The organism is Enterobacter cloacae complex sp. HYC042_NIDB, from assembly GCF_056673315.1.
Genome location: NZ_CP109650.1, coordinates 287,303 through 344,303, shown reverse-complemented (window position 1 = coordinate 344,303; position 57,001 = coordinate 287,303). Strand labels below are relative to the sequence as shown.

Genomic DNA, 57,001 nt, shown 5'->3' with positions numbered 1-57,001 from the left:
TTATACGCCAAATAAGCGGGGCGAATAATAATGGTTACAAATTTGCCGGTGCAACGCTGCAGTTTATATAATATTATATATAAAACCATATAGATGGGTGCGCATGATGAATAAATTACAGCTAAAGCCACGCGAGTTAAAAATAATCTCCGTCATCGCAGCCACCCACAGCATTGGTGATGCCGCCGCCCTGCTGGGCATGGCGCAGGCCAATGTCAGTAAATATCTCTCGGATTTTGAAACGCGGGTTGGGCTTAAGGTTTTTGAGCGCACGACCCGCCAGCTCGCTCTGACGCAGTTCGGTGAGGCGTTGCTTCCCTATGTCGACGCCACGCTGGACAAAAACACGCAACTTATTAATTTCATTGCCGATTATAAGCATGAAAAGCGTGGAAAAGTCACGATTTACGCCCCAACGGGCATTGTGACCTATCTCGCGCGCCACGTGATCCACCAGATAAAGGACATCGGGGACATTCGTATTTCCCTGAAAACCTACAACCTGGACCGCAACGAATATTCAGAAGGTGTGTCCTTCCCGGATGACTGTGATATTTTAATTACCTATGCTCAGCCAAAAGATGAAAGTCTGGTCGCCAGCGTGTTAGCAAAATATTCCGTCACTGCATTCGCAACCCAGGAATATTTAAATAAACATCCTTTAACCGGACCTGAAGATTTAAGTAATCACTCCTGTATTCTGATCGACTCCATGCTGGTCGATGATGCCAACATCTGGCGTTTTCGCATGCATGGCAGTGATGATGTGCATGATTATCGGGTAACCGGAAACTATATTTGCGACAATACCCAGACGGCACTGGAGCTGGCAAGAAATAATCTTGGCATTGTGTTCGCGCCGAAAGAAAGCCTGAAGAAAGAATTAACGCAAGGCACGCTGGTCCCCTGTTTCCCGCATCAGGAAGAGTGGTGGCTCGATCTGACCGCCATCTTCCGCAAGCGCGAATATCAGCCCTGGCGCGTACAATATGTTCTGGATGGTGTCCTCAACTGCCTGCGCCAGCAAATTGCTCAGGCCGTCCATGGACGGCCTGAGCTGGGCGATTAGAACAGCCCCAGCGGTTTATCGGAGTAGCTGACAAGCAGACATTTCGTCTGCTGGTAATGCTCCAGCATCATCTTGTGCGTTTCACGCCCGATGCCCGACTGCTTATACCCGCCAAATGCCGCGTGAGCCGGATAGGCGTGGTAGCAGTTGGTCCATACGCGCCCGGCCTGTATACCCCTGCCCATTTTATAGGCCAGATTACCGTTACGGCTCCAGACTCCCGCCCCCAGGCCATACGGCGTGTCGTTGGCAATCTCCAGCGCCTCCTCCATCGTTTTGAAGGTAGTCACCGCCAGCACCGGTCCGAAAATCTCCTCCTGGAAGACGCGCATGTTGTTCTGCCCGAACAGGATCGTCGGCTCAAGGTAATACCCTTCCTGCAGATCCCCGCCGAGCACCTTACGGCGACCGCCGGTCAGGATATCCGCCCCTTCCTTCTTGCCGATATCGATGTAGTTGAGGATAGTCTCCAGCTGGCCATGCGAGACCTGCGCCCCCATCTGCGTAACATTATCGAGCGGGTTACCACTGCGGATAGACTCGACGCGGCGAATGGCCCGCTCCATAAAGCGCTCGTAGATGGACTCCTGCACCAGCGCGCGGCTTGGGCAGGTGCAGACTTCGCCCTGGTTAAAGGCAAACAGCGCAAACCCTTCCAGCGCCTTGTCGAAGAAAGCGTCCTCTTCCTCCATCACGTCCGCGAAGAAGATGTTCGGGGACTTCCCGCCCAGCTCCAGGGTCACCGGAATGATGTTTTGCGTGGCGTACTGCATAATCTGCTGGCCCACTTCCGTCGACCCGGTAAACGCCACTTTAGCGATCCGTTTTGAGGTGGCCAGATATTCCCCTATCTCACCGCCCGCGCCGTTCACCACGTTAATCACCCCCGGCGGCAGAAGATCGGCAACAATTTCCATCAGCAGCAGGACAGAGAGCGGGGTTAAACGCGCCGGTTTAAGCACAATGCAGTTCCCGGCGGCCAGCGCGGGCGCCATTTTCCAGCTCGCCATCAGCAGCGGGAAGTTCCACGGAATAATTTGCCCGACGACCCCCAGCGGCTCGTGGAAGTGGTACGCCACGGTGTCGCTATCTACCTCGCTTATTCCGCCCTCCTGCGCGCGAATACAGGAGGCAAAATAGCGGAAGTGGTCGATAGCCAGCGGCACGTCTGCCGCCATCGTTTCCCGGATCGGCTTGCCGTTATCCCAGGTTTCCGCCGTCGCCAGCAGCTCCAGGTTCTGCTCCATCCGGTCGGCGATTTTGAACAAAATGGCCGCGCGCTCCTGAACGGAGGTATGGCCCCATTTATCTTTCGCTTTGTGCGCCGCATCCAGCGCCAAATCGATATCCCGCTTGCCGGAACTGGCAATCTCGCACAGCGGCTGGCCGGTAACGGGCGTCAGGTTGGAATAATATTCGCCGTCGACGGGGGCCACCCAGTCGCCGCCGATAAAATTGTCATAACGGGGCTTCAGCTTGAGGGGAAAACCATACTCGCCGGGCTGGATACGCGAAGAGGGAGGATTGTTTGTCATGACCGTCTCCTTGCTGTTGGTGTACAACAAGGGTAGTCCCGGCTGGCGGTTTTCTCGCCAGTGGGTGACGGGTTTACGAGCCGTATCACGGATTACCGTACTTTACGTTTCGTTTCTGCCACTGAGCCATACTTAACAGCTCAAGGGCTCATGAGGAACGATGCGATGCAGCTGTTTATCGGTTTTGACGTAGGCGGAACCCACATCAAACACGGCGTGATTGATGAAAATGGCAAGGAGCTGACGACGGACGAGTACGATACTCCTGAGGATAAAAACACCTTCAAAAAGAAGTGGAAAGCGGTAGTTGAAGCGTATCAGGACGAACACGACATCGTCGGTATCGGCGTGAGCTTTCCCGGCCATATTAACCACCACAGCGGCGAAGCGGCAAAAGCGGGCGCGCTCGACTATCTCGACGGCGAAAACCTGTGCGAACTCTTCGCCGGGCTAACCGATCTTCCCGTCACCGTGGAAAACGACGCCAACTGTGCGGCGCTGGGCGAGCGCTGGCAGGGCGCGGGTAAGGACTATGAGCATTTCGTCTGCATCACCATCGGCACGGGCATCGGTGGCGGGATTGTGATGGAAGGCGATCTTTATCGCGGGTCGCATTACCGCGCCGGCGAATTTGGCGTGCTGCCCGTGGGTAATAACGGCGAACCCATGCATGACGTGGCGTCGGCCAGCGGCCTGATGAAAGCCTGCCGCCGCGCGCTGGCCGTATCAGAAGAAGAGATGCCTGACGGCGAGGAGCTGTTTAAACGCATGGAGAGCGACGTGCATCTGCGTGAGGCCATTGAGGAGTGGGCCCATTGCCTCTCGCGCGGCGTTTACAGCGTAATCTCGATGTTCGATCCACAGGCAGTGCTGATTGGCGGCGGGGTAAGCGAGCAGGAGAAAATCTATCTCCTGCTCGATAAGTACCTGCAGCGATTCGAGGAGTGGGAGGCGCTCAAGGTGCCCATTCTGCCCTGCGAGCTGGGTAACCAGGCGGGAAGGCTGGGCGCGGTATGGCTGGCTAAGCAAAAACTCTCCCGCCGCACGTAGCGCTCAGGGGAACAACTGCGCGTCGCGAAGCAGATGGTCATTACCCCGGCGACGCGTAAAACCGATGCGGTTGAAATATTCCAGGATCTGGATCGCCAGCTTGCGGCCAACGTTCAGCCGGTCGCGGAAATCGGCTGCGCAGGTGGAGCCGCGCGCCTGATCCAGTTCGCGGATCAGGTTAGCAAACGCCACAATGCGATCGTTACGGTAATAACGATCTTTCACGATCGCGACTATCAGCCCCTGCTGCGCCGCATGGCGCAATACCTGGCGCATTACCTGCTCGTCGGTGTTCGTTTCACGCGCCAGATCGCGAACCCACCAGGGTTCATCGCCAAACAGCGAGGCCACTTTTTGCCAGATTGCCTCCTGCTCTGCGGTGAACCCGGCTTTGTGATCCGGCAGATGCAGCCAGCCGTGATGGCTTTTAATCACCCCGCTTTCGCGCATGTTTTCAATCAGCAGCAGCACCAGCGCATCGTCTTCCATCGGCAGCGCCATGCGTCGCAGGCGCTCACGACCAGGACCGGGTTCATCCTGATGCTGTTCATGGTAAGTGGCGAGCGTGTTCAGGATCTTACGCTGCCAGTTTGCCGCAACCGGCGCATCGAGCAGGCTGTTGCCGGCCTGAATAAAGCCCGGCTGTTGGGTCAGCTGATGCAACCCTTCGCCACTCAGCTGGCGTGCCCATGCAAAATCACTCAGGCTCACGGCCCCGCGCTCAAGATGAACCCGCAGCGCGGCGTTATCATCCTGAGCCTGCGCAAGCGCAGCCAGCCATTGCAGGTATTCAGGCTTACGCTTGCCGCGTCGCGGCGGGTTCAGCGTCACTACCCGCGCCCCGGCCAGCGTTTCCCGTGCGGAAATGTCCCGCAGTACCAGACGGTCGTTATCCGCCAGCCAGAGCGGCGAATCAAAAACCAGTTCGGCAAGATCGTTTTCCAGCAGGGACACGCGCCCGGTGATATGGCTGGCCGCGTGGTGAATATGCAGCGGCTGCCATTGGGTCAGCGGGACGTTTGTCTGCAGGGAGACGATGACGCGTTCAGACGGCTCGGGCGGGGCGTCGGCCAGCAGCCAGTCGCCGCGGTTAAGCTGCTCTTTTTCCGCATCCCCGGCAATGTTGAGCGCGATCCGCTGCCCGGCGTGGGCGTGCTCCGCAGGCTGATTTTGCGCATGTAAGCCGCGCACGCGCATCGGTTTATTAACGCCCGTCAGCCAGAGGCTATCGCCCACCTTCACTTCACCGCTTAACGCCGTACCGGTGACCACCAGCCCCGCGCCTTTGACGGTAAACGCCCGGTCAATCGCCAGACGGAAGCGGTGATGGCTGGCGTGGTCTCGCGACGAAAGCTGCTGCAAATGGTGGCGAAGTTTGCCGATACCGCGCCCTTCTGTCGCTACGGTGACAAAAAGCGGTGCATCGGCAAAACCATATTCCCGTAAGGTCGCCTGCACCGCTTCGCGCACCTCGCTGACGCGCGCGTCGTCAACGCGATCGGCTTTAGTCAGCGCCACGGTCAACTGCGGGTTGCCTGTCAGCTGGAGGATCGCCAGATGCTCACGGGTTTGCGCCATCACGCCGTCATCGCAGGCCACCACAAGCAGGGCATGATCGATGCCCCCCACGCCCGCCAGCATGTTGGAAAGAAATTTTTCATGCCCCGGAACATCAATAAAGCCCAGCACGCGGCCATCGGGCTGGGGCCAGTAGGCATAGCCCAGATCGATGGTCATGCCGCGCTTTTTCTCTTCCGGCAGACGATCGGCATTTATGCCGGTAATTGCCTGCAGTAACGTGGTTTTTCCGTGGTCGACGTGACCGGCGGTGGCAATAATCATTTCAACAACATCTCCAGAAATCGCTCTTCATCTTCAAGGCAGCGCAGATCCAGCCACATGCGGCCGTCGTAAATCCGTCCGATAACGGGCGTCGGCAGGCTACGCCAGCGCAACGACAGGGCCTCAAGGCGGCTACCGCGCCCGTCACGCGGGGTGAAGGTGAGCGCTTGACTCGGCAGCCTGTCCACCGGCAGCGAACCGCTGCCAATTTGCGACTGACAGGGCTCAATGCGAACGTCAAAATCGGGGTAGTGCGGGGCAACGCGCGGCAGCAGCCGTTCGGCCTGGGCGCGAATCGAGGCGGCATCCCGGCTTAACAGGCGCAGCGTGGGCAGGCGGTCAGCCAGTTTCTCCGGGTGGAGATAGAGGCGCAGCGTCGCCTCCAGCGCGGCAAGGGTCATTTTATCGGCCCGCAGGGCGCGCTTGAGCGGGTGCTGCTGCAGCTGCGCAATCAGCTCGCGCTTGCCGACGATAATTCCGGCCTGCGGCCCGCCCAGCAGTTTGTCGCCGGAAAAGCTGACCAGGCTCACGCCCGCCGCAATCATCTCTTGCGGCATCGGCTCTTCAGGCAGCCCGTACTGGCTGAGATCCACCAGCGAACCGCTGCCGAGATCGGCAATCACCGGAATATTCAGCTCACCCCCAATCGCCGCCAGCTCGGCCTCTTCAACCGTTTTGGTGAAGCCTTCAATATGATAATTGCTGGTGTGGACCTTCATCAGCAGGGCGGTGTTTTCATTCACCGCCGCGCGATAATCTTTCGCATGGGTACGGTTAGTCGTACCCACTTCATGCAGCGTGCAGCCCGCCTGGCGCATCACGTCCGGGATGCGAAACGCCCCGCCAATCTCCACCAGCTCGCCGCGGGACACCACCACCTCTCTGCCGCTCGCGGTCGCCGCCAACATCAGCAGCACCGCCGCCGCGTTGTTATTAACAATGCAGGCATCTTCCGCACCGGTTAGCTGGCAGAGCAGATCCGCCAGCGCGCGATCGCGATGCCCGCGCCCGGCGCCGTCCAGATCGTACTCCAGCGTCACCGGCGAGCGCATGGCCTGCACGACCGCAGCCACCGCCTCTTCCGCCTGCTGGGCGCGTCCCAGGTTGGTGTGCAGCACGGTCCCCGTCAGGTTGACCACCGGGCGTAACGCGCTTTGCGCCTTCTCACCCAGCCGATACTCAACTTCCTGCTCCCACGCTGCGCACCAGTCGGGCAAGGCGTTTTCGGCCTGGATATGGCCTCGGGCTTCATCCTGAAGCAGACGTAACATCTCCACCGTCGCGGTATGGCCGAAGCGCTCAACGGCAGCGTGAATGCGGGGCTCGCGAAGAAGTCGGTCGGTCGCGGGGATCTGGCTGTACAGCGAATGATGAGTAGTCATGAAAGCGCCTGGCGAGTAAATATCTTCCCCCCTCCCGACGGGAGAGGGAGTTAACATGTGGAGGGATTGTACCGCCTCCGACGCCGAAGTGTTATAACCCGCGTCAAGCCTTTGGCGGTTCGGTGCGGGCAAAGCTCTCGCGGCTAAAGAGTGTTTCTGCGAGTTTCACCAGCAGCGGACGGTCAACGCACCAGCCAGGGGACACCCGGCGGAAGTTGAGATAGCCGATGGCGCAGGCGATGGCGATGGTTGCCAGGTCCAGGCTGTCGGTGTGGATCTTGCCCTCCCGGATAAGCTTTTCACACATATCCAGACTGCGGCTGATTTTTTCCCGCTGGCGCAGCAGCTCGCTTTCTGACTGCTGGGCGGCGGGCCTTGCCTGCTCGCGAACGGAGGTGAGTGCTGCATCCATAATGCCGTCGGCCAGGGCTTCAATTTGCTTCACCGCCAGCGCCGCTTTAGGGTCAGACGGCAGCATTGCCGGGGCGATGCCCAGCAGCTCGATATACTCCGCAATAATGGGGGAATCGAACCAGTATTCGCCCTCGTCCGTCACCAGCGCCGGAACTTTCCCCAGCGGGTTATACTGCGCGACGCCGTTTTCGGCGTTGTAGGGCTGTTCATTAACGAATTCAAATTCAATCCCTTTCTCCAACAGGAGAATCGAGATTTTTCGCACGAAGGGACTGGTGTAGCTACCGATGAGTTTCATTGCCTGATCCTTGATGCCGGGAAAAAGTCAGTATGGATCAAGCGATGAAAAAAGGGCAGTTATGCGTGTCGCATTCCCGCCCCGGAAGGATTAGTGATCGAGATAGAGGTAGTGCATCCAGCTGGTCATACGCAGCAGCACTTTACGCATCACCGAGACGTGGGCGAAATGATCCGAATAGACCGCCACCTGGGCATAAATACCGTCCGGCAAAGCATCGACGTCGGCGTTAGGCTCCAGTTCAATCAGCGCCTGTACCCCATCCGTACCCGGCGCAACGGTCAGTGCCTGCAAGGCACCCTGCGCCTGATACGACCCGCCCGGCACTACCGGCAGAACGCTGGTGAGCTTACCGGTGAAAACCTGGCCCGGCAGCGCGTTAAATACCACTTCCGCTTCATCGCCCGGCTTCAGACGCAGCAGCGAGTTCTGACGGAACTGGGCCACAATCTGGCGCTTCTGTTCAGGAATGAAGACCATCACCGGGCGCAGCGGCAGCGCGGCGGCATAGGTTCCCGGACGAATCAGCACCTGGGTGATATAGCCATTGCTCGGCGCGCGCACCACGGTCTGATCGAGGTTGTATTTTGCTTCAGCAAGCTGGGCGCGTAACGAGGCAATCTGCGACTGCTCGCCGTTCACCATGCTGTCCAGCTGGCTTTGAATCTGCGTCTGCTCAGCAACGGAGCCTTTCACCATGGCATCCTGCGCCAGATAGTTCTGCCGCGCGTTATCAATATCGCTTTCAGAGAACGGATTCACCTTCGCCTGGCTGCCTTTGAGGTAGCGCTGATAATCTTTATATAGTCGATCGCGCTCAGCGGAGACGCGTGTCGTATTGGCAACCGCTTCCGAAAGCTGCGCTTTCAGAGTGTCGATATTGTGCGTCGCGGTCACCAGGTCCGCCTTCAGTCTGTCGACGCGCGCCTGATAGCGGCCCGGATCCAGTTTAAATAACACTTCGCCTTTTTTAATGAGCTGGTTATTTTTATCGGTCACTTCAGTAACCACCCCCGTGACCTGCGGCGTAATCGGAATGGAAATTACCGCTTTTTGCGCCGTAAAGGTATACGGATGGTTATAGTTCATTAGTAGAATGAGTCCGGCAACAATAAACACCCCGCCTAACGTCGCGGTAGCAAGCGTCCACTGATTTACCGGAATACGGAATATTTTAAAGATTGCCCAGGCAAATGCCACATAGGTTAGAATAATCAACAGATCCATGATTAGCGCTCCAGCGTGTTTTTATCATCAGAGGGCTGAACCGCTGCCAGCTTGTGTTCTAACTCGGCCACGCGTTTGGCCAGCGCATTCATCCCCGGAACCTCATCAGGCTTAGTAATGTGGTTCTGCATGCCCCAGCCGCGATCTTCGCGGTACAGCGTGGCCCAAATCCACAGGAACGGCCAGATGGCATGGAGCGTAAACAGGCTGATCCAGCCTGCCGTATGAATAGCATCGGCATGGGGATGATTACGCTTTTTAGCCATATTATAGGGGATGTCATGGATGGCGATGATTCCGTAAAAAAGAACCAGAAATACAAAAATCAATACGCCCAGCGCGAAATAGTTGAGAAACATAGTCTCCTCACTTAAACAACGTCAACTCATTACATTAATAAAACAGCACGCAGCCTAATTAATTTATTTTTAAATTTAAAAGGCACACTGATTATTTCAGAGCCGGGGAGTATCGGTTTTTATAATATCTCCACGCAAGTTTATAAGCGTGTCAAAATATATCCTGAATAATAATATACTCAACCTTACATTATGAGCGTAATTCAGGTTTCAACTTTCCGCCATACTACATATGAAAACTGTTTTATTAGCTTTCCGTGTTACTCGAGGCCGTCCTGACGCCGATCGCAGTCGGAGAAATCCGCATAAAAATATTTTGTGAAATCAGTCACAATCCGGAAACAAACACGCAAAAACAAAATGTGACATCAATCACATAAAGAGGTGGTTTTTGCTCTATTTTTCGCCATCGTATTTTTTTTACTCGCCTATTTTGTGACTCAGGTCACTTCATTCAACACCGCACCCCCTACATTTACGTGACATGCATCACACAAAATTCCGCTGTCTGGACAGTTGAACGATTCAGTGCCAGATTTCACAGCATCAGAACAGGGTCCGGCTACCTCTGCCGCCTCATTAACAATAAACCTCGGGCCGCAAGCCTAAGCGTAAACAGAAGAAGGGGTGTTTTATGTCATCCGATTTCAAGATCAAAGTTCAAAGCTTTGGTCGTTTCCTCAGCAACATGGTGATGCCAAATATCGGCGCGTTTATCGCGTGGGGTATTATCACCGCATTGTTCATTCCGACAGGGTGGTTGCCTAACGAAACGCTGGCGAAACTTGTTGGCCCAATGATTACCTATCTCCTGCCGCTGCTCATCGGTTATACCGGTGGTCGTCTGGTGGGCGGTGACCGTGGTGGCGTCGTGGGTGCCATCACAACCATGGGCGTGATCGTCGGTGCGGATATGCCGATGTTCCTCGGTGCGATGATTGCCGGTCCTCTGGGCGGCTGGGCGATTAAGAAATTCGACGTCTGGGTTGATGGCAAGATCAAGTCCGGCTTCGAAATGCTGGTGAACAACTTCTCTGCGGGCATCATCGGGATGATCCTCGCGATTCTGGCGTTCCTCGGCATTGGTCCGGCTGTTGAAGTGCTGTCCAAACTGCTGGCGGCGGGCGTTAACTTCATGGTGGCGCACGACATGCTGCCGCTGGCGTCTATCTTTGTTGAACCGGCGAAAATCCTGTTCCTGAACAACGCCATTAACCACGGTATCTTCTCGCCGCTGGGTATTCAGCAGTCTCACGATCTCGGCAAGTCCATCTTCTTCCTGATTGAAGCGAACCCGGGTCCGGGTATGGGCGTTCTGCTGGCGTACATGTTCTTTGGTCGCGGCAGCGCGAAGCAGTCTGCTGGCGGCGCGGCTATCATCCACTTCCTGGGCGGTATCCACGAAATTTACTTCCCGTACGTGCTGATGAACCCACGTCTGATCCTGGCCGTTATCCTCGGCGGTATGACTGGTGTGTTCACCCTGAGCGTGCTGGGCGGCGGTCTGGTCTCCCCTGCTTCTCCAGGCTCTATCCTGGCGGTGCTGGCGATGACGCCGAAAGGCGCGTACTTCGCGAACATCGCGGCGATCTGTGCGGCGATGGCGGTCTCCTTCGTGGTCTCTTCTATCCTGCTGAAAACCAGCAAGGTGAAAGAAGACGACGATATCGAAGCGGCAACCCGTCGTATGCACGACATGAAAGCCGAATCCAAAGGCGCGACCCCACTGGCGGCTGGCGATGTTTCTAACGACCTGAGCCACGTGCGTAAAATCATCGTTGCCTGCGACGCCGGTATGGGTTCCAGCGCAATGGGTGCCGGCGTGCTGCGTAAGAAAGTGCAGGATGCGGGTTTGACCAATATCTCCGTGACCAACAGCGCGATTAACAACCTGCCGCCGGACGTTGACCTGGTCATCACGCACCGCGATCTGACCGAGCGCGCTATGCGTCAGGTACCGCAGGCACAGCACATCTCGCTGACCAACTTCCTGGACAGCGGCCTGTACACCAGCCTGACCGAACGTCTGGTTGCCGCGCAGCGCCACGAAGACAACGAAGTGAAGGTGCGCACCAGCCTGCAGGACAGTTTTGACGAGAGCAACGCTCACCTGTTTAAGCTGGGCGCGGAGAACATCTTCCTCGGCCGTACCGCGAGCACCAAAGAAGAGGCGATTCGCTTTGCCGGTGAACAGCTGGTGAAGGGCGGCTACGTTCAGCCAGAATACGTTGACGCGATGCTGGAACGTGAAAAACTGACGCCAACCTACCTGGGTGAATCCATCGCGGTTCCGCACGGTACGGTTGAAGCGAAAGACCGCGTGCTGAAAACCGGCGTGGTGTTCTGTCAGTATCCTGACGGCGTGCGCTTCGGTGAAGAAGAGGACGACATCGCCCGTCTGGTGATTGGTATCGCCGCTCGCAACAACGAGCATATTCAGGTGATTACCAGCCTGACCAACGCGCTGGATGATGAGTCCGTCATCGAGCGCCTGGCACAAACTGAAAGCGTTGAAGAAGTTCTGGCCCTGCTCAACAAATAGCAGCGCCTCTTCCCTCTCCCCTTCGGGGAGAGGGCTAGGGTGAGGGGGAAACGTTCCTCACCCCAGCCCTCTCGGGTGAAAACATTGATGAAGGTTAACACTATGAAAGCATTACATTTTGGCGCAGGTAATATCGGTCGTGGCTTTATCGGTAAACTGCTGGCAGACGCGGGCATTACCCTGACATTCGCCGATGTGAATCAGGTGGTTCTGGATGCCCTGAATGCCCGTCATAGCTATCAGGTTCATGTGGTGGGTGAAAACGAACAGGTTGAAACCGTCTCTGGCGTTAACGCGGTCAGCAGCATCGGCGACGACGTGATTGACCTGATCGCCAGCGTTGATCTGGTGACCACCGCCGTGGGTCCGGTGGTGCTCGAACGTATTGCTCCTGCGGTCGCGAAAGGCCTGACGAAGCGTAAAGCACAGGGCATTGAAACACCGCTGAACATCATCGCCTGTGAAAACATGGTGCGCGGCACCACGCAGCTGAAAGGCCACGTTATGGCGGCCGTGGCTGAGGAAGATAAAGCCTGGGTTGAAGCGCACGTCGGGTTTGTGGATTCCGCTGTAGACCGTATCGTTCCGCCGTCCGAATCCGCCACCAACGATCCGCTGGAAGTCACTGTTGAAACCTTCAGCGAGTGGATCGTCGATAAAACTCAGTTCAAGGGCGCGCTGCCGACCATTCCGGGAATGGAACTTACTGATAACCTGATGGCATTTGTCGAACGCAAACTCTTCACGCTGAACACCGGGCATGCTATAACCGCGTACCTCGGAAAGTTGGCCGGTCATCAGACCATTCGCGACGCGATCCTCGATGAGCAGATCCGCGCGGTGGTGAAAGGGGCAATGGAAGAGAGCGGCGCGGTGCTGATCAAACGCTACGGTTTTGATGCTGATAAACACGCAGCATACATCCAGAAAATCCTCGGTCGTTTTGAAAACCCGTATCTGAAAGATGACGTTGAGCGCGTGGGCCGTCAGCCGCTGCGTAAGCTGAGCGCGGGCGACCGCCTGATTAAGCCGCTGCTGGGCACGCTGGAATACGGTCTGCCGCACGCCAACCTGGTGAAAGGAATTGCTGCCGCGATGCACTACCGCAGCGAGCAGGACCCGCAGGCGATTGAGCTGGCTCAGCTGATTGATGACAAAGGCGCGCAGGCTGCGCTGGCGCAGATTTCCGGTCTGGACGCCAGCAGCGACGTGGTTGCGGAGGCGGTTAACGCATACAACGCAACCAAATGATGCAGAATCCGGCGCAGGTAAGCCTGCGCCCGAATAACAGATTGTCAGATATGCAGGCAATAATGGAACAAACCCAGGCCTTTGAAAATCGTGTGCTTGAGCGTCTGAATGCTGGCAAAACCGTACGAAGTTTCCTGATTGCCGCCGTCGAGCTGTTAACCGAGGCGGTGAATATCCTGGTGCTTCAGGTGTTTCGCAAAGACGACTACGCGGTAAAGTACGCTGTAGAACCGTTACTGGACGGAGACGGACCGCTGGGCGATCTGTCGGTGCGTCTGAAGCTGATTTATGGTCTTGGCGTGCTCAACCGCCAGGAGTATGAAGACGCTGAACTGTTAATGGCGCTGCGCGAAGAGCTCAATCATGACGGTAATGAGTACACTTTTACCGATGATGAGATCCTGGGGCCGTTCGGCGAGCTGCACTGCGTCACCGCCCTGCCTCCTGCTCCCCATTTTGATAACAGCGACCCTGAACTTTACGCGATGCAAAAGCTGCGCTATCAACAGGTTGTCCGTTCCACTATGGTCCTCTCCCTGACTGAGCTGATTTCTAAAATCAGCTTAAAAAAAGCGTTTCAGAAGTAACCCCGTTCACATTGGTGTATCCTTCCCTGTAATTCCCCCGATTTAGAGTCAATTGTCATGAAAGAAGTCGAAAAGAACGAAATTAAACGCCTGAGCGACCGTCTGGATCTGATCCGTCACCAGATGGCTGGCCTGTCTCTGGTTGATTCCGCCGAGAAATATGCCGAGCTGGAAAAAGAGTCCGCGAAGCTGGAAGCGGAAATCGAGCGCCTGCGCGAAGTGAAAGGCCAGAAGCTGAGCAAAGAAGCGCAGAAGCTGATGAACATGCCGCACCGCCGCGCGATCACCAAAAAAGAGCAGGCTGACATGGGCAAGCTGAAGAAAAGCGTCCGTGGTCTGGTGGTGGTGCACCCGATGACCGAGCTTGGCCGCGAAATGGGCCTGAAAGAGATGACGGGTTTTTGTAAGACCGCATTCTGATTTCATGCCGGGTGGCGCTGCGCTTACCCGGCCTACTCTTTTCCCCTTCGCGTGAATTGGTCCAACCAATAGCGCAATCAATCCTCCCCCGGTTCACAATTCCATTATTTGCGCTCACAAAACCATTGCCACTCCATAACATCTGGTTAACCATTCATTGTCATTAACCCTACAACACAATATTGGCAGGACCACTTTTACACAGTTTGTGACGCAGAGTTGAGCGGAGACTCACCCGCAGCACAGGCTGTCTGGTCCCCAGGAGACCTGCATGAGCCTCTGGCAACAAAACTACGACCCGGCCGGCAATATCTGGCTGTCGAGCCTGATCGCATCGCTACCGATCCTGTTCTTCTTCTTTGCGCTGATTAAGCTCAAGCTGAAGGGCTACCTCGCCGCGACGTATACCGTTGCCATCGCCCTGCTGGTGGCGCTGTTCTTCTACAAAATGCCGGTCGACCGCGCGCTGGCCTCCGTCGTCTACGGTTTCTTCTACGGCCTGTGGCCGATTGCGTGGATCATCATCGCCGCGGTCTTTGTCTATAAAATCTCGGTAAAGACCGGGCAGTTCGACATCATTCGTTCGTCGATTCTCTCCATCACCCCTGACCAGCGCTTGCAGATGCTGATTGTCGGCTTCTCCTTCGGGGCGTTCCTTGAAGGCGCGGCAGGATTCGGCGCACCGGTGGCGATCACCGCCGCGCTGCTGGTCGGGTTGGGCTTTAACCCGCTGTACGCCGCTGGCCTGTGCCTGATTGTGAACACCGCACCGGTGGCGTTTGGCGCGATGGGGATTCCGATTCTGGTCGCGGGTCAGGTGACTGGGCTGGACAGCTTTGAGATCGGCCAGATGGTTGGCCGCCAGCTGCCGTTCCTGACCATTATCGTGCTGTTCTGGATCATGGCGATTATGGACGGCTGGCGCGGCGTGAAGGAGACCTGGCCTGCGGTGATGGTGGCAGGCGGCTCGTTCGCGATTGCCCAGTACCTCAGCTCGAACTTCCTTGGCCCGGAGCTGCCGGACATCATCTCTTCCCTGGTGTCGCTGGTCTGTCTGACGCTGTTCCTGAAACGCTGGCAGCCGGTGCGTATCTTCCGCTTTGCGGACATGGGCGCATCGCATGTGGATCAGACCCTCGCCCGCACCGGCTATACCGCCGGACAGATCGTCCGCGCCTGGTCGCCGTTCCTGTTCCTGACCGCTACCGTGACGCTGTGGAGCATACCGCCGTTTAAATCGCTGTTCGCTCCCGGCGGCGCGCTGTACGACATGGTGATTAACATCTCCGTGCCGTTCCTCGACAAGATGGTTGCCCGTATGCCGCCGGTCGTGCACGACGCCACCCCGTATGCGGCAGTGTTTAAGTTTGACTGGTTCTCCGCCACCGGGACCGCCATCCTGTTTGCGGCACTCCTTTCCGTGGTGTGGCTGCGCATGAAGCCTGCCGCCGCGGTACAGACTTTTGCGGCAACAATTAAAGAGCTGATGCTGCCGATCTACTCCATCGGCATGGTGCTGGCGTTCGCGTTTATCTCGAACTACTCCGGCCTGTCGTCGACGCTGGCGTTAGCGCTGGCGCACACCGGCCACGCATTCACCTTCTTCTCGCCGTTCCTCGGCTGGCTGGGGGTGTTCCTGACGGGTTCAGATACCTCGTCTAACGCCCTGTTTGCCGCCCTGCAGGCGACGGCTGCGCAGCAGATTGGCGTGTCGGACGTGCTGCTGGTCGCCGCGAACACCACCGGCGGCGTGACCGGCAAAATGATCTCCCCGCAGTCCATCGCCATTGCCTGTGCGGCGGTGGGACTGGTGGGCAAAGAGTCGGACCTGTTCCGCTTTACCGTGAAACACAGCCTGATATTCACCTGCATGGTGGGCGTGATCACCACCCTGCAGGCCTATGTCTTAACCTGGATGATCCCATGATAGTGATGCCCAGACGCCTGTCCGACGAGATTGCCTCTCGCGTGCGGGCGCTGATTGAAGAACAACAGCTGGAAGCGGGCATGAAATTGCCCGCCGAGCGCCAGCTTGCCGCCCGGCTTGGCGTATCGCGTAACTCATTGCGCGAGGCGCTGGCGACGCTGGTCAGCGAAGGCGTACTGGTGAGCCGTCGCGGCGGCGGCACCTTTGTGCGCTGGCAGCATGATGACTGGTCCGAGCAAAACATCGTTCAGCCGCTGAAGACGCTGCTGGAAAACGACCCGGACTACAGCTTCGACATTCTTGAAGCGCGTCACGCCATCGAAACCAGTACCGCATGGCACGCAGCGATGCGGGCAACCGAAGCCGACAAAGAGAAGCTCAAAGCCTGCTTCGAAGCCACGCTAAGCAGCGACCCGGACATCGCCTCCCAGGCGGACGTGCGTTTCCATCTGGCAATCGCCGAGGCGTCGCACAACGTGGTGCTGCTCCAGACCATGCGCGGGTTCTTCGACCTGCTGCAATCCTCCGTGAAGCAGAGCCGCCAGCGCATGTATCTAGTCCCGCCGGTCTTTGCCCAACTGACCGAACAGCACGAGGCGGTGCTCAACGCCATTCTGGCCGGCGATGCCGAAGCCGCGCGCAAGGCGATGATGGCGCATCTCGGCTTCGTGCACACTACCATTAAACGATTTGATGAAGACCAGGCCCGACAGGCGCGTATTACCCGTCTGCCTGGCGACAGTGATATTTCCAGGGAGAACAAAGCATGATTATTTCAGCAGCCAGTGACTACCGCGCCGCGGCGCAGCGCATTTTGCCGCCGTTCCTGTTCCACTACATCGACGGTGGGGCGTATGCCGAATACACCCTGCGCCGAAACGTGGAGGATCTGTCAGAAGTGGCCCTGCGCCAGCGCGTGCTGAAGAATATGTCTGACCTGAGCCTTGAGACGAAACTGTTCAACGAAACGCTTTCCATGCCGGTAGCGCTCGCGCCTGTCGGCTTATGCGGCATGTACGCCCGCCGGGGCGAAGTGCAGGCCGCCGCCGCAGCGGATGCCAAAGGCATTCCGTTTACCCTGTCTACCGTATCCGTCTGCCCGATTGAAGAGGTCGCGCCGACCCTCAAGCGCCCGATGTGGTTCCAGCTGTACGTCCTGCGCGATCGCGGCTTTATGCGTAACGCCCTGGAGCGCGCCAAAGCGGCGGGCTGCTCCACGCTGGTCTTTACAGTCGATATGCCCACGCCCGGCGCGCGCTACCGTGATGCCCACTCCGGCATGAGCGGCCCGAATGCCGCCCTGCGCCGCTACTGGCAGGCGGTAACGCATCCACAGTGGGCGTGGGATGTGGGTCTGAACGGCCGACCGCACGATCTGGGGAACATCTCGGCCTACCTTGGCAAACCGACCGGGCTGGAGGATTACATCGGCTGGCTGGCGAACAATTTCGATCCGTCCATCTCGTGGAAAGACCTGGAGTGGATCCGTGAGTTCTGGGATGGCCCGATGGTGATCAAAGGGATCCTCGATCCGGAAGATGCCCGTGACGCGGTGCGTTTTGGCGCGGATGGAATTGTGGTCTCTAACCACGGCGGACGTCAGCTCGACGGCGTGCTCTCTTCCGCCCGCGCCCTGCCGGCCATTGCCGATGCGGTGAAAGGCGATATTGCCATTCTGGCCGACAGCGGCATCCGCAACGGGCTGGACGTGGTGCGCATGATTGCCCTGGGCGCCGACAGCGTGCTGCTGGGACGCGCATATCTTTACGCCCTGGCGACGGCTGGTCAGGCAGGCGTGGCAAACCTGCTGAACCTGATCGAGAAAGAGATGAAGGTAGCGATGACCCTGACCGGCGCGAAGTCGATCAGTGAAATCAGCAAGGATTCGCTGGTGCAGGAGCTGGGTAAACTGCCGGCGGCGCTGGCTCCGCTGTCACATGGCGACGCGGCCTGATCCTCTCCCGTTACCCCACCTTTCCCATGCGTCCGATTTCCCCCTCGGGCGCTTTTTTTGTCGAAAATAACACCTGCGTAACATTCTGGATAAGAAAATTTGACACATCCCTCCCGTTCGCAATTGTATAGACAAGCAAATACAAGAACACAAAAACAACATCACATCGGAGGGGAGCGTATGACCTATTCAGGTAAGGTGGATATTCAGCAGGTGATCGACGAGAGTCCTTTTTCAGGGTTTCACTGGCTTCTTATCGTGCTGGGCTTTCTGGTTCTGGCGATCGATGGTTTTGATACGGCAGCGATGGGCTACATCGCGCCCACGCTGTCGGCAGAATGGGGGATCCATAAGCAGGATTTGGGGCTGGTGCTGAGTGCGGCGCTTCTGGGCCTGTCGCTGGGAGCCCTTATTGCAGGTCCGGTATCGGACCGGATGGGACGCAAGCGCGTGCTGGTCTTTTCGTGCCTGTTCTTCGGCCTGGCGAGCCTGGGGACGGCCTGGGCGCAAAGCCTGAATACCCTGACGCTGTGGCGCTTTCTGACGGGTCTCGGGCTCGGCGCCGCCATGCCAAACGCCATCACGCTGATCTCAGAGTTTGCCCCCCAGCGCTGCCGCGCCATGGCGATTAATACCATGTACTGCGGCTTCCCTCTGGGCGCAGCGGGCGGCGGGGCGATCTCTTCCTGGCTAATTCCCCACCACGGCTGGCGAAGCGTGCTGCTGACCGGCGCGATTGCGCCGCTGATTTTAACCGTGCTGCTGGCGCTGCTGCTGCCGGAATCGGTGAAGTTTCTGGTGCAGCGTGGGAAAGACGTCGCGCAGGTTCGCCGCATTGCCAGCCGGTTCAGCCGCAGTACGCTGGAGAGCGTTACGGGCTTTTTCCTGGCGGAAGAGAAAGCCGCGTCTAAAAAAGGGAGCGTGGGGCAGCTGTTTTCCATGCCCTGGCTACCCGGCACCCTGATGCTGTGGGTGACTTATTTTATGGGGCTGGTGATTTATTACGTCCTGCTGAGCTGGATGCCGACGCTGATGCAGGGGATGGGTTATGCCCTGGCGGAATCCGCCTGGCTCACCTCGCTGTTTACCTTCGGCGGCACCGCAGGCATTCTGCTCGCGGGCTGGATGATGGACCGCTGGGAAGCGCACAAGGTGGTCGCAGGTGGTTTTGTGCTGACGATGGGCCTGATTCTTTTGCTTGGCCTTGAGCATAACCATATCGCCCTGTTTGGCGGGCTGATTTTCCTGATGGGGATCGCGATGAACGGCGCGCAGTCGGGCATGCAAACCCTCGCGGCCACCTTTTACCCTACCGAGTGCCGCGCGACGGGCATCGCCTGGATGCAGGGCATCGGCCGCTTTGGCGGCGTGGCGGGAACCATGACCAGCGCCCAGCTTCTTTCGATGCAGTGGCAGGCAGACAGTATTTTAATGATCCTCAGCGTGCCCGCTCTGGTAGCCGCGGCGGCAACCGTCTACAAAATGCTGTACAGCCGCTCGCAGGAACCCGGCGTCGCGTAGTTCCTCTCTTTTCTGCTATTCTGCCCCCGCAATTAAGGGGGCAGCATGCTTAACATCGTTTTATTCGAACCAGAAATTCCGCCGAACACCGGCAATATCATCCGCCTGTGCGCCAACACCGGTTTTCGTCTGCACATCATCGAGCCGATGGGCTTTACGTGGGACGACAAACGCCTGCGCCGCGCGGGGCTGGATTACCATGAATTTACCGCCGTGGTTCGCCATCACGATTACGCCGCGTTTCTGGAAGCAGAGAAGCCGCAGCGCATGTTCGCCCTGACCACCAAAGGCACGCCAGCGCACAGCGCCGTGAGCTATCAGGAGGGTGACTATCTGATGTTTGGCCCGGAAACCCGCGGCCTGCCGGCCACGATCCTGGATGCCCTGCCCGCTGAGCAGAAAATCCGTATTCCGATGATGCCGGACAGCCGCAGCATGAACCTGTCGAACGCGGTGTCGGTGGTGGTGTATGAAGCCTGGCGCCAGCTGGGTTACCCGGGCGCCATTCTCAGAAGTTAAATGCCGTCACCATACTCGAAGGTATGGTGAATGCCGTTGAAGTGCTGATCCATATCCATGGACGGCTTATCGCTGTCTGGCTTACCAACGATGCGCGCCGGTACGCCAGCGGCGGTGGTGTGCGGCGGCACGGGCTGGAGCACAACCGACCCTGCGCCAATCTTCGCGCCGCGCCCGACTTCGATATTGCCGAGGATTTTAGCCCCCGCGCCAATCATCACCCCTTCACGAATTTTCGGATGGCGATCGCCGCTGGTTTTTCCGGTACCGCCCAGGGTAACCGACTGCAGGATCGAGACGTCGTCTTCAATCACCGCCGTTTCCCCGACAACGATACCGGTGGCGTGGTCGAGCATGATCCCGCGGCCAATCTTCGCCGCCGGGTGAATATCAACCTGAAACGTCACGGAAACCTGGTTTTGCAGGAAGATCGCCAGCGCGCGGCGGCCTTCATTCCACAGCCAGTGGCCAATGCGGTACGCCTGCAGCGCGTGGAAGCCTTTCAGGTACAGCAGCGGCGTGGAGTATTTATCGACCGCCGGGTCACGGGTGCGCACGGCCTGGATATCACAGGCGGCAGAGGCGATCATTTCCGGGTCGGCGGCGTAGGCCTCTTCCACTACCTCACGAATGGCGATAGCAGGCATGATGGAGGAAGCCAGCTTGTTGGCGAGCATATAGCTCAGCGCGCTGCCGAGATTTTCGTGCTTGAGTAGCGTCGCGTGATAGAAACTGGCCAGCATAGGCTCACAGTCCGCCAAAGCGCGGGCTTCGGCTTTAATGTTATTCCAGACGATATCCAGTTCTTCACACGGCATTGCTTACTCCAGACGATAGTTAATGACCAGCCAGTTCTGCGCTGGCTGGGTCATTCAGGTGACAACGGTTCCGACTAGTTACTGCTGCGCTCGTCCTTGCGCGCACGACCTAATAGGGTCAATGCTGCCTCGCGCGCATTTTTTCCGCAATACAATACCTGATAAATTTCCTCGGTTATTGGCATTTCGACACCAAACCGGTGCGCCAATTCGCGGACTTCTTTGGTATTGCGGTAGCCTTCCACCACCTGTCCAATCTTCTCTTGCGCGCTTTTTACATCGCTGCCCTGTCCGAGCATCATGCCAAAGCGGCGGTTACGCGACTGGTTATCGGTACAGGTCAGCACCAGATCCCCCAGACCCGCCATCCCCATAAAGGTGGCCGGATCGGCACCCAGCGCTTCGCCCAGACGGGACATCTCGGTTAAGCCTCGGGTAATCAACGCCGTACGCGCGTTGGCGCCAAAGCCAATACCGTCAGACATCCCGGCCCCGATGGCAATCACGTTCTTCACCGCGCCACCCAGCTGCACGCCGATAAAATCGGGGTTGCTGTAGACGCGGAAGCTCTTGCCGCAGTGCAGCAGTTGCTGGAGATCGTCGGAGAAGGCCTGATCGGTGGATGCCAGCGAGATCGCCGTCGGCAGGCCCGCAGCCAGCTCTTTGGCAAAGGTCGGCCCGGAGATGACCGCCAGCGGGATCTCATCCCCCAGCGCTTCGCGGGCAACGTCCTGCAGCAGACGTCCGGTTTCCGCTTCCAGCCCTTTGGTCGCCCAGACGATACGCGCATCCGGGCGCATCAGCGGCTTGATCTGATTCAGCACGTCGCCAAAGACATGGCTTGGCACCACAATCAAAATGTTGCGGCTGGCCGCCAGCGCGGTTGCAAGATCGCTTTCCAGGTGCAGGGTGTCAGGGAACGGAACGTCCGGGAGAAACGCCACATTGCAACGGTCGCGCTGCAGCGTGGCGATATGTTTTGGATCGTGGCCCCACAGGACCACGTCGTGACCATTTCTTGCCAGCGTGATGGCAAGAGCGGTGCCGTATGAGCCGGCACCGATCACAGTCATTGACGCATTAACAGTGCTCATCAGGCATCCTGATGTTGTTCGGCACCTTCGCCAGCCTGCTGCTGCAGATAGTTCATGAACAGCGCATCAAAGTTCACTGGCGCAAGGTTCAGTTGCGGGAATGTACCGCGAGAAACCAGGCTGGTGATGCATTCACGGGCATACGGGAACAGGATGTTCGGGCAGTATGCACCCAGGCAATGCGCCATCTGGTTGCCTTCGATGCCGCCGATGGAGAAGATACCGCCCTGCTGTACTTCGCACAGGAATGCAGTTTCTTCGCCCAGAGAGGCGGTCACGGTCACACGCAGTACGACTTCATACACGTCATCCGCCAGCTGGGTGGATGCGGTATCCAGATCAAGTTTAACCTCTGGCTGCCAGTCTTTCTGGAAAACGTGCGGCGCATTTGGCGCTTCGAAAGAGACATCCTTGGTGTAGATACGCTGGATCTGGAAAGTCATTTCGGTGTTGTTTTGTTCTGACATGGAAATACCCTTTTTAATTGTCCTAAAGTCTCTTAGCTCAGCAGCGGATCGAGTCCACCACGGGCGTCGAGCGCATACAAGTCATCACAGCCGCCAATGTGCTGCGCATCAATAAAAATCTGCGGAACCGTCGTACGACCACTACGTTGGATCATCTCTTCGCGTTTGATCGCGTCACCGTCGATCGGCAGTTCCTGGAACGTGACGCCTTTGCTGCTCAGCAGCGCTTTCGCACGGTGGCAGAACGGGCACGTCGCTTTGGTGTAGATCTCAATATTGGCCATGACTGAACTCCTTATTTACCGCGAACCAAAGGAAGATTTTCCCCGCTCCAGCCGGAAATACCTTCTTTCAGTACCGTTACGTTTTCGAAGCCCGCTTTGTAAAGCGCGCTGGCAGATTCCTGCGCCTGCATACCGGTCGCATCCACAACGATAATGGGCTGGGCTTTGTGTTTCTCAAGCTCACCAACGTTGTTGGCTTTGATTTCAGCTGGCAACAGGTTGATTGCGCCGGCAATGTGACCTTTACGGAAATCGTCACGCTGACGCAGATCGACAACGACGGCATCTTCTTTGTTAATCAGACGCGTCGCTTCACCACGGGTGATAACCTTAATCTTAGACGTCAGGCTCTTAAATGTGGTGAACAGCACAGCAGCCAGCAGGCCAATCCACGCGATGCTCAGTACCGGATGGCGGCTAACGAATTGCATAATTTCTTGCATGGAGGGTAACTACTCCCGACTAAGTGATAAAAAAACCAGGACAGGAGTATACCTGTGCGTTCTGGCAAATACAGCCAGCGACCATAACCTAATCCATTTTCTGCGGCATGCCACCTAAAAAAATGCCTCAAAATGGTCCGGTCAGCATCTTGCCCCCGCGTTTTCTTTGATCTTCTGCGGCTATTTGATCGATTCAGCTGTAGTAAAATTACGCAAATTTTGACTCTTGAGCATAAGGTTGTTGCAATGTCGGTTTCTAAAAAACCTATGGTACTGGTGATTCTGGATGGCTATGGCTACCGTGAAGATAGCCAGGATAACGCTATTTTCAACGCAAAAACCCCGGTCATGGATGCACTGTGGGCAAAACGTCCGCATACCCTGATTAACGCATCCGGTCTGGAAGTGGGCCTGCCGGATCGCCAGATGGGCAACTCCGAAGTTGGCCACGTTAACCTCGGCGCGGGTCGTATCGTGTATCAGGATCTGACCCGTCTGGACGTCGAAATCAAAGAACGCACCTTCTTCGCTAACCCGGTTCTCTGCGGTGCGGTAGATAAAGCCGTTGCGGCAGGTAAAGCGGTGCACATCATGGGTCTGCTCTCCGCAGGCGGCGTGCACAGCCACGAAGATCACATCATGGCGATGGTTGAACTGGCCGCTGAACGCGGTGCGGAAAAAATCTACCTGCACGCCTTCCTGGACGGTCGTGACACGCCACCGCGCAGCGCAGAAGGGTCCCTGAAAGCTTTCGAAGACAAATTCGCTGCGCTGGGCAAAGGCCGCGTGGCCTCCATCATTGGCCGTTACTACGCTATGGACCGCGACAACCGCTGGGATCGCGTTGAACAGGCCTATGACCTGATGACTCTGGCAAAAGGGGAATTCCAGTTCCCGACTGCGGTTGAAGCACTTGAAGCCGCTTACGCGCGTGATGAAAACGACGAATTCGTGAAAGCGAGCGTGATCCGCGCTGAAGGCCAGGCCGATGCCGCAATGGAAGATGGCGACGCGCTGATCTTTATGAACTTCCGCGCTGACCGCGCGCGCGAAATCACCCGTGCGTTCGTCAACAGCGACTTCGACGGTTTTGCCCGTAAGAAAGTGGTGAACATCGACTTCATCCAGCTGACCGAATACGCGGCAGATATCAACGCCCCTTGCGCTTACCCACCAGCCTCGCTGGCTAACACCTTCGGTGAGTGGATGGCGAAGAACGACAAAACGCAGCTGCGTATTTCCGAAACGGAAAAATACGCGCACGTGACCTTCTTCTTTAACGGCGGCGTTGAAGAGCCGTTCAAAGGCGAAGAGCGCATTCTGATCAACTCGCCGAAAGTCGCGACTTACGATCTGCAGCCAGAGATGAGCTCTGCGGAATTGACTGAAAAACTGGTCGCGGCCATCGAAAGCGGCAAGTACGACACCATCATTTGTAACTACCCGAACGGCGACATGGTCGGCCATACCGGCGTAATGGAAGCGGCAGTGAAGGCGGTTGAAGCGCTGGACCACTGCGTTGAGCAGGTTGCGAAAGCGGTTGAGTCCGTTGGCGGCCAGCTGCTGATCACCGCTGACCACGGTAACGCCGAGCAGATGCGTGACCCGGCAACCGGTCAGGCGCACACCGCCCATACCAACCTGCCTGTTCCACTGATTTATGTGGGTGATAAATCACTGAAAGCAGTAGAAGGCGGCAAGCTTTCCGACATCGCGCCAACCATGTTGTCGCTGATGGGTATGCCGATCCCTGAAGAGATGACTGGTAAGCCGCTGTTCATCGTGGAATAATCGCTCCCCATGAGGGGAAAGGCGATTTTTTCAATCACATGGGTCGTGAAGCCGCTTAGGCTATCAGTCAGACCTCTGCTTTGCGCCAGCGCACTCAGCGCTGGCGTATTGCTGTGCGCCGCATCCGCCCACGCGGATGACCGCGACCAGCTGAAATCCATTCAGGCCGATATCGCCGCCAAAGAGCGTGCGGTACGCCAGCAGCAACAGCAGCGCGCCACCCTGCTCGCCCAGCTTAAGCAGCAGGAAGAGGCCATCTCCGCTGCCGCACGTAAACTCCGTGAAACGCAAAACACCCTCACCCAGTTGAACAAACAGATCGACGAGATGAATGCGTCGATTGCCAAACTGGAGCGCCAGCGTGATGCGCAGGAGCGCAACCTCGCAGCACAGCTGGATGCCGCATTCCGCCAGGGTGAGCATACCGGACTCCAGCTGATCCTCAGCGGTGAAGAGAGCCAGCGCGGCCAGCGTCTGCAGGCCTATTTCGGCTATCTGAACCAGGCGCGTCAGGAGACCATTGCACAGCTGAAACAAACGCGTGAAGAGGTCTCCACCCAAAAAGCGGAGCTGGAAGAGAAGCAGAGCCAGCAGCAGACGTTGCTCTACGAACAAAAAGCGCAGCAGGCGAAACTTGAGCAGGCCCGTAACGAACGCAAGAAAACGCTGTCGGGTCTTGAGTCCTCCATTCAGGCAGGACAGAGCCAGCTGAGCGAAATGCGCGCCAACGAATCAAAACTGCGTAACAGCATTGCCCGTGCGGAAGCCGCAGCGAAGGCGCGCGCCGAAAAAGAGGCCCGCGAGGCGCAGGCGGTTCGCGACAAGCAGCAGGAAGCCTCCCGCAAAGGGACCACCTACAAGCCAAGCGAAAGCGAACGCTCCCTGATGTCGCGTACCGGCGGTCTGGGTTCCCCGCGCGGTCAGGCCTACTGGCCCGTTCGCGGCACTATTCTGCATCGCTATGGCGAACAGCTGCAGGGTGAGCTACGTTGGAAAGGGATCGTTATCGGTGCGTCTGAAGGTAGCGAAGTGAAAGCCATCGCCGATGGCCGCGTGATCCTGGCCGACTGGCTGCAGGGTTACGGGCTGGTGGTGGTGGTCGAGCATGGTAAAGGCGACATGAGTCTTTACGGCTACAACCAGAGCGCGCTGGTCAGCGTCGGCACCCAGGTGCGCGCCGGCCAACCCATCGCCCTTGTGGGCAGCAGTGGCGGTCAGGGCCGCCCGTCACTCTATTTCGAAATTCGTCGTCAGGGTCAGGCGGTCAATCCACAGCCGTGGTTGGGAAGATAAGTTTTGCTTCAATTTCGTCGAATGGTTCTCTCCGTCGTCAGCGCACTGGCGCTGGCTGCACTACCGGTATATGCAGGTAAACTCGCCATCGTGATTGATGACTTCGGTTATCGACCACACTATGAAAATCAGGTGCTGGCGATGCCATCAGCCATCTCCGTCGCCGTCCTGCCGAATGCGCCTCACGCGCATGAAATGGCGACCAAAGCGCACAATAGCGGCCACCAGGTCCTCATCCATCTTCCGATGGCACCGCTCAGCAAGCAGCCGCTGGAAAAAGACACCCTGCGCCCGGATATGAGCAGCGATGAGATCGAACGCATCATCCGCGACGCCTACAACAAGGTGCCGTATGCCGTGGGTCTGAACAACCATATGGGCAGCGCGATGACCTCCAGCCTGTACGGTATGCTGAAGGTGATGCAGGCGCTGGAGCGTTACAATCTCTATTTCCTTGACAGCATGACCATTGGCAACAGCCAGGCGATGCGTGCCGCTCAGGGTACGGGGGTGAAGGTCATCAAGCGCAAAGTCTTCCTGGACGACTCCCAGAACGAAGCGGATATCCGCGTGCAGTTCAACCGAGCGGTACAGCTGGCGCGCCGTAACGGTTCGGCGATTGCCATCGGGCACCCGCATCCGTCTACCGTTCGCGTTTTACAGCAAATGCTGCCGACCTTACCTGCCGATATCACGCTGGTACGCCCGAGCGATCTGCTGAACGAGCCGCAGGTGGATACCTCTACGCCGAATTCTGCGCAGCCCGTCCCGACGGCACCGCGTAACCCGTTCCGCGGCGTGAAGCGCTGTGTACCGAAGCAGCCGCTAGAACCGGTCTACGCGACCCGCGTCTTCTCTGTCATCGGAGACAGCATCAGTAACAGTACGCTGGTGAAATACGTCCAGCAGCAGTGGCAGGGATGGGGCAAGAAAGCCTGACGCTTATTTCGCAATCTGAGAGCCCGTCTGCTCATTCGCAACGGGCTCTTTTTTCTCCTGATGCAAATACCAGGATTTGAAATACTTCAAAAAGCTGTAGGCTGTAGCATACAGTCCTGTCGCCACTCCCAATTTACCCTGACGCCAGGCGCCGCTAAACAAATACCATTTAAAAAAAGCCCCGATGGCACTGATGATGCCGCGCCCGATAGAGGGGCGTATTTTATGATATTGTACCAGACGGGTTGTATAACAATTTAATTTGTTAAAAAGCTCATGCAGAGTGGGAAACGTATCATGTTTTACATAGCCCGGAATACGTTCACAACGGAGAAAACCTTCCACCTGATCGTCTACCGGTCTGTTATTAAATCGGGACTGTTTACGGTTAAAAAGACGTACAGGGTAATCAGGGGATGAAACAGGATAGATCGTCCGGACTTCTTCACCCAGAACAAACCAGTGGCGGCATATTCGCCATGCCGTTCCGGGGTCAGGCTCATCACCTGCTTTTAACGCTGAAATAGCATCAACTGTTTCCTGGTCAAGAATTTCATCACTGTCGATGCACAGGACCCAGTCATTGCTGGCTAAGGATATGGCATAATTCATCTGCTCGCCATGCCAGCCAAATTTTTTATAGACAGGGAGCAGTCCATAGCTCTCACAAATAAAACGTGTTTTGTCCGTACTGCCTGAATCTACAACGACGATCTCATCCGCTATTTTTAAAAGAGGCGGAATAACATCGTGCAATAATCTTTCAGAATTAAACGTTAATAAGCAGATCGTTATTTTAAACATGTTTCCACTCTCAACAGCAGCATAAATGAATATGATTAATACTATATAAATGAGTAGAGATGATTAAAGTCCTGAATCACACTTTTCAAATAAGCACGTATGACGTTTTGTCTAATTCTGAAGCGCAATAAAATAGAAAAATCTATTTTATTTCAACAGATTCTTTATAATGCAGTCAGATGAAAGGTAGCACACGGATTCAGACATGCCGCACAAAAGTAAAATTCTCCTCCTGGATACGGGTAAAGAATGGGGGGGAGGCACCAACAGTATGCTTGAGCTCCTGAAGCGGATCAATCGCGATAAATTCGATATTACGTGTTGTTTTTACAGTGATTATAGCCGCGCTGAAGGTGAGACGATTGGTCAGGTGCTCAACAGCATCGGGATCCCGCTCATCGTGATCCCTCAGCGTCAGCAGCCGCTCTGGGCCAAATTACTGAAGGAAGCGGGACGTAGCCTGCTTTTTTTCTCACGCAGCGCCCGTAAGACATTGACTCGTTACGTGGATATCCTGTGGCGAATCAGGCCTAACGTCAGCAAAATCGAGACGCTTTTCATGGAGGGCGGTTTCGATACGCTCTATATGAATAACCAACCCGGCTCAAATGAGGAAGGCTATCTCGCGGCAGCGAAACTGCAGGCGCGGTTGATTCAGCACTGTCGCATTGAACCTGTATTGACCCCACCGCTGGTGAAGCTGGTCAACGCACATGCCACAAAAATTATCGCGGTTTCGCACGGCGTTGAACGCGTGCTTCTTCAGCATGGCGTCCGGCCCGAGCTGTGTACCACGGTCAACAACGCCATCGACATCCACCAGCCTTTGCCCGACCGACGCGCCATGCGCCAGCGTCTGAACATTGATGACGACACCTTTGTGTTCGGCAGCATTGGGTCGCTTATCCCTCGCAAGTCCAACCACCATACTCTGGAGGCGCTGGCCCAGTTCAGCCAGAAGCACCCGCAGGCAAAATGGAAGATGGTGCTGGTCGGTGAAGGGGCTGAACGCGGCGCGCTGACGGCGCAGGCTGACGCGCTGGGGATTGCTGAGCACATCATTTTTACCGGTTTCCAGAACACGCCTTTTGACTATCTCGCCACCTTTGACGCGTTTATTCTGGCTTCGAAGAGCGAAGGTTTGCCCCGCGTCGTGCTGGAGGCAATGCTGCTGAACATCCCGGTGATTGGCTCAAAGGTAACCGGCACGGCAGAATTGATCGACCATGAGTCGACCGGGCTGCTGTTCCCGTGGAGCGATGTGTCGCAACTTGCTCAACATCTGGATAATATCTGGCAGGATCCTGCTCTGCGCGCCCGGCTCGCCGCAGCCGCGCACCAGAATGTCTGCAACGTGTATGCCATTGAAAGCTATGTTAACGGTGTCGAGGCCGTTCTTGGCGCGCAATAACCAAACGAGAAGAACATGTTTAAATTCCTGAATGCTCGCTACCGCCACATTACCGGGCGTCATAACATTCCGTACGCTTCCCTTCCGGTCACGCGCGATCTCGTTGCGGTTGATTCCATCGTGATCCCTTGTACGGGCGCGGATTTTGTCGAAGAGGCGTTATTATCAGCGACCTTTGCAGAGCGTTACGCCACCGACGTCAGCGAGATTGTTATCGTCAGCGATCAGCCTGAATCCGCTTTCGGCGAGCTGCCGCCAAAAACCCGCGTTGTGACCCTCACGCTGCCAAAACGTGAAGAGGGGTACCGCTATAAGCAAATCTACCTCAGCCGTCTGGTGAAGCTTAACGCTCCGCTTCAGGCGCGCGGAGAAGGCGTATTGATGATCGACTCCGATCTCAACCTGCTGAAGATGCCCCAGATCAACATGGCCGATATGCACATCTACTCCAGCTTCCGTCAGGGCAAAATGATCGCCAAGCTGGACGGCGCCCCCGCAGAAAAAGTGCCGGCATATTACAAAGAAACGGTGCGCCCGTATCTGGTCGATCACGTTAACGGCGCGTTTCTTGCCGCAACCAAAAAGACCTGGCGTCGCATCTGCCCGCTGTGGCTGACGCTGTTCCAGGATACCTGGGAGCTGATGGACGACACGCAGCCGCCGACCGATCAGCTGCCGCTCGCCGCGCTGCTGGACATGCTGGATGTAAAAACGGTTAATCTGGGTGACTGGATGAACTGGCCGGTCTCCAAGAAGATCGGCGGTCAGGAAGCCGTTGTGCCGAAAGAGGTGATTGGCGCGCACGGGGGTTTCCCGCTTTCCGAATGGCAGAAGTATCTGGAATCGCCGGATAACAAATTGCTGTTCAAAGGGCAGGACTATACCCGCAAGGTGCGCTACCTGACGGACGAAGAGAAAAAGAATCAGTAAAAAAGGGGCCTGAGGCCCCTTTTTGTTTACTTATCCCAGCTCAGGATCACTTTCCCTGACTGGCCGGAACGCATCGCGTCGAAGCCCTGCTGGAACTCATCGATGGAGAAACGGTGAGTGATAATCGGGGACAGATCCAGGCCGGACTGGATCAGCGCTGCCATCTTGTACCAGGTTTCGAACATCTCGCGGCCATAGATGCCTTTGATGAACAACCCTTTGAAGATGACTTTGTTCCAGTCGATGGACATATCTGACGGCGGAATGCCCAGCATCGCGATACGGCCACCGTGGTTCATGGTGTCCAGCATGGTGCGGAACGCCGGCGGCGCGCCGGACATCTCCAGACCCACGTCAAAGCCTTCGGTCATGCCCAACTCTTCCATCACGTCGGTCAGGCTCTCTTTCGAGACATCCACCGCGCGGGTGACGCCCATTTTGCGCGCCAGCGACAGGCGGTATTCATTCACGTCGGTGATCACCACGTTGCGCGCACCCACGTGCTTCGCCACGGCTGCCGCCATAATGCCGATTGGGCCGGCGCCGGAAACCAGCACGTCTTCACCTACCAGGTCGAAGGAGAGCGCAGTGTGTACCGCATTGCCGAACGGGTCGAAGATGGAGGCCAAATCGTCAGAGATATTGTCCGGGATTTTGAAGGCGTTAAACGCCGGGATCACCAGGTATTCCGCGAAGCAGCCCGGACGATTTACGCCCACGCCGACGGTGTTGCGGCACAGGTGGGTGCGACCGCCACGGCAGTTGCGGCAGTGACCGCAGGTAATATGGCCTTCACCAGAGACGCGATCGCCAATGCTAAAGCCTTTGACTTCCTGGCCGATGCCGACCACTTCACCAACATATTCGTGACCGACAACCATTGGGACAGGAATGGTTTTTTGCGACCACTGATCCCAGTTGTAGATGTGAACGTCAGTACCGCAGATGGCGGTTTTACGAATTTTGATCAGCAGATCGTTATGACCGACTTCCGGCTCCGGCACGTCGGTCATCCAAATCCCTTCTTCCGCTTTCAGTTTGGATAACGCTTTCATCACACGTCCTCAGGCAATTACGCCCAGCTGTTTGCCGATGCGGGTAAAGGCTTCCACCGCACGCTCAATTTGTTCAGGCGAATGCGCCGCAGACATCTGGGTGCGGATACGCGCCTGACCTTTTGGTACCACCGGGAAGAAGAACCCGGTGACGTAAATCCCTTCTTTCTGCAGCTCACGGGCAAACTGCTGCGCCACAACTGCGTCGCCCAGCATCACCGGAATGATCGCGTGGTCAGCGCCGGCCAGGGTGAACCCTGCGGCGCTCATTTTTTCGCGGAACAGACGGGCGTTTGCCCACAGTCGGTCGCGCAGCTCGGCGCCGGACTCCACCATCTCCAGCACTTTGATGGAGGCGGCCACAATGGCTGGCGCCAGGGAGTTGGAGAACAGGTACGGGCGGGAGCGCTGACGCAGCCACTCAACCACCTCTTTACGCGCAGCGGTATAACCGCCGGACGCGCCGCCGAGCGCTTTGCCCAGCGTACCGGTGATGATGTCCACGCGGCCCATCACGTCACAGTATTCGTGGGAGCCGCGGCCGTTTTCGCCGACAAAACCGACCGCGTGGGAGTCATCGACCATCACCAGCGCGTCGTATTTATCCGCCAGGTCGCACACGCCTTTCAGGTTGGCGATCACGCCGTCCATGGAGAACACGCCGTCGGTCGCGATCAGTACATGGCGGGCACCCGCGTCGCGTGCCTCTTTGAGCCGCGCTTCCAGCTCAACCATGTCGTTGTTGGCGTAGCGGAAACGCTTCGCTTTACACAGGCGAACACCGTCGATGATGGAGGCGTGGTTCAGGGCGTCGGAGATAATCGCATCTTCTGCGCCGAGCAGGGTTTCAAACAGACCGCCGTTGGCGTCGAAGCAGGAGGAGTACAGAATCGCGTCTTCCATTCCGAGGAAGTTTGCCAGCTTTTGCTCAAGCTGCTTGTGGCTATCCTGGGTGCCGCAGATGAAGCGCACAGAGGCCATGCCGAAGCCGTGGGTGTCCATGCCGTTTTTCGCGGCGGCAATCAGCTCAGGGTGATTCGCAAGACCTAAGTAGTTGTTCGCGCAAAAGTTGATCACATGGCTGCCGTCGGCAACGGTGATATCCGCCTGCTGGGCAGACGTGATAATACGCTCTTCTTTGAACAACCCTTCCGCACGTGCGGTGTCGAGGTCGCTGTTTAACTGTTTGTAAAAATCACCACGCATTGCAATTCTCCAGACTCGGCAAATTTTGGCACATATTACCCAAACCTATAGTTCATGACGAGATGACGCCGTATCTCTTCTCGTTTTTGCAGCATAAATCACGTGTACCCCTGCTGCATATCGGTGAATGGCTGAAGACCGGGCATTGTGATGATATGATATGAATATTAGCGTCCGGGATTGTCCCCGGGCTCAACACTTCAAAGGTTACAGTTATGATCATCGTTACCGGCGGCGCGGGCTTTATCGGCAGCAACATTATTAAGGCCCTCAATGATAAGGGCATCACCGACATTCTGGTGGTGGACAACCTGAAAGACGGCACCAAGTTCGTTAACCTGGTGGATCTGAACATCGCTGACTACATGGATAAAGAAGACTTCCTTATCCAGATTATGGCGGGTGAAGAGTTCGGCGAGATCGAAGCCATCTTCCACGAAGGTGCGTGCTCTTCCACCACCGAGTGGGACGGCAAGTACATGATGGATAACAACTATCAGTACTCTAAAGAGATCCTGCACTACTGCCTGGAGCGTGAAATTCCGTTCCTGTACGCCTCTTCCGCGGCAACCTACGGCGGGCGCACCTCGGACTTCATCGAATCCCGCGAATACGAACAGCCGCTGAACGTCTACGGCTACTCCAAGTTCCTGTTTGACGAGTACGTGCGTCAGATCCTGCCGGAAGCGAACTCACAGATTGTCGGCTTCCGCTACTTCAACGTTTACGGGCCGCGCGAAGGGCACAAGGGCAGCATGGCGAGCGTGGCGTTCCACCTGAACACCCAGTTGAATAACGGTGAAAGCCCGAAACTGTTCGAAGGCAGCGACGGCTTCAAGCGTGACTTCGTCTACGTAGGCGACGTTGCAGCCGTAAACCTGTGGTTCCTGGAAAACGGCGTCTCCGGCATTTTCAACCTGGGCACGGGCCGCGCGGAATCCTTCCAGGCGGTGGCAGACGCGACGCTGGCATACCATAAGAAAGGCAGCATCGAGTACATTCCGTTCCCTGACAAGCTGAAGGGCCGTTACCAGGCGTTCACGCAGGCCGACCTGACCAACCTGCGCGCCGCGGGCTACGACAAGCCGTTCAAGACCGTTGCCGAAGGCGTAACGGAATATATGGCCTGGCTGAACCGCGACGCGTAAGTATGAAGATTCTGGTGATCGGCCCGTCATGGGTGGGCGACATGATGATGTCGCAAAGTCTCTATCGCACGCTCAAGGCGCGTTATCCCCAGGCGATAATCGACGTGATGGCACCCGCCTGGTGCCGTCCGCTGTTGTCGCGTATGCCGGAAGTGAACGAGGCGATCCCGATGCCGCTCGGCCACGGGGCGCTGGAAATCGGCGAGCGCCGCAAGCTCGGCCATAGCCTGCGCGAGAAGCGCTATGACCGTGCGTACGTGCTGCCTAACTCCTTCAAATCCGCCCTTGTGCCCTTCTTTGCGGGCATTCCGCACCGTACCGGCTGGCGCGGCGAAATGCGCTACGGTCTGCTGAACGACGCGCGGGTGCTGGATAAAGCGGCCTGGCCGCTGATGGTGGAGCGCTACGTGGCGCTGGCCTACGACAAAGGGGTGATGCGCAGCGCGAAAGACCTGCCGCAGCCGCTGCTGTGGCCGCAGCTTCAGGTGAACGAGGGGGAGAAATCCCACACCTGCAACGCGTTTGGCCTTTCGTCCGAACGCCCAATGATTGGCTTCTGCCCCGGCGCAGAATTTGGCCCGGCTAAACGCTGGCCGCACTACCACTACGCCGAACTGGCGAAACAGCTGATCGACGAGGGCTACCAGATTGTGCTGTTTGGCTCGGCGAAGGATCACGAGGCGGGCAACGAAATTCTCGCCACGCTGAGCACCGAGCAACAGGCCTGGTGCCGCAACCTGGCTGGAGAAACGCAGCTTGAGCAGGCCGTTATCCTGATTGCCGCCTGTAAGGCCGTGGTCAGCAATGACTCTGGCCTGATGCACGTCGCCGCCGCGCTGGATCGTCCGCTGGTTGCGCTGTATGGCCCAAGCAGCCCGGACTTCACGCCGCCGCTGTCGCACAAAGCGCGCGTAATCCGTTTGATCACCGGCTACCACAAGGTACGCAAAGGCGATGCCGCTGAAGGTTACCATCAGAGCCTGATCGACATTACCCCAGAGCGCGTTCTCGAAGAGCTCAACGAACTGCTGTTGAGCGAAGAAGGATAACGGATGCGGGTATTGATCGTTAAAACCTCCTCAATGGGCGATGTGCTGCATACGCTACCGTCGCTGACGGACGCGATGCGGGCCATCCCCGGCATCCGTTTTGACTGGGTGGTAGAAGAAGGCTTCGCGCAGATCCCCACCTGGCATGAAGCGGTTGACCGCGTGATCCCGGTCGCGATTCGCCGCTGGCGCAAAGCGTGGTTCTCCGCGCCGATTAAAGCCGAGCGTAAAGCCTTCCGTGAAACGGTGCAGGCGCAGCGTTACGACGCGATTATCGACGCGCAGGGGCTGGTGAAAAGCGCGGCGCTGGTCACGCGTCTGGCGCACGGCGTAAAGCACGGCATGGACTGGCACACCGCCCGCGAACCGCTGGCGAGCCTGTTCTATAACCGCCGCCACCACATCGCAAAGCAGCAGCACGCCGTAGAACGCACCCGCGAGCTGTTTGCGAAAAGCCTCGGCTATGCGAAACCGGAGGCGCAGGGCGACTACGCCATTGCGCAGCACTTTTTGCGCAATACAGATCCCTGTGCTCAGCCCTATCTTGTCTTTCTGCATGCCACAACGCGCGACGATAAGCACTGGCCGGAAACACACTGGCGAAGGCTGATTGAACTAATGCAACCCTCCGGTATCCATATTAAACTCCCGTGGGGCGCTGAGCATGAGCGGCAGCGTGCGGCGCGTCTGGCAGCAGGCTTTTCCCACGTCGAGGTGTTACCCAAACTCACGCTGGCGCAGGTTGCCGCAGAGCTGGCAGGCGCTAACGCCGTTGTTTCCGTGGATACGGGTTTAAGCCATTTAACCGCGGCGCTGGATCGCCCAAATATCACCCTTTTTGGCCCGACCGATCCCGGCCTGATCGGGGGCTATGGCAAAAACCAGCATCAGATGGTCAGCCCGACTCAGCAAACGAAGGATATCAGCGCAGATGCGATTTTTTCATTTTTACAGGGCAGCCGTTGGCTTTCCAACAGGGATATTTAACCCATGAGTTACGTATTTCTGCTGATTTTACTCTTTCCGGTGAAGCTTATCCGGAAGCTGTTGCGCAAAGAGACAGGGAAAAACCTGGTCATTCAGACAGCCAAAATCGGTGATTTTGTTAATGCAACGCCTCTTCTGGCCTGGCTGCAAAAAAGCGACGTGCTCATCAGCCGCAGCGTGGGTGCGCTGGCGAAGCACGACGAGACGGTCGAAGAGATTTATTTTATTGAGCAGCATAAGCGTAACCTGTGGCGTAAGCTCTGTTTCGCCTGCAGGATCATGAACCGCTATGACAACGTCTACCTTCTGCAGCCTAACAGCGTGAACCTCTTTTTCGCCTCCGTTTGTAACGCCAAAAACAAGCAATTCTTAAGCACTTACACGCGCAGGTGGTATCACGGGATTTTCTATTCAACGGCCGATGGTACGGTTGACCACGGTAGAAAAACGTTAACAGTCACTAACTATCTTAAGCTGGCCGACCGCGCTCTGACCTGGCAAGACTCTCCAAAGCACGCCACAAAGCCACTGTTTAAACCCGCGACTTATCCGGCGATCCTTGATAAACCCGGCGTGATCCGCATTGGCATCAGCGTAGCCGCCGGGAATAAAGCAAAAACCGTTCCGCCAGTCATCTGGAAGCAAATTGCCGATCGCCTCGCCGACCTGCCCTGCGAGTTTTATGTCTTTGGCGCCCCGAATGAACAGTCCTGGATGGATGACATCACCCGCGCTTACGGTGAACTGCCCAACTTTATTAATCTGATTGGCAAGATCTCGCTTGAAGAGCTTCCGTGGGCAATTTCTAAAATGGATTGTTATATCGCCTCCGACTCGGGGAATGTCTACATCGCCGATGCGGTTGGCGTGCCGGTCGTCTTACTGTTCGGTCCGTGCTGTCACTACGAGCAGCGCCCGCTTGGCAACGTGTTGCTGATTGGCAACGATGACAATATTTGCTCGTATGTTTTTGAAACTCGTTATTATTTCTCGCAAGGCCGGGAAGAACTCTTCGCGGTAACAGATGAATCGCTGGACGAACTCAAACATTTCATTTGCGGGCTACCAACAGCAAAATCTGCCTTTGATGCTCAGGGAAACTAATTAATATGGCTTTTCTCAGCATCATTATTGCCGCACATAATGCCGAAAACACGCTTCACGCCACGCTGGAAAGTCTGCAAAACGCGATTGAGAATGCAGGCGATGATGTAGAAGTTATTATCATTAATGACAGTTCCAACGATTCCACACAAGATATTATTGAGGCGTGGTTGCCAAAGCTTCCGCATGCGCAATGCCAATACGTTGAGTACCGTAACGTAGGGCATGTTCGAAACAGCGCAGTCTCGCTGGCGTCAGGCGATTACATCACGATGCTTGATAGCGACGATCTGTTAAAGCCGGGTAGCATCCGGGATGCCGTCGCCTTCCTGAAAGCAGAGCGTCCTGATATGTTGCTGACGCGCCTGCTGGAAATACGCGATATGCGGAAAATCACCTCCGCCTGGCAGGGATTTACGCCCGTCTCATTATCGCAACATGATGCAATAAAGCGTTTCCTGCAGCACAAAGATTTTCAGGCGCATCTCATCGGGCAATTCATCCACCGCAAGCTGTATGCAAGCAACCCGATCCCTTCTATGGTCTGCTATGAAGATTTCGCGGTATTTCCCGGCATGCTGAGGCAATCGCGTAAAATCTTCTTTCAGCGTCAGGGACACTATTTTTACATCAAACGCAGCGACAGTTTGTCGAGCCGTCTTGACGCCAGTAAAATCGCCACGCTGATTGAATGTACGCTACAGATGGAAAATACATTCCCGCAATCATTTAAGCATCTTATTAATTGCCACTGGTTTGATATTTACAGTAATCACCGACAATATCTGACCGACCTGCAGCTCAAACTGGTTAAGGCGCGGGTAAATGCACTTTATTCTTTCTCTTTTTTCTTCTCCAGAGATGTACGTTTCAGCTACAAAAAAAGGGTCATTGAGGCATTATGGAAAAAGTAAAACTGCGGCTCTATCAGCTGACGCTGATTTTGAGCCTCATTTCGTTTGCACTGGCGCTGCTGAGCTCAGGTAAACAACGCGAATTTTTCTATATTGCGGTTTATGCCAGCATTATCGGCTTAGCTTGCGAATATAAAAAAATCACCCTGCGCCCCTTTTCAATCGCGCTCCCCATATTGCTGATTGGGCTACTCAATCTTGTCTGGTATATGGTGTACGAATATCATAGCGAAGGTTTAAACGCTTACAGCGATTATCTGGGTGCCAGTAAGAAACTGATATTAGCGAGCATTCTCGTTTTCTATCTTGACCGGTTTAAAACTTACGTCGATAAAAGCGCTTTCCAGAAGTACTTCCTGTACGCGGCAGGTACAGGGTTTGTCCTCGCCACGGGATATGGCTTATGGCAGGCGACGCAGGGTATGGCACGTATAGAGATGGCCATCAATCGCGCCACCGTGTCTGCCTATGTTTACTCCGTACTGTCACTGGCGCTGGTATACAGCCTTTATCTTCAAAAAAACAGAAAACTGTATATAGTCGCGGGTCTTACCATCTTAATATCTTACTTCGTTATTCTTTTAACGGGGACGCGTGCTGCAATGGGATTATATTTGCTCCTTGCGATTGTACTCACGCTCTACCACTTCAGAAGAATTCATCTGAAATCAACGCTGATTTTTTTATGTATTGTGGCAGGTGTAGTTGTCGTTAGTTACAAACCATTAATTTCACCCAAGATTATGCAAGTACAGGCTGAGCTTGAGAAATATGAAAGCGGAGTAGACGGCACCTCACTTGGCTCTCGTTTTACCATGTGGAATGTAGGTATTCAAAACGGGCTTGCACATCCACTAGGGCAATCATTAGAAGAAAGGTATTTCTGGACGCAACATTATATTAATGATGGACATCCTAATCTAATCACTGCACTTGGCTATTTAAAAATACACCTACACAATGAATTTATCGAAAAATACTCTCTGCAAGGGCTTCCGGGTCTGGCGATATTACTCTTTTTCTTCGTTTCGATGATCGCTTACGCGCTTAAAAACCGAAATGGCCTGCTGCTGACAACGATGCTTCTTTTATTACTCTATGGCCTGACAGACGTCATTTTATTGAGCTCAGAAGCCCTAATATTCTTTGTTACTCTGTTTGCATTGAGTACTCCTTTATCGCAAACCAGACAACATCAATAAGAGATAATGCCCGCCAGCCGGGCATTATTTTTTCTTGTATTGATAAAACTCCGCCAGCGTCATCCCCACCGTCTTATCGGATAGCCAGCTAAAAAGCGCTTCTAAATCCTGATATAACCCTTCAATCGCCGCCTCATCTTTAAAGGTCGGACTTCCGCCTGGCATAAATTCAGACGAGTGAAGCATAAACTCCACATAATCCTGTCCCTGCGACAGGCATTGCTGCGCGACCTGAATCATCTGCGACGCATTGCCACCGGTCGGTCGTAGCCAGTTCACGGAAGGCGAGCGATATTTACCGCGAAGCCGATCGTATCCCTGTTTGATCGTGTTCAACCAGGCCGGATGTTTATACTGAATGCTCATCGGCACTTCGAGTAAGGGGCTATTTCCCGCCCGGGAAATAGTATCTAAATCCATAAAATAGGCGTGGTCGGGGAAATGCTGATAATCCGTTCCGCCATTGCCCTGCGGAGCGCCTTTCGCGTTGCGCCAGTTCACGCGCGGCGTCACGGAGCAATCAACCTGGTAGCCCAGTTCAACGAGCAATTTTGCATAGCGGCTATCAAATGCCCAACGCCCGGCGCGGTGGCTCAGCATTTTGGTCTGGAATGTCTCTTCCAGCAGACGGGTCATGAACAGCACTTTCTCACGCATCACCTCGTCTGAAAATTCAATCAGATACGGTTGCCAGCGCCAGTCATCTCCCGTGAGATCGTGCTCAGGTGGGCTATTCCATGCGTGAAGGTGCATTCCCACCTCCCCCTGACCGCGAGCGATCGCGTCCCTGGCGAATTCAATGAAAACGGGCTCGATTGCCATCTCATAGTTTGTCAGCCATACGGGCTTAAAACCAAAACGCTCACAGAGGGCCTGGAACCGGGCCAGATAGCGCGCATTTTCCGTTTTAATGACGCGGTGATTCTCCCAGAGATTATCGCCCTCAGTATCAATCGTGATGATAAACGCTGGTTTTTTCATAATGAGTCCGCATGAAAGGGAAGTTAGCGCTATGTTACGCACTCTCCAAAGCCTGAGTAAACCCTTCCTGGGAAATTCCTGAGATTATGGAGAAAGAGTGCAAGTCGCTACCAGGTCTATTAGAATTGCCAACAGTACAACGCCGATAAGATGATGATGAATAACTTACCTGACACGCCTGATTTGCGCATTCTACTGATCAAACTCCGCCATCATGGCGATATGTTATTGACCACCCCCGTCATTGATTCATTACGTCAAAAATGGCCACAAGCGCAAATTGACGTGCTGTTGTATGAAGAAACACGCGATATGCTCGCCGCGCATCCGACGATTGGCACTATTTATGGAATCGATCGTAAATGGAAGCAACTGGGCACGCTAAAGCACCTTCAAAAGGAGTGGCAGTTACTCTGCGCGTTACGAAAGCAACATTATCATCTGGTGATAAATCTTGCCGATCAGTGGCGTAGCGCTATCGTCACCCGTTTCACTGGTGCGCCGGTTCGCCTCGGATTCGCCTTTAACAAACGCAACAATCCATTCTGGCGTTTCTGTCATAGCGATTTAGTCTCTGTTGCAAATCACAAATCCCTGCACACCGTCGAACAAAATCTCTCCATTCTGTCACCATTACAGGTCGCGCCTGAGCCAGCTGTTACCATGGCCTACAGCGCAGAAGACTGGCACCACGCCCACCAGCAACTGGTGCAAAAAGGAGTGGGCGATAACTACATCGTCATTCAGCCGACATCACGCTGGTTCTTCAAATGCTGGGATGAAAGCAAAATGGCGCAAACCATCACCGCGCTGCAGCAGGATGGGCATACCGTTGTACTCACGGCCGGGCCGGATAAAAAAGAGTTGGCGATGATAGATCGCATACTCGCCGCCTCATCGAAAACGGGGGTCGTCTCGCTGGCGGGACAGCTAACGTTGCGCCAGCTGGCCTCACTCATCGACCACGCGTGTCTTTTTATTGGCGTTGACTCCGTTCCGATGCATATGGCCGCCGCGCTGCAGACGCCCTGCGTGGCGCTGTTTGGCCCTTCCAAACTGACGTTTTGGTCTCCATGGCAAGTCAACGGTGAAGTCATCTGGGCTGGCGACTACGGTCCCCTTCCCGATCCCGACGCTATTGATACCAAAACGAAAGAACGCTATCTGGACGCCATTCCTGTTGATGCTGTCGTCTCCGCTGCAAGGAGATATTTGTCATGAAACACCATCGTCTGGCGATTGTTCGCCAAAAGTATCGCCCTGATGGCGGAGCGGAGCGCTTCGTTTCACGTGCGCTCACCGCGCTGAGCAATCAGAATCTTGAACTCAACGTCATTACGCGTGAATGGCAGGGCGAGAGACAGGACGACTGGCATATCCATATTTGCGACCCGCGCAAATGGGGCCGAATTAGCCGCGAACGCGGGTTTGCCCATGCTGCCCGCGCGCTGTGGCAGCAACAGCAGTTTGATATTGTGCAAAGCCACGAGCGGATTCCGGGCTGTGATATCTACCGCGCTGGCGATGGCGTTCATCGCCGCTGGCTGCTACAGCGTGCGCGCATCCTGCCCGCCTGGCGCGCGAAAATGCTGATGGTCGACCGCTATCACCGCTACGTGATGCACGCCGAGCGTGAAATGTACCAGGCGCCAGAGCTGAAAGCGGTTATCTGTAATGCGGAGATGATCAAACGCGAAATCGTCGAAGACTTTGATATTGACGCAAAAAAGATACATGTGATTTATAATTCAATTGATTCCAGCCGCTTCGTTCCAGCCCAGGAATCACAGCGTGCCGCGCTGCGTCAGCAATTTGGTTTGCCAGCCGATGCCGTGGTGTTCTGTTTTGTAGGATCGGGATTTGAACGAAAAGGATTGGCCAGCGCCATACGCGCTATCGCAGGAACTTCAGCCTGGCTGATTGTGGTTGGACAGGATAAAGCAGAACATCGTTATCGTGACCTCGCCCGTTCATTGGGCTGCGAAGGGCAAATCCGTTTCCTGGGGATGCAGAAAGAAACGCTGCCTTTTTATCAGCTATCCGATGGTTTACTGTTGCCAACGCTGTATGATCCCTTTCCAAACGTCATTCTTGAAGCGATGGCCTGCGGCTTGCCCGTCATTACTTCAGAGAGTTGCGGAGGCGCTGAATTTATTCAGCAAGGCCAGAACGGATTTTATTGTGACGCCCTGGATATCAACACATTGAAGGAGGCAATTGCAGCCACTCCTTCTCTGGGAAAAAATAACACGATGGGGCAAGCGGCACGTGAACGGGTAAAAGACGCCACCCCCGAAAAACTGTCAAGTCAGCTTATTTCGCTTTATCAAAAATTACTGGATTAAAAATGCGCATCCTAATGATTATTGATGGTTTACCCGGTGGGGGAGCTGAAAAAACAGTTCTTACACTTTCCAGCGGATTAACGGAAATGGGGCATCAGGTCTCCCTTTTCTCTCTGCGGAAAGTGTGTGATTACGCCATCCCGGAAGGCATTGATTATCAGGTGGTTCAGGATACCTGCAAAAAACCGTGGCGCAAGTTGACGGAGATCCCACGCCGAGCCCGCCTGCTGGATCAGGCAATTGAGCGGGCTGAGCGCAGCGGAAAATTTGACGTTGTGTTCTCTCATCTGCACAAAACTGACCGCATTGTGGCGCACTGCCGCGCGCTGGAGCGTGAAAAAGTCTGGTTCTGCGTGCATGGCATGTTCTCTTTCTCCTATCTTCGCCATCGCAGCGGGCTTTCGCGCTGGTTTAAGCATCTTAAAATTCGTCATACCTACGAAAACCGAAACGTTGTCGCCGTCTCAGGCGCCGTGCTGAAAGACCTTTCCGAGACCCTGGCTCTGAAACTCCGGCGTAAAGCGGTTATCCACAATCCTTTTGATATCCCTGAAATTCAGCGTCTGGCGGATGCCCCCTTCGAGATGCAAGGGAAAGATTACATCATCCATGTCGGCCGCTTCCATGAACACAAACGCCACGACCGTCTTTTACGCGCATTCGCACAGAGCCAGCTCGACACTACGCTTGTCATGATGGGCAATGGTTCCGAAGCCAAAATTCAAAAGCTCAAACAGCTTGCCCGCGACCTGGGTATTGAAGACAAGACGGTTTTCCGTCCCTTCGACTCCAATCCCTACCCCTGGATTAAAGGGGCACGCCTCTTAGTGTTAAGTTCTGACTGCGAAGGTTTTGGTAATGTGCTGGTGGAATCCATTATCTGCCAGACGCCACCGGTCAGTACCAATTGTCCGGGTGGCCCCGCAGAAATCCTCACCGGCGCCTTAGCGCGCGGGCTGGCAGAGCTAAATGACGCGTCACTGGCAAAAACCCTGGTAGATATTTATACCGCCCCGCCGGTCGTTGGCGATGCAACGATTGCGTCGTTCGGTATCAATGCCATTTGCCAGCAGTACATTGCTTTGGTCGACAATCAAAAATAATCAGGTTTCTTATGCAAAATTCAGCGCCATTGTTAAGCGTGGTGGTTGCCGTTTATAACGGCGAAGCTTTTCTGGATCAGTTCTTTACCTGCCTTGTGAATCAACGCATCGACAGCATGGAAGTCATTATTGTCAATGATGGCTCAACTGACCGCTCGATGCAGATCGTCGAAAGCTGGCGTGAAAAACTGCCGCAGATGCAGGTGATTGAACAGCAAAACCAGGGCGTTTCCATTGCGCGAAATACCGGCCTGGCCGTTGCAACCGGTCAGTATCTCTCTTTCCCGGATATTGATGACGTCTTCAAACCTGGCATGTACCAGCGTCTGCTGGATATGGCCGTCACGCAGGATCTGGATGTCGCCACCTGCAACGGCAACTACGTCTGGGAAAATGATAAGAAACCGTCTCGACCTATCTTCCCCGAGGATAAACTCGCCTCAACGGGCGTTATGACGGGCCCAGCATGGTTAAAGATGGCGCTGGATTCACGTAAGTTCCTGCACGTGACCTGGCTTAATATCTATCGCCACGATTTTATTCGTAAACACAGTTTCCATTTCGAACCCGGGCTGCGCCATCAGGATATCCCGTGGACCACCGAGGTGCTGCTTGCCGCAGAGCGCGTTCAGTACACCAGTGAACGCTTTTATGACTACTACATTCACTCTGCCTCGGTATCGCATACGCCGGATAATGACGACACGCTGATCCGCTCCGCGCGCCACTACATGAAAATCCTGCAGATGCTTGATGCCATTAACCAGCGTTACCCGGATAAAGTGAAAAATATCCCCGCCTGCCACTGGCAAATCGCCAAAGAGGGGCTGGGGATCATTCATACCTTCGACAACATGAAGGATGAGACAAAGAAAACAATGATTATCAAAGAGTTCTTCGACACCGGGATCTGGAAGCTTATCTGGAAAAGTGCCAAAAGCCCGCGTTTGCGCTGGCGCCTGGGCCGACGCTACTTCCGTTTAAAACGGTATCTGGCATAAGAGATAGCTTTACCTGGCTTAAATGCTTAGAATTTGCCCGCCGAAACTAAAAAGACGGATAATCGCTTGGAATTGTTGTATACCGCCCTGCTCTATATCATTCAGCCACTGGTGTGGCTGAGACTGTTGCTTCGTAGCCGTAAAGCGCCTGCGTATCGTAAACGCTGGGCTGAACGCTATGGCTTTTGCCGCAATAAAGTCGCCCCGGACGGTATTTTGCTGCATTCCGTTTCTGTCGGTGAAACGCTGGCGGCGATCCCGCTGGTTCGCGCTCTGCGCCACCGCTACCCGTCTCTGCCGATTACCGTCACCACCATGACGCCAACCGGCTCAGAGCGCGCGCTATCCGCGTTTGGCAAAGACGTTCATCACGTCTACCTCCCTTACGATCTGCCCTGCGCTATGAATCGTTTCCTGAACACCGTTCGCCCGAAGCTGGTGATCGTGATGGAAACCGAGCTGTGGCCGAACATGATTTCCGCTCTGCACGCCCGTAAAATTCCGCTGGTGATTGCCAACGCGCGCCTTTCAGAGCGCTCGGCGAAAGGCTACGGCAAGCTGGGCAAATTTATGCGCCGCCTGCTGAGCAAAATCACGCTGATTGCCGCGCAGAACGAAGAAGACGCGGCGCGCTTTATCTCCCTGGGCCTGAAGCGCAACCAGCTTGCCGTGACCGGCAGCCTGAAATTCGATATTTCCGTTACCCCTGAACTGGCCGCCCGCGCCATCACGCTGCGCCGCCAGTGGGCTCCGCGTCGCCAGGTCTGGATAGCGACCAGTACTCATGAGGGCGAAGAGGCAATTATCCTGCAGGCGCACCGTAAGCTGCTGGAAACCTTCCCGGACCTACTGCTGATTCTGGTGCCTCGTCACCCCGAACGTTTTAAAGATGCCCGCGAAATGGTGCAGAAAGGCGGCTTCAGCTTCACCCTGCGCAGTAGCGGAGAGATCCCTTCCGGCAGTACCCAGGTGGTGATTGGCGATACGATGGGCGAACTGATGCTGCTCTACGGCATTGCTGACCTCGCCTTTGTTGGCGGCAGCCTGGTGGAGCGCGGAGGCCATAACCCGCTCGAGCCGGCAGCCCACGCCATTCCTGTGCTGATGGGTCCACACACGTTTAACTTCAAAGATATCTGCGCTAAATTGCAGCAGGCCGATGGTTTAATTACCGTGACCGATGCGGACTCGGTCGTCAAAGAAGTATCGACCCTTCTGACGGATGAAGATTACCGCCTGTGGTACGGTCGCCACGCCGTCGAAGTGCTGCACCAGAACCAGGGCGCACTCACCCGTCTGCTGCAGCTTCTGCAACCTTATCTGCCTCAGCGGAGCCACTAATGTCTACGCGTCTGTCGGTCGTCATGATCGCCAAAAACGCCGCCGACCTGCTTCCGGACTGCCTGGCCTCCGTCGCCTGGGCTGACGAAATTGTTATCCTCGACTCCGGAAGCACGGACAACACGGTGGACATCGCCCGGACCGCGGGCGCAAAAGTCTTTACCGATACCGACTGGCAGGGCTACGGCATTCAGCGCCAGCGCGCGCAGGCTCACGCCACGGGCGATTATGTGCTGATGATCGACACCGACGAGCGCGTCACCCCGGAACTCCAGCAGGCCATTCAGGCGGTGCTTTCCTCACCCCAGCCTGGCGCCGTATACAGCATCGCGCGTCGTAACTACTTCCTTGGCCGCTTCATGCGCCACAGCGGCTGGTATCCGGATCGCGTAATGCGCCTCTACGAGCGCGGGCGCTTTCAGTACAACGACAACCTTGTCCATGAGTCACTGGCCTGCGACGGCGCCCAGGTCATCCCCCTGACGGGTGATTTGCTGCATCTGACCTGCCGTGATTTCGCCAGCTTCCAGCAAAAGCAGCTCAACTATGCCACCGCATGGGCGCAGGAACGCCACCAGCGCGGCAAGAAGGCCTCGCTGACAGGAATCTTCACCCACACGCTGGGCGCGTTTCTGAAAACGCTGCTGCTGCGCGGCGGTGTGCTGGATGGTAAGCAGGGCTGGTTACTGGCGGTAGTGAATGCCCAGTATACTTTCAACAAATACACCGAGCTGTGGGCGCTCTGCCGCGGCTACTCAGAGAAAACGTGAGCCATGAGCACAAAAGCGATTTATCCGGGTACCTTCGATCCGATCACTAACGGTCATCTTGACATCATTACCCGTGCAGCGTGCATGTTCGACAAGGTGATCCTGGCGATTGCCGCCAGCCCCAGCAAAAAGCCGATGTTTGATCTCAACGAGCGCGTGCAACTTGCCACCGACGCCATTTCGCACCTGCCGAATGTTGAAGTTGTCGGGTTCAGCGATCTGATGGCGAACTTCGCCCGCGCCCAGCAGGCCAATATTCTGATTCGTGGCCTGCGCGCGGTGGCAGACTTCGAGTATGAGATGCAGCTGGCGCACATGAACCGCCACCTGATGCCGGAGCTGGAAAGCGTATTCCTGATGCCGTCAAAAGAGTGGTCGTTTATCTCGTCCACGCTGGTAAAAGAGGTGGCGCGCCATCACGGGGACGTTACCCATTTCCTGCCGGATAACGTCCACCTGGCACTGATGGAAAAGCTAAAGTAGTTCTATTTCTGACACTGGCGGCAGTAGAACGTGGCGCGTTGGGCGTGCTTCGTGGCAATAATCGGCGTCCCGCATGCCCTGCATGGCTCGCCCTTACGGCCATACACCTGCAGCTCCTGGGCAAAATAGCCTGGTTTACCGTCGCTTTGCAGAAAATCCTTCAGGGTGGTCCCGCCTTGCTCAATCGAGCGCAGCAGCACTGCTTTAATGACCCGAACCAACAGCTCACACTCCTGCGCGGACAGCGACGACGCCAGCCGATCGGGATGGATCCCGGCCGCGAACAGCGATTCACTGGCGTAAATATTCCCCACGCCGACCACCAGCTTGTTATCCATCAGCCAGGGCTTGATCGGGGTCTTTTTCTTCGCGCACTTCTCATTCAGGTAGTCCGCATTAAACGCGTCTGAAAGCGGCTCAGGGCCCAAATGCGCCAGCACGTTGTGTCCTTCCAGCTCCTTCGTCCACAGCCACGCGCCAAAGCGCCGCGGATCGGTGTAGCGGAGCACTTTGCCGTTGCTCATTACCAGGTCAACGTGATCGTGTTTTTCCGCAGGCAATTCTTCGGTCAGGATGCGCAGGCTCCCGGACATCCCAAGATGGATAATGATCCAGCCGTCAGGCAGCTCCAGCAGCAGGTATTTCGCGCGGCGCTGCACGCTAAGGACGGGTTTGTCGCTTAACGCGTGGATCTCATCGGACACCGGCCAGCGCAGCCGTCCATTGCGAACGACGGCATGAAGAATAGTCGCGCCGACCAGATGGGGCTCAATGCCGCGACGGCTGGTCTCTACCTCAGGTAATTCAGGCATGGTTCCTCCGTTGAGATGCAGAATGCAAAAAACCCCGCAGTTGCGGGGTTTTTCAATACAAGGAGGCTAAAATTATTTGATTTTAGCTTCTTTGTACAGTACGTGCTGGCGTACAACTGGATCGAATTTTTTCAGTTCCAGTTTTTCCGGCTTAGTACGTTTGTTCTTCGTGGTGGTGTAGAAGTGACCTGTACCAGCAGAAGAAACCAGCTTGATTTTCTCGCGAATACCTTTAGCCATGATTTATTTCCTCTTTAAGTACTTAGTACTTTTCGCCACGGGCACGCAGTTCAGACAGAACTGTATCGATGCCTTTCTTATCGATTACACGCATACCTTTAGCAGATACACGCAGGGTGACAAAACGCTTCTCGCTCTCAACCCAGAAACGGTGAGAGTGCAGGTTCGGCAGGAAACGGCGTTTAGTCGCGTTCAGTGCGTGGGAACGGTTGTTACCGGTCACCGGACGCTTGCCAGTAACTTGGCAGACTCGGGACATGTCTATTCTCCAAAAATCAAATTAGCTCGAGCTTCGTATGGGGTATCGGCGCCTCGTCAGGCTTTACAGCCCGGTCATCGCGTAGTTCTAAGTGAACTCTCGATTGCCAGGCCCAAATGCCAAACCCGAGATTCTCAAAGGTGGCGTAGTATACGCTGACTCGGCGGTGTGCTCAAGTCCCGAACAGACAAAGATCCCGATGGATCGCGAGAAATAGCCTAAATCCAGCCATGTTCTGCAAAAGAAATATACTCTCCGCGGCCAATTATCAGATGGTCCAGAACACGAATGTCCATGAATTGACAGCATTTGATAATGCGTTCGGTGATTTCTTTGTCAGCTCTGCTCGGTTCTGCACAGCCAGAGGGGTGATTATGCGCGAGGATCACCCCCGCTGCATTCACTTTTATCGCTTCACGCACAATTTCACGCGGATGTACCTCAACGTGGCTCAGTGTACCCGAAAACAGGCGGCTGTGCTTCAGTACCCGGTTCCTGTTGTCGAGAAAGATCACCATAAAGATCTCCCGCTCCAGACCAGATAGCTGGCTTTGCAAAAATTCGCGGGTCATGTCAGGGGTAAGGATCGGATCTTGCTCCTCCATCTGTACGTTATAAAATCGCCGGGCAAGTTCAGCAATACCCCGTAACTGGGCATACTTCGCGACGCCAATGCCTTCTAAGTGCGTAAACGCCTCCAGTTCGGCTGTCAGCAAACCATGTAGTGAACCAAAATGGTCTATCAGATTTTTCGCCAGCGTAAATACCGTTTTTCCCTTCGTACCTGTACGTAAAAAGAGCGCCAGCAGCTCCTCGTCTTTTAATAACGCGACGCCATGACGCAGCATTTTTTCGCGCGGTAGCAGCAGTTCAGTCTCTTCCATGCCCGGCCTCCTTCTGTTTGCCATTATGCTGCCACAGGCAAATCCGGGGCTCGACGCTGAGGTTTCGTTCTTGCGTAGCGCCTCGCAAAGTGCATAAAGGACTTCATCACCCCCCTATTTGGGATTGTGGTAAAATGCCCGCTCTCTGGTGAAACCCAACAGGAAAGAATCATGATGAGCCTGGCCGGTAAAAAAATCGTTCTTGGCGTGAGCGGCGGCATTGCTGCCTATAAAGCGCCTGAGCTGGTGCGTCGTCTGCGCGAGCGCGGGGCGGACGTGCGGGTCGCGATAACCGAAGGCGGTAAAGCCTTTATCACCCCTCTGAGCCTGCAGGCGGTTTCAGGATACCCGGTATCTGACAGCCTGCTCGATCCGGCCGCCGAAGCCGCGATGGGGCATATTGAGCTTGGGAAATGGGCCGATCTGGTGATTCTTGCCCCTGCCACGGCAGATTTAATTGCCCGCGTGGCGGCCGGTATGGCGAACGATCTGGTTTCGACCATTTGCCTCGCGACGCCTGCGCCCGTCGCCGTTGTGCCCGCCATGAACCAGCAGATGTACCGCAATGCCGCCACCCAGCATAATCTGGAGACGCTGGCTTCGCGCGGCCTGCTTGTCTGGGGCCCGGACAGCGGCAGCCAGGCCTGCGGCGACGTTGGCCCGGGGCGTATGCTCGACCCGTTGACGATTGTGGATATGGCCGCCGCCCATTTTTCACCTGTCAACGACCTGCAACATCTCAACATCATGATTACCGCGGGCCCGACGCGCGAGCCGCTGGACCCGGTGCGTTACATCACCAACCACAGCTCCGGTAAAATGGGCTTTGCAATTGCTGCCGCAGCGGCAAAACGCGGTGCTAACGTCACGCTGGTCAGCGGCCCGGTCTCGTTACCTACGCCACCTTTTGTACAGCGTATTAATGTTACCACCGCGCTGGAGATGGAAGCCGCCGTGCAGGCTCATGCGCAACGCCAGCAGATTTTTATCGGCTGTGCGGCCGTGGCAGACTATCGCGCCGAGACCATCGCCGAGTCTAAAATCAAAAAGCAAGGCGATGAATTAACACTGAAAATGGTGAAAAACCCGGACATTGTTGCCGGTGTCGCCGCATTAAAAAGCCATCGTCCTTACGTTGTTGGATTTGCCGCAGAAACGAATAATGTGGAAGAATATGCCCGGCAAAAACGTACCCGCAAAAACCTCGATTTAATTTGCGCGAACGACGTATCGCTGGCCACGCAAGGATTTAATAGCGACAGCAACGCACTGCACCTTTTCTGGCAGGATGGAGATAAAATCTTACCGCTTGAGCGCAAGGAACTCCTGGGCCAACAATTACTGGACGAGATCGTTACCCGTTATGATGAAAAAAATCGACGTTAAGATTCTGGACCCGCGTGTTGGCGAGCAATTCCCGCTGCCAACCTATGCCACCTCCGGCTCTGCCGGACTTGACCTGCGCGCCTGTCTCGATGACGCCGTAGAACTGGCTCCCGGTGCCACTACCCTGATCCCGACTGGCCTGGCGATCCACATTGCAGACCCGTCTCTGGCGGCAGTGATCCTGCCGCGCTCGGGTCTGGGCCATAAGCACGGCGTAGTGCTGGGTAACCTGGTCGGCCTGATCGACTCCGACTACCAGGGTCAGCTGATGGTGTCCGTCTGGAACCGTGGTCAGGACAGCTTCACCATTGAACCGGGCGAGCGTATCGCGCAGATGGTTTTTGTACCGGTGGTACAGGCAGAATTTAACCTGGTGGCAGACTTTGATGACACCGACCGTGGCGAAGGCGGCTTCGGCCATTCCGGGCGCAAATAACCGCCCGACACACGTATCTCGCAGCGCCATAACGCAATAACAAACCGCAAACGTCAGTTTGCGGTCGCTGTGTGGATGCCAGCCTGGCAAGTGCTTATTTTCAGGGGTATTTTGTAACATGGCAGAAAAACAAACCGCGAAAAGGAATCGTCGCGAAGAAATACTTCAATCTCTGGCTCTGATGCTTGAATCCAGCGATGGCAGTCAACGCATCACCACCGCCAAACTGGCCGCCTCTGTGGGCGTGTCTGAGGCGGCGCTGTATCGTCATTTCCCCAGCAAAACAAAAATGTTCGACAGCCTGATCGAGTTTATTGAAGACAGTCTGATCACGCGCATTAACCTGATTCTGAAAGATGAAAAAGATACCACCGCGCGTCTTCGTCTGATTGTGCTGTTAATTCTGGGCTTTGGGGAGCGCAATCCGGGTTTAACCCGTATCCTGACCGGCCACGCGCTGATGTTTGAGCAGGACAGGCTGCAGGGCCGCATCAATCAGCTTTTTGAGCGTATTGAAGCGCAGCTGCGCCAGGTGCTGCGCGAGAAGAAAATGCGTGAAGGCGAAGGATACAATACGGATGAGACATTGCTGGCAAGCCAGATTCTGGCGTTTTGTGAAGGCATGCTCTCCCGCTTTGTGCGCAGCGAATTCAAATACCGACCAACGGACGATTTTGACGCCCGCTGGCCGTTAGTGGCAGCGCAGCTGCAGTAACACCGCAGGCCCGGTAAGCGTAGCGCCGCCGGGCATTTTAATTACACGCCAAACTCTTCGCGATACGCCCGCACCGCCGCCAGGTGATCCGCCATCTCTGGCTTCTCTTCCAGATACGCAATCAGGTCTTTCAGGGTGATGATAGAGGTCACTTTGCAGCTGTAATCACGCTCTACTTCCTGGATAGCAGAGATATCGCCGCGACCACGCTCCTGACGATCAAGAGAAATCAGCACGCCAGCCAGCGTCGCACCGTTGGCCTGGATAATCTCCATAGATTCACGGATCGCGGTGCCTGCGGTAATCACGTCGTCGACCAGCATCACGCGGCCCTGCAGCGCGCTGCCCACAAGATTACCGCCTTCACCGTGGGTTTTGGCCTCTTTGCGGTTAAAGCAGTACGGCACATCACGGTCATGGTGCTCCGCCAACGCCACCGCCGTGGTGGTTGCAATCGGAATGCCCTTGTACGCAGGGCCAAACAGCAGGTCGAAATCAATCCCGGAATCCACCAGCGCTTCGGCATAGAAGCGGCCTAACAGTGCCAGATCGCGCCCGGTATTAAACAGCCCGGCGTTGAAGAAATACGGGCTCTTACGCCCGGATTTCAGCGTAAATTCGCCAAACTTAAGTACCTGTTTATTAATCGCAAACTCAATAAACTGGCGCTGATACGATTTCATGGATTCGCTCCTTTGGTTTTTTCTGTCTTACAGGCAAAAAAAAGGCGACTCATTGGTCGCCTTTAAAATCAATTTTCTAACGCCGCTTTTTGCGTCGTTACAATGGATTCGATTCCCCCTCGGGCCAACGCCAGCAGGGAGAGAAGTTCTTCATGGGTGAACGGCTCACCTTCCGCCGTCCCCTGCACCTCAATGATGCGACCATCTTCGGTCATCACCACGTTCATGTCGGTCTCGGCGGCAGAATCTTCAACGTATTCCAGATCGCAAAGCGCTTCACCGTTAACGATCCCCACAGAAACCGCCGCGACCATCCCTTTCATAGGGTTGGTTTTCAGCTTACCGGCTGCAACCAGCTTGTTCAGGGCATCGGCCAGCGCCACACAGGCACCGGTAATGGACGCGGTACGCGTGCCGCCATCTGCCTGAATCACGTCGCAGTCCAGGGTAATAGTGAATTCACCGAGGATTTTCAGGTCAACGGCGGCGCGCAGCGCACGTGCGATCAGGCGCTGGATTTCCATGGTACGTCCACCCTGCTTACCCTTTGCCGCTTCACGGGCGTTACGGGTATGGGTCGCGCGCGGCAGCATGCCGTACTCTGCGGTGATCCAGCCCTGGCCCTGACCTTTCAGAAAGCGCGGAACGCCCTCTTCGATGGACGCGGTGCAAAGCACTTTAGTGTCACCAAACTCAACCAGCACGGAGCCTTCAGCGTGTTTTGTATAGTTACGGGTCAGGGTGACGGGACGCACCTGATTGGCGCTACGACCTGATGGACGCATGATGGATTCTCCGGCTTGAAACGAATGTGGCTGCGCATTATACGGATAAAGGACGCTTATTCCTATCCTGAGAAGCCCCCGAAAGCTATAATCCCCCCATCTCTCCTTTAAAAACGGGAATGTCTATGATCCGCAGTATGACCGCCTACGCCCGGCGTGAAATCAAGGGTAGCTGGGGTAGCGCTACCTGGGAAATGCGTTCGGTAAACCAGCGCTATCTGGAAACATATTTCCGTATGCCGGAACAGTTCCGCAGCCTTGAACCTGTAGTGCGCGAGCGTATCCGTACGCGTCTGACCCGCGGGAAAGTGGAATGCAACCTGCGCTTTGAGCCAGATGCCAGCGCACAGGGCGAGCTGATCCTCAACGAAAAACTGGCGAAACAGCTCGTGAATGCGGCGAACTGGGTCAAAATGCAGAGCGATGAAGGCGAAATCAACCCCGTTGATATTCTGCGCTGGCCTGGCGTCATGGCCGCCGGCGAGCAGGATCTGGACGCGATTGCCGCAGAAATTCTGGCAGCCCTCGACGGCACGCTGGATGACTTTATCGTTGCCCGCGAAACCGAAGGTCAGGCGCTGAAAGCGATGATTGAGCAGCGCCTTGAAGGCGTCAGCGCTGAAGTAGCCAAAGTCCGCACCCACATGCCGGAAGTGCTGCAATGGCAACGCGAGCGTCTGGTCGCCAAGCTGGAAGAAGCGGAAGTTCAGCTGGAAAACACCCGTCTGGAACAAGAGCTGGTGCTGATGGCGCAGCGTATCGATGTTGCCGAAGAGCTGGATCGTCTGGAAGCGCACGTGAAAGAGACCTATAACATCCTGAAGAAGAAGGAAGCTGTAGGCCGCCGCCTGGACTTTATGATGCAGGAGTTCAACCGCGAGTCGAACACTTTGGCGTCTAAGTCTATCAACGCTGAAGTGACCAACTCAGCGATTGAACTCAAGGTTCTGATTGAGCAGATGCGCGAGCAGATCCAGAATATTGAGTAATCGCTTTTTGGGTGGCGTCGGCTGACGCCATCCATTATTATTTCTAATCCGAATTCCCGTCTCTTTTCAAATTCAGCAGCCAAGAATCAAAGATATTCAACATGTATTGATTAAATTTTATAGGTGAAACCCAATCGCCTTAGAAAATCTCAATCGTGATCTTGCGCACAAATCGCTAACCTTTCCGCGTTCACACCGGAGGGTATATGCTGCTTCACATTCTTTATCTTATTGGTATCACCGCCGAAGCCATGACTGGCGCTCTCGCCGCCGGGCGTCGCCGGATGGACACCTTCGGCGTGATCATTATTGCCACTGCAACCGCGCTGGGCGGCGGTTCCGTGCGCGATATCCTGCTTGGCCATTACCCGCTCGGCTGGGTGAAACATCCTGAGTATGTGATTATCGTCGCAACGGCTGCCGTATTAACCACCATCGTGGCACCCGTTATGCCGCACCTTCGCCGCCTGTTCCTGGTGCTTGACGCGCTGGGGCTGATCGTCTTTTCTATCATCGGCGCGCAAATCGCGCTCGATATGGGGGAAGGTCCGGTTATCGCTACCATTGCCGCCGTGGTCACGGGCGTTTTCGGCGGCGTGCTGCGCGATATGTTCTGCAAACGCATTCCTCTGGTCTTCCAAAAAGAGCTGTATGCCGGCATCTCCTTCGCCGCAGCGGTGCTCTACATTGCCCTGCAGCATTACGTTTCAAACCACGACGTGGTGGTCATCTCCACGCTGCTGTTTGGCTTTACGGCCCGCATGCTGGCGCTGCGTCTGAAGCTCGGATTGCCCGTGTTTCACTATAAGCACAGCGCCCACTGATCTCAGAACCCATTGATGTGCTGCTGAGCAAGCCACCTGACCAGCACATCGATCTCTGGCGCGTGCAGCCAGGCAACGATTTGCCGCGCCTTCTCCGCTCCCGTACCCGGCAAGGCCTGCCAGGCCTTTTCACTGCGTTCGCTCATCTTCTGCCACGACACATCTTCCAACGCCTTCAGCGAGGCCTGTGGCAGCGGAACACCCAGCGCCATAATCCAGCGGATAAAAGGCTGCTCATGCACCTGATTAAAGCGATGCCAGAGCGCCAGCCCGCGTGCGGCAGAGAATCCCGGCGTCGACTGCAGCTGCTCCTGCGTTAATAGCAGCCACGAAAAGAGATGTTCAAAATGATGCGCCTGCCAGAGTGTCCGCCAGCCTGACTCACCTAATCCTTCAATGTTGAATACCTGCTTTGAACTGAGCCACGTCAGCCGGGCAAAGAACTGTTCCATACACTCCGGCGAGGCATAAAAGCAACTCAGGGAGTGATAACGCGAGGCCGGAGGCTCAGGTTTTTGTCTTTCCGCCCCTCGCCAGACCACCTTATCAAACCGGGGGATACCCTGCCCTGCCAGGCTGACCTGGATCTGATCGCCCGGGGCAATATCCAGCCTCTGCCAGCGCCCAACCGAACCGAGACTCACTCGCTGCACCCGTTTATCGTCCAACTGCACAGACTCAAGTGCCGCCACGACAGAAATTTTGCCCGTGCGCCCCACGGAAAAAAGAATATTCCTGACCTCAGCGACCTGTGCCGCAGGCGAATATTTCCACGCGATAATCCAGTTGCCTTCGCCGGGCAGCCAACTCTCCCCTGTAGGTGGCTCCGCAGACCGAACCACTATGCCATCCGTGGCAAAGGGCAATGCCGTGTTTTGCCAGGCCAAACGCTGTTTTTCAACAGCATCAACCGCTTGTACGGGCAACGTATAGCGCGCCGTCAGGGAAAAGCCTGCGCTGGACAGCTCAGAAAGCCTGTTTTCCATTCCCTTCGGTCCATCCGGCCAGGCCCAGATAAATATTCCTGTCTGGCTCAGAAGCGCGTTGTCCTTTTGTCGCATCATCGCACCCGCCACTTTTGCGCGAGCATTCATTCCGCCCATCTGCCGCTGGACGTGGTTTTCGCGTAACCAGAAAAGCTCCCCCTGTAAGACGCTGTTTGCAAGCGCGCCGGATACCTCCTTGGGTACGGACGGGATCAAACGCACGCGGGCGGTCCAGTCCTCGCCTTTTAACCCATTACCACGGCTGATGGCCCGCGCTAGCTTTCCGTTGCGATACACCAGCGTCACCGCCACGCCATCGACTTTTGGCTGCATCCAGAGATTTTTCCGGCCGTGCATCCAGTGACCCAGCGCTTCTTTGCTGGCTGCTTTACGTACCCCCGTATGGGCAACAGGATGTTTTACGTTTCCCTCCAGCGCAGGAAGGGCGCTCTCAGCAAAATCGTTGCCGAAACAGCGCTGCCACTGGGTTAAACGGCCGTTGAGCTGGTCATACACTTCGTCACTGACCTCGCTCACCCCCAGCTTCCAGTAAGCCTCATCCCAGCGTTTGATTTGTGCACTTAATGATGCAATCTCTTTTTCGGCTTTTGCCTGTAACCACACCGGGCACACCGCCGCCCCATAACCACACCACAACAGCATTAACCCGCTTATCCATCGCCACATCGCTATCCCTCCTTTGCAATGCAGGAGGTATAACCTGACGTGAGAAACGACGCTAATAGCAACCTTTCACGTTGCGAGGCGCTATCCAGCGTTAATTTTTATTGCTGCAAACCGCAGGTAAAACCTGAAAACGGTACGCAAAATTCAATAATCCAGGGGAAAAAGTGTGACAAAGGCTACGTCACACAGCGGCGACGTGTATAATAAGCCCGTATGTAGGACTTCTTCGTTAACACATACAAAAGACTCTCATGGCTCAAGGCACGCTTTATATTGTTTCTGCCCCTAGCGGCGCGGGTAAATCCAGCCTTATTCAGGCACTGTTAAAAACCCAACCGTTGTACGACACACAGGTTTCTGTTTCTCACACCACGCGAGCGCCGCGTCCGGGTGAAGTGCACGGTGAACACTATTTCTTTGTGGATCACGACGAGTTCAGAGCGATGATCGGCAGA

The 57,001-nt window shown here is 55.7% G+C and carries 57 protein-coding genes (1 of these 57 only partly in view); 35 read left to right on the top strand and 22 right to left on the bottom strand.

Annotated elements, in window-relative coordinates:
* The first annotated feature begins 103 nt into the window (after positions 1-103).
* Positions 104-1,069: a LysR family transcriptional regulator gene (locus OKF39_RS01645; protein ID WP_063943256.1), complete on the top strand. Its 966-nt coding sequence runs from the start codon at positions 104-106 to the stop codon at positions 1,067-1,069.
* Here OKF39_RS01645 and aldB read toward each other — a convergent pair.
* Positions 1,066-2,604, bottom strand: coding sequence for an aldehyde dehydrogenase AldB (aldB, locus tag OKF39_RS01640; protein ID WP_041911639.1), 1,539 nt, complete (start codon positions 2,602-2,604; stop codon positions 1,066-1,068). The two genes, OKF39_RS01645 and aldB, sit on opposite strands and share 4 nt — an antisense overlap.
* 165 nt (positions 2,605-2,769) lie before the next feature.
* On the opposite strand from aldB, the gene OKF39_RS01635 reads away from it, so the two are divergent.
* The gene (locus OKF39_RS01635) at positions 2,770-3,654 is read left to right on the top strand and encodes an ROK family protein (protein ID WP_028015053.1); all 885 of its coding nucleotides are present in this window, start codon (positions 2,770-2,772) and stop codon (positions 3,652-3,654) included.
* Between the two features lie 3 nt (positions 3,655-3,657).
* Here the strand turns inward: OKF39_RS01635 and selB are convergent, their stop codons facing one another.
* From selB to OKF39_RS01610, 5 genes are all read right to left on the bottom strand, one after another.
* Complete coding sequence (gene selB / locus OKF39_RS01630) at positions 3,658-5,496, bottom strand: selenocysteine-specific translation elongation factor (protein ID WP_150145136.1); 1,839 nt, start codon at positions 5,494-5,496, stop codon at positions 3,658-3,660.
* The gene (gene selA, locus OKF39_RS01625) at positions 5,493-6,878 is read right to left on the bottom strand and encodes an L-seryl-tRNA(Sec) selenium transferase (RefSeq protein WP_150145135.1); all 1,386 of its coding nucleotides are present in this window, start codon (positions 6,876-6,878) and stop codon (positions 5,493-5,495) included. Before selA ends, selB begins: the two co-directional genes overlap by 4 nt.
* Before the next feature lie 103 nt (positions 6,879-6,981).
* Complete coding sequence (locus tag OKF39_RS01620) at positions 6,982-7,590, bottom strand: glutathione S-transferase (protein WP_045630259.1); 609 nt, start codon at positions 7,588-7,590, stop codon at positions 6,982-6,984.
* 90 nt (positions 7,591-7,680) lie between these two features.
* Complete coding sequence (locus tag OKF39_RS01615; RefSeq protein ID WP_028015049.1) at positions 7,681-8,817, bottom strand: HlyD family secretion protein; 1,137 nt, start codon at positions 8,815-8,817, stop codon at positions 7,681-7,683.
* A gap of 2 nt (positions 8,818-8,819) precedes the next feature.
* Complete coding sequence (locus OKF39_RS01610) at positions 8,820-9,176, bottom strand: DUF3302 domain-containing protein (RefSeq protein ID WP_150145134.1); 357 nt, start codon at positions 9,174-9,176, stop codon at positions 8,820-8,822.
* Positions 9,177-9,810: 634 nt separating this feature from the next.
* Between OKF39_RS01610 and OKF39_RS01605 the strand changes: the two genes are divergently transcribed.
* The 9 genes from OKF39_RS01605 to trmL all read left to right on the top strand — a co-directional run bounded on the left by OKF39_RS01605 (position 9,811) and on the right by trmL (position 19,897).
* Entirely contained in the window at positions 9,811-11,718 is a 1,908-nt protein-coding gene (locus tag OKF39_RS01605) for a PTS mannitol transporter subunit IICBA (RefSeq protein WP_028015047.1), read from the top strand.
* A 102-nt stretch (positions 11,719-11,820) separates the two neighbouring features.
* Positions 11,821-12,969 (top strand): mannitol-1-phosphate 5-dehydrogenase, encoded by a 1,149-nt coding sequence (gene mtlD / locus OKF39_RS01600; protein WP_032644949.1) that lies wholly within the window; start codon positions 11,821-11,823, stop codon positions 12,967-12,969.
* Positions 12,966-13,556 carry a mannitol operon repressor MtlR gene (mtlR, locus tag OKF39_RS01595; RefSeq protein WP_028015045.1) on the top strand — a complete coding sequence of 197 codons (591 nt, stop codon included), beginning with the start codon at positions 12,966-12,968 and terminating at the stop codon, positions 13,554-13,556. The genes mtlD and mtlR overlap by 4 nt, the downstream gene beginning before the upstream one ends.
* A gap of 57 nt (positions 13,557-13,613) precedes the next feature.
* A complete protein-coding gene (locus tag OKF39_RS01590; protein ID WP_028015044.1) occupies positions 13,614-13,976 on the top strand; it encodes a YibL family ribosome-associated protein in 363 nt (120 codons plus the stop codon).
* Between the two features lie 271 nt (positions 13,977-14,247).
* The gene (gene lldP / locus OKF39_RS01585; RefSeq protein WP_028015043.1) at positions 14,248-15,903 is read left to right on the top strand and encodes an L-lactate permease; all 1,656 of its coding nucleotides are present in this window, start codon (positions 14,248-14,250) and stop codon (positions 15,901-15,903) included.
* Positions 15,900-16,673 carry a transcriptional regulator LldR gene (lldR, locus tag OKF39_RS01580; RefSeq protein ID WP_045260049.1) on the top strand — a complete coding sequence of 258 codons (774 nt, stop codon included), beginning with the start codon at positions 15,900-15,902 and terminating at the stop codon, positions 16,671-16,673. The genes lldP and lldR overlap by 4 nt, the downstream gene beginning before the upstream one ends.
* Positions 16,670-17,857 (top strand): quinone-dependent L-lactate dehydrogenase, encoded by a 1,188-nt coding sequence (gene lldD / locus OKF39_RS01575; RefSeq protein WP_479983421.1) that lies wholly within the window; start codon positions 16,670-16,672, stop codon positions 17,855-17,857. The genes lldR and lldD overlap by 4 nt, the downstream gene beginning before the upstream one ends.
* Positions 17,858-18,037: 180 nt before the next feature.
* Positions 18,038-19,378, top strand: coding sequence for an MFS transporter (locus OKF39_RS01570; protein WP_479983420.1), 1,341 nt, complete (start codon positions 18,038-18,040; stop codon positions 19,376-19,378).
* Positions 19,379-19,423: 45 nt separating this feature from the next.
* A complete protein-coding gene (trmL, locus tag OKF39_RS01565; RefSeq protein WP_028015039.1) occupies positions 19,424-19,897 on the top strand; it encodes a tRNA (uridine(34)/cytosine(34)/5-carboxymethylaminomethyluridine(34)-2'-O)-methyltransferase TrmL in 474 nt (157 codons plus the stop codon).
* Here trmL and cysE read toward each other — a convergent pair.
* The 5 genes from cysE to OKF39_RS01540 form a co-directional block, all read right to left on the bottom strand.
* A complete protein-coding gene (gene cysE, locus OKF39_RS01560; protein WP_008502718.1) occupies positions 19,894-20,715 on the bottom strand; it encodes a serine O-acetyltransferase in 822 nt (273 codons plus the stop codon). The two genes, trmL and cysE, sit on opposite strands and share 4 nt — an antisense overlap.
* A 74-nt stretch (positions 20,716-20,789) precedes the next feature.
* Positions 20,790-21,809, bottom strand: a complete 1,020-nt coding sequence (gene gpsA, locus OKF39_RS01555; RefSeq protein ID WP_045630251.1) for an NAD(P)H-dependent glycerol-3-phosphate dehydrogenase — start codon at positions 21,807-21,809, stop codon at positions 20,790-20,792.
* A complete protein-coding gene (secB, locus tag OKF39_RS01550) occupies positions 21,809-22,276 on the bottom strand; it encodes a protein-export chaperone SecB (protein ID WP_003860835.1) in 468 nt (155 codons plus the stop codon). Before secB ends, gpsA begins: the two co-directional genes overlap by 1 nt.
* A gap of 32 nt (positions 22,277-22,308) precedes the next feature.
* Positions 22,309-22,560 (bottom strand): glutaredoxin 3, encoded by a 252-nt coding sequence (gene grxC, locus OKF39_RS01545; RefSeq protein WP_028015037.1) that lies wholly within the window; start codon positions 22,558-22,560, stop codon positions 22,309-22,311.
* Between the two features lie 11 nt (positions 22,561-22,571).
* Positions 22,572-23,003: a rhodanese-like domain-containing protein gene (locus OKF39_RS01540; protein WP_014882007.1), complete on the bottom strand. Its 432-nt coding sequence runs from the start codon at positions 23,001-23,003 to the stop codon at positions 22,572-22,574.
* A gap of 246 nt (positions 23,004-23,249) precedes the next feature.
* Here OKF39_RS01540 and gpmM point away from each other — a divergent pair, with 246 nt between their 5' ends.
* Genes gpmM through OKF39_RS01525 form a run of 3 tightly spaced genes read left to right on the top strand, consistent with a single transcriptional unit; the run spans position 23,250 to position 27,026 of the window.
* Entirely contained in the window at positions 23,250-24,794 is a 1,545-nt protein-coding gene (gpmM, locus tag OKF39_RS01535; RefSeq protein WP_479983419.1) for a 2,3-bisphosphoglycerate-independent phosphoglycerate mutase, read from the top strand.
* Between the two features lie 33 nt (positions 24,795-24,827).
* A complete protein-coding gene (envC, locus tag OKF39_RS01530) occupies positions 24,828-26,087 on the top strand; it encodes a murein hydrolase activator EnvC (protein ID WP_231940812.1) in 1,260 nt (419 codons plus the stop codon).
* 3 nt (positions 26,088-26,090) lie between these two features.
* Positions 26,091-27,026, top strand: a complete 936-nt coding sequence (locus tag OKF39_RS01525) for a divergent polysaccharide deacetylase family protein (RefSeq protein ID WP_190320727.1) — start codon at positions 26,091-26,093, stop codon at positions 27,024-27,026.
* A gap of 3 nt (positions 27,027-27,029) precedes the next feature.
* Here the strand turns inward: OKF39_RS01525 and OKF39_RS01520 are convergent, their stop codons facing one another.
* Complete coding sequence (locus tag OKF39_RS01520) at positions 27,030-27,830, bottom strand: glycosyltransferase family 2 protein (RefSeq protein WP_479983418.1); 801 nt, start codon at positions 27,828-27,830, stop codon at positions 27,030-27,032.
* A 205-nt stretch (positions 27,831-28,035) separates the two neighbouring features.
* Here OKF39_RS01520 and OKF39_RS01515 point away from each other — a divergent pair, with 205 nt between their 5' ends.
* Entirely contained in the window at positions 28,036-29,241 is a 1,206-nt protein-coding gene (locus OKF39_RS01515) for a glycosyltransferase (protein ID WP_479983417.1), read from the top strand.
* Positions 29,242-29,256: 15 nt separating this feature from the next.
* Positions 29,257-30,171 carry a hypothetical protein gene (locus OKF39_RS01510; protein WP_045260055.1) on the top strand — a complete coding sequence of 305 codons (915 nt, stop codon included), beginning with the start codon at positions 29,257-29,259 and terminating at the stop codon, positions 30,169-30,171.
* A gap of 26 nt (positions 30,172-30,197) precedes the next feature.
* Here OKF39_RS01510 and tdh read toward each other — a convergent pair whose 3' ends face one another.
* Together tdh and kbl are read right to left on the bottom strand one after the other, a co-directional pair.
* Positions 30,198-31,226 (bottom strand): L-threonine 3-dehydrogenase, encoded by a 1,029-nt coding sequence (gene tdh / locus OKF39_RS01505; RefSeq protein WP_006812404.1) that lies wholly within the window; start codon positions 31,224-31,226, stop codon positions 30,198-30,200.
* 9 nt (positions 31,227-31,235) lie between these two features.
* On the bottom strand, positions 31,236-32,432 hold the full coding sequence (gene kbl / locus OKF39_RS01500) for a glycine C-acetyltransferase (RefSeq protein ID WP_028015032.1): 1,197 nt from the start codon (positions 32,430-32,432) through the stop codon (positions 31,236-31,238).
* 215 nt (positions 32,433-32,647) lie between these two features.
* Between kbl and rfaD the strand changes: the two genes are divergently transcribed.
* From rfaD to OKF39_RS01470, 6 genes are read left to right on the top strand one after another with little or no spacing between them, the layout of a single operon-like run.
* Positions 32,648-33,580: an ADP-glyceromanno-heptose 6-epimerase gene (gene rfaD, locus OKF39_RS01495; RefSeq protein ID WP_041911658.1), complete on the top strand. Its 933-nt coding sequence runs from the start codon at positions 32,648-32,650 to the stop codon at positions 33,578-33,580.
* 2 nt (positions 33,581-33,582) lie between these two features.
* On the top strand, positions 33,583-34,629 hold the full coding sequence (gene rfaF / locus OKF39_RS01490) for an ADP-heptose--LPS heptosyltransferase RfaF (protein ID WP_136484621.1): 1,047 nt from the start codon (positions 33,583-33,585) through the stop codon (positions 34,627-34,629).
* 3 nt (positions 34,630-34,632) lie between these two features.
* Positions 34,633-35,616, top strand: a complete 984-nt coding sequence (rfaC, locus tag OKF39_RS01485) for a lipopolysaccharide heptosyltransferase RfaC (protein ID WP_047366919.1) — start codon at positions 34,633-34,635, stop codon at positions 35,614-35,616.
* A gap of 3 nt (positions 35,617-35,619) precedes the next feature.
* Positions 35,620-36,720 carry a glycosyltransferase family 9 protein gene (locus tag OKF39_RS01480; RefSeq protein WP_182035465.1) on the top strand — a complete coding sequence of 367 codons (1,101 nt, stop codon included), beginning with the start codon at positions 35,620-35,622 and terminating at the stop codon, positions 36,718-36,720.
* Positions 36,721-36,725: 5 nt separating this feature from the next.
* Positions 36,726-37,634, top strand: coding sequence for a glycosyltransferase family 2 protein (locus tag OKF39_RS01475; RefSeq protein WP_248188865.1), 909 nt, complete (start codon positions 36,726-36,728; stop codon positions 37,632-37,634).
* Positions 37,622-38,836 (top strand): O-antigen ligase family protein, encoded by a 1,215-nt coding sequence (locus OKF39_RS01470; protein ID WP_248188866.1) that lies wholly within the window; start codon positions 37,622-37,624, stop codon positions 38,834-38,836. The genes OKF39_RS01475 and OKF39_RS01470 overlap by 13 nt, the downstream gene beginning before the upstream one ends.
* A gap of 24 nt (positions 38,837-38,860) precedes the next feature.
* On the opposite strand, the gene OKF39_RS01465 is transcribed toward OKF39_RS01470, so the two are convergent.
* Entirely contained in the window at positions 38,861-39,817 is a 957-nt protein-coding gene (locus OKF39_RS01465) for a polysaccharide deacetylase family protein (protein ID WP_136344084.1), read from the bottom strand.
* A 150-nt stretch (positions 39,818-39,967) separates the two neighbouring features.
* Between OKF39_RS01465 and rfaQ the strand changes: the two genes are divergently transcribed.
* The 7 genes from rfaQ to coaD all read left to right on the top strand — a co-directional run bounded on the left by rfaQ (position 39,968) and on the right by coaD (position 46,860).
* The gene (rfaQ, locus tag OKF39_RS01460) at positions 39,968-41,038 is read left to right on the top strand and encodes a putative lipopolysaccharide heptosyltransferase III (protein WP_309264576.1); all 1,071 of its coding nucleotides are present in this window, start codon (positions 39,968-39,970) and stop codon (positions 41,036-41,038) included.
* Positions 41,035-42,162 (top strand): glycosyltransferase family 4 protein, encoded by a 1,128-nt coding sequence (locus OKF39_RS01455; protein WP_309264575.1) that lies wholly within the window; start codon positions 41,035-41,037, stop codon positions 42,160-42,162. The genes rfaQ and OKF39_RS01455 overlap by 4 nt, the downstream gene beginning before the upstream one ends.
* 2 nt (positions 42,163-42,164) lie before the next feature.
* Positions 42,165-43,265 (top strand): glycosyltransferase, encoded by a 1,101-nt coding sequence (locus tag OKF39_RS01450; protein WP_041911667.1) that lies wholly within the window; start codon positions 42,165-42,167, stop codon positions 43,263-43,265.
* Between the two features lie 11 nt (positions 43,266-43,276).
* The gene (locus OKF39_RS01445) at positions 43,277-44,266 is read left to right on the top strand and encodes a glycosyltransferase (RefSeq protein ID WP_028015021.1); all 990 of its coding nucleotides are present in this window, start codon (positions 43,277-43,279) and stop codon (positions 44,264-44,266) included.
* A 66-nt stretch (positions 44,267-44,332) separates the two neighbouring features.
* Positions 44,333-45,607 (top strand): lipid IV(A) 3-deoxy-D-manno-octulosonic acid transferase, encoded by a 1,275-nt coding sequence (waaA, locus tag OKF39_RS01440; RefSeq protein WP_028015020.1) that lies wholly within the window; start codon positions 44,333-44,335, stop codon positions 45,605-45,607.
* Complete coding sequence (locus OKF39_RS01435; protein ID WP_236299515.1) at positions 45,607-46,377, top strand: glycosyltransferase family 2 protein; 771 nt, start codon at positions 45,607-45,609, stop codon at positions 46,375-46,377. The genes waaA and OKF39_RS01435 overlap by 1 nt, the downstream gene beginning before the upstream one ends.
* Before the next feature lie 3 nt (positions 46,378-46,380).
* Positions 46,381-46,860: a pantetheine-phosphate adenylyltransferase gene (gene coaD, locus OKF39_RS01430; protein ID WP_045260067.1), complete on the top strand. Its 480-nt coding sequence runs from the start codon at positions 46,381-46,383 to the stop codon at positions 46,858-46,860.
* Between the two features lie 2 nt (positions 46,861-46,862).
* On the opposite strand, the gene mutM is transcribed toward coaD, so the two are convergent.
* The 4 genes from mutM to radC form a co-directional block, all read right to left on the bottom strand.
* Positions 46,863-47,672 (bottom strand): bifunctional DNA-formamidopyrimidine glycosylase/DNA-(apurinic or apyrimidinic site) lyase, encoded by an 810-nt coding sequence (gene mutM, locus OKF39_RS01425; protein WP_049137151.1) that lies wholly within the window; start codon positions 47,670-47,672, stop codon positions 46,863-46,865.
* Positions 47,673-47,744: 72 nt separating this feature from the next.
* Positions 47,745-47,912, bottom strand: a complete 168-nt coding sequence (rpmG, locus tag OKF39_RS01420; RefSeq protein WP_003024094.1) for a 50S ribosomal protein L33 — start codon at positions 47,910-47,912, stop codon at positions 47,745-47,747.
* A 22-nt stretch (positions 47,913-47,934) separates the two neighbouring features.
* Complete coding sequence (gene rpmB, locus OKF39_RS01415; RefSeq protein WP_002436699.1) at positions 47,935-48,171, bottom strand: 50S ribosomal protein L28; 237 nt, start codon at positions 48,169-48,171, stop codon at positions 47,935-47,937.
* 218 nt (positions 48,172-48,389) lie between these two features.
* Positions 48,390-49,055 carry a RadC family protein gene (gene radC, locus OKF39_RS01410; RefSeq protein ID WP_063437257.1) on the bottom strand — a complete coding sequence of 222 codons (666 nt, stop codon included), beginning with the start codon at positions 49,053-49,055 and terminating at the stop codon, positions 48,390-48,392.
* A 174-nt stretch (positions 49,056-49,229) separates the two neighbouring features.
* Here radC and coaBC point away from each other — a divergent pair, with 174 nt between their 5' ends.
* From coaBC to slmA, 3 genes are all read left to right on the top strand, one after another.
* Positions 49,230-50,441 (top strand): bifunctional phosphopantothenoylcysteine decarboxylase/phosphopantothenate--cysteine ligase CoaBC, encoded by a 1,212-nt coding sequence (gene coaBC, locus OKF39_RS01405; protein ID WP_028015016.1) that lies wholly within the window; start codon positions 49,230-49,232, stop codon positions 50,439-50,441.
* Positions 50,419-50,877, top strand: a complete 459-nt coding sequence (gene dut / locus OKF39_RS01400) for a dUTP diphosphatase (protein WP_479983416.1) — start codon at positions 50,419-50,421, stop codon at positions 50,875-50,877. The genes coaBC and dut overlap by 23 nt, the downstream gene beginning before the upstream one ends.
* Positions 50,878-50,995: 118 nt before the next feature.
* On the top strand, positions 50,996-51,592 hold the full coding sequence (gene slmA, locus OKF39_RS01395; RefSeq protein WP_028015015.1) for a nucleoid occlusion factor SlmA: 597 nt from the start codon (positions 50,996-50,998) through the stop codon (positions 51,590-51,592).
* A 41-nt stretch (positions 51,593-51,633) separates the two neighbouring features.
* Here the strand turns inward: slmA and pyrE are convergent, their stop codons facing one another.
* Together pyrE and rph are read right to left on the bottom strand one after the other, a co-directional pair.
* Positions 51,634-52,275 carry an orotate phosphoribosyltransferase gene (gene pyrE, locus OKF39_RS01390; protein WP_041911672.1) on the bottom strand — a complete coding sequence of 214 codons (642 nt, stop codon included), beginning with the start codon at positions 52,273-52,275 and terminating at the stop codon, positions 51,634-51,636.
* A gap of 68 nt (positions 52,276-52,343) precedes the next feature.
* Positions 52,344-53,060 carry a ribonuclease PH gene (gene rph, locus OKF39_RS01385; protein WP_010426431.1) on the bottom strand — a complete coding sequence of 239 codons (717 nt, stop codon included), beginning with the start codon at positions 53,058-53,060 and terminating at the stop codon, positions 52,344-52,346.
* A gap of 125 nt (positions 53,061-53,185) precedes the next feature.
* Here rph and OKF39_RS01380 point away from each other — a divergent pair, with 125 nt between their 5' ends.
* On the top strand, positions 53,186-54,049 hold the full coding sequence (locus OKF39_RS01380) for a YicC/YloC family endoribonuclease (RefSeq protein WP_008502687.1): 864 nt from the start codon (positions 53,186-53,188) through the stop codon (positions 54,047-54,049).
* A gap of 206 nt (positions 54,050-54,255) precedes the next feature.
* Positions 54,256-54,873, top strand: a complete 618-nt coding sequence (locus OKF39_RS01375; protein WP_023334014.1) for a trimeric intracellular cation channel family protein — start codon at positions 54,256-54,258, stop codon at positions 54,871-54,873.
* Positions 54,874-54,875: 2 nt separating this feature from the next.
* On the opposite strand, the gene ligB is transcribed toward OKF39_RS01375, so the two are convergent.
* Entirely contained in the window at positions 54,876-56,546 is a 1,671-nt protein-coding gene (gene ligB / locus OKF39_RS01370) for an NAD-dependent DNA ligase LigB (protein ID WP_479983415.1), read from the bottom strand.
* A 251-nt stretch (positions 56,547-56,797) separates the two neighbouring features.
* On the opposite strand from ligB, the gene gmk reads away from it, so the two are divergent.
* Positions 56,798-57,001, top strand: the start of a protein-coding gene (gmk, locus tag OKF39_RS01365; protein ID WP_010426438.1) for a guanylate kinase. Its footprint extends 420 nt past the window's final position; 204 of the gene's 624 nt are visible here — the first part of the coding sequence; the start codon lies at positions 56,798-56,800; its stop codon lies beyond the right edge, outside the window.

Coding starts and splice junctions, on each gene's coding strand:
- OKF39_RS01645 (WP_063943256.1), top strand. CDS start 104: ATGATGAATAAATTACAGCTAAAGCCACGCGAGTTAAAAATAATCTCC.
- aldB (WP_041911639.1), bottom strand. CDS start 2,604: ATGACAAACAATCCTCCCTCTTCGCGTATCCAGCCCGGCGAGTATGGT.
- OKF39_RS01635 (WP_028015053.1), top strand. CDS start 2,770: ATGCAGCTGTTTATCGGTTTTGACGTAGGCGGAACCCACATCAAACAC.
- selB (WP_150145136.1), bottom strand. CDS start 5,496: ATGATTATTGCCACCGCCGGTCACGTCGACCACGGAAAAACCACGTTA.
- selA (WP_150145135.1), bottom strand. CDS start 6,878: ATGACTACTCATCATTCGCTGTACAGCCAGATCCCCGCGACCGACCGA.
- OKF39_RS01620 (WP_045630259.1), bottom strand. CDS start 7,590: ATGAAACTCATCGGTAGCTACACCAGTCCCTTCGTGCGAAAAATCTCG.
- OKF39_RS01615 (WP_028015049.1), bottom strand. CDS start 8,817: ATGGATCTGTTGATTATTCTAACCTATGTGGCATTTGCCTGGGCAATC.
- OKF39_RS01610 (WP_150145134.1), bottom strand. CDS start 9,176: ATGTTTCTCAACTATTTCGCGCTGGGCGTATTGATTTTTGTATTTCTG.
- OKF39_RS01605 (WP_028015047.1), top strand. CDS start 9,811: ATGTCATCCGATTTCAAGATCAAAGTTCAAAGCTTTGGTCGTTTCCTC.
- mtlD (WP_032644949.1), top strand. CDS start 11,821: ATGAAAGCATTACATTTTGGCGCAGGTAATATCGGTCGTGGCTTTATC.
- mtlR (WP_028015045.1), top strand. CDS start 12,966: ATGATGCAGAATCCGGCGCAGGTAAGCCTGCGCCCGAATAACAGATTG.
- OKF39_RS01590 (WP_028015044.1), top strand. CDS start 13,614: ATGAAAGAAGTCGAAAAGAACGAAATTAAACGCCTGAGCGACCGTCTG.
- lldP (WP_028015043.1), top strand. CDS start 14,248: ATGAGCCTCTGGCAACAAAACTACGACCCGGCCGGCAATATCTGGCTG.
- lldR (WP_045260049.1), top strand. CDS start 15,900: ATGATAGTGATGCCCAGACGCCTGTCCGACGAGATTGCCTCTCGCGTG.
- lldD (WP_479983421.1), top strand. CDS start 16,670: ATGATTATTTCAGCAGCCAGTGACTACCGCGCCGCGGCGCAGCGCATT.
- OKF39_RS01570 (WP_479983420.1), top strand. CDS start 18,038: ATGACCTATTCAGGTAAGGTGGATATTCAGCAGGTGATCGACGAGAGT.
- trmL (WP_028015039.1), top strand. CDS start 19,424: ATGCTTAACATCGTTTTATTCGAACCAGAAATTCCGCCGAACACCGGC.
- cysE (WP_008502718.1), bottom strand. CDS start 20,715: ATGCCGTGTGAAGAACTGGATATCGTCTGGAATAACATTAAAGCCGAA.
- gpsA (WP_045630251.1), bottom strand. CDS start 21,809: ATGAGCACTGTTAATGCGTCAATGACTGTGATCGGTGCCGGCTCATAC.
- secB (WP_003860835.1), bottom strand. CDS start 22,276: ATGTCAGAACAAAACAACACCGAAATGACTTTCCAGATCCAGCGTATC.
- grxC (WP_028015037.1), bottom strand. CDS start 22,560: ATGGCCAATATTGAGATCTACACCAAAGCGACGTGCCCGTTCTGCCAC.
- OKF39_RS01540 (WP_014882007.1), bottom strand. CDS start 23,003: ATGCAAGAAATTATGCAATTCGTTAGCCGCCATCCGGTACTGAGCATC.
- gpmM (WP_479983419.1), top strand. CDS start 23,250: ATGTCGGTTTCTAAAAAACCTATGGTACTGGTGATTCTGGATGGCTAT.
- OKF39_RS01520 (WP_479983418.1), bottom strand. CDS start 27,830: ATGTTTAAAATAACGATCTGCTTATTAACGTTTAATTCTGAAAGATTA.
- OKF39_RS01515 (WP_479983417.1), top strand. CDS start 28,036: ATGCCGCACAAAAGTAAAATTCTCCTCCTGGATACGGGTAAAGAATGG.
- OKF39_RS01510 (WP_045260055.1), top strand. CDS start 29,257: ATGTTTAAATTCCTGAATGCTCGCTACCGCCACATTACCGGGCGTCAT.
- tdh (WP_006812404.1), bottom strand. CDS start 31,226: ATGAAAGCGTTATCCAAACTGAAAGCGGAAGAAGGGATTTGGATGACC.
- kbl (WP_028015032.1), bottom strand. CDS start 32,432: ATGCGTGGTGATTTTTACAAACAGTTAAACAGCGACCTCGACACCGCA.
- rfaD (WP_041911658.1), top strand. CDS start 32,648: ATGATCATCGTTACCGGCGGCGCGGGCTTTATCGGCAGCAACATTATT.
- rfaF (WP_136484621.1), top strand. CDS start 33,583: ATGAAGATTCTGGTGATCGGCCCGTCATGGGTGGGCGACATGATGATG.
- rfaC (WP_047366919.1), top strand. CDS start 34,633: ATGCGGGTATTGATCGTTAAAACCTCCTCAATGGGCGATGTGCTGCAT.
- OKF39_RS01480 (WP_182035465.1), top strand. CDS start 35,620: ATGAGTTACGTATTTCTGCTGATTTTACTCTTTCCGGTGAAGCTTATC.
- OKF39_RS01475 (WP_248188865.1), top strand. CDS start 36,726: ATGGCTTTTCTCAGCATCATTATTGCCGCACATAATGCCGAAAACACG.
- OKF39_RS01470 (WP_248188866.1), top strand. CDS start 37,622: ATGGAAAAAGTAAAACTGCGGCTCTATCAGCTGACGCTGATTTTGAGC.
- OKF39_RS01465 (WP_136344084.1), bottom strand. CDS start 39,817: ATGAAAAAACCAGCGTTTATCATCACGATTGATACTGAGGGCGATAAT.
- rfaQ (WP_309264576.1), top strand. CDS start 39,968: ATGATGATGAATAACTTACCTGACACGCCTGATTTGCGCATTCTACTG.
- OKF39_RS01455 (WP_309264575.1), top strand. CDS start 41,035: ATGAAACACCATCGTCTGGCGATTGTTCGCCAAAAGTATCGCCCTGAT.
- OKF39_RS01450 (WP_041911667.1), top strand. CDS start 42,165: ATGCGCATCCTAATGATTATTGATGGTTTACCCGGTGGGGGAGCTGAA.
- OKF39_RS01445 (WP_028015021.1), top strand. CDS start 43,277: ATGCAAAATTCAGCGCCATTGTTAAGCGTGGTGGTTGCCGTTTATAAC.
- OKF39_RS01435 (WP_236299515.1), top strand. CDS start 45,607: ATGTCTACGCGTCTGTCGGTCGTCATGATCGCCAAAAACGCCGCCGAC.
- coaD (WP_045260067.1), top strand. CDS start 46,381: ATGAGCACAAAAGCGATTTATCCGGGTACCTTCGATCCGATCACTAAC.
- mutM (WP_049137151.1), bottom strand. CDS start 47,672: ATGCCTGAATTACCTGAGGTAGAGACCAGCCGTCGCGGCATTGAGCCC.
- rpmG (WP_003024094.1), bottom strand. CDS start 47,912: ATGGCTAAAGGTATTCGCGAGAAAATCAAGCTGGTTTCTTCTGCTGGT.
- rpmB (WP_002436699.1), bottom strand. CDS start 48,171: ATGTCCCGAGTCTGCCAAGTTACTGGCAAGCGTCCGGTGACCGGTAAC.
- radC (WP_063437257.1), bottom strand. CDS start 49,055: ATGGAAGAGACTGAACTGCTGCTACCGCGCGAAAAAATGCTGCGTCAT.
- coaBC (WP_028015016.1), top strand. CDS start 49,230: ATGAGCCTGGCCGGTAAAAAAATCGTTCTTGGCGTGAGCGGCGGCATT.
- dut (WP_479983416.1), top strand. CDS start 50,419: ATGATGAAAAAAATCGACGTTAAGATTCTGGACCCGCGTGTTGGCGAG.
- slmA (WP_028015015.1), top strand. CDS start 50,996: ATGGCAGAAAAACAAACCGCGAAAAGGAATCGTCGCGAAGAAATACTT.
- pyrE (WP_041911672.1), bottom strand. CDS start 52,275: ATGAAATCGTATCAGCGCCAGTTTATTGAGTTTGCGATTAATAAACAG.
- rph (WP_010426431.1), bottom strand. CDS start 53,060: ATGCGTCCATCAGGTCGTAGCGCCAATCAGGTGCGTCCCGTCACCCTG.
- OKF39_RS01380 (WP_008502687.1), top strand. CDS start 53,186: ATGATCCGCAGTATGACCGCCTACGCCCGGCGTGAAATCAAGGGTAGC.
- OKF39_RS01375 (WP_023334014.1), top strand. CDS start 54,256: ATGCTGCTTCACATTCTTTATCTTATTGGTATCACCGCCGAAGCCATG.
- ligB (WP_479983415.1), bottom strand. CDS start 56,546: ATGTGGCGATGGATAAGCGGGTTAATGCTGTTGTGGTGTGGTTATGGG.